This window comes from Pseudomonas sp. NPDC090592, assembly GCF_044769185.1.
In the GTDB taxonomy this organism is placed as follows: domain Bacteria; phylum Pseudomonadota; class Gammaproteobacteria; order Pseudomonadales; family Pseudomonadaceae; genus Aquipseudomonas.
This window is the reverse complement of the sequence record NZ_JBIVXJ010000012.1, coordinates 115,343-171,534: the sequence shown is the minus strand read 5'-3', so window position 1 is coordinate 171,534 and position 56,192 is coordinate 115,343. Positions and strand designations below refer to the sequence as shown.

At 60.4% G+C, this 56,192-nt stretch carries 55 protein-coding genes (1 of these 55 cut by a window edge); 31 read left to right on the top strand and 24 right to left on the bottom strand.

Going from position 1 to position 56,192, the window contains the following annotated elements; genetic code table 11:
• Positions 1–184: 184 nt before the first annotated feature.
• Positions 185–1,027: a FecR family protein gene (locus ACIQUI_RS13500; protein WP_403199191.1), complete on the bottom strand. Its 843-nt coding sequence runs from the start codon at positions 1,025–1,027 to the stop codon at positions 185–187.
• On the bottom strand, positions 1,024–1,560 hold the full coding sequence (locus ACIQUI_RS13495) for an RNA polymerase sigma factor (protein WP_403199189.1): 537 nt from the start codon (positions 1,558–1,560) through the stop codon (positions 1,024–1,026). The genes ACIQUI_RS13500 and ACIQUI_RS13495 overlap by 4 nt, the downstream gene beginning before the upstream one ends.
• A 193-nt stretch (positions 1,561–1,753) precedes the next feature.
• On the opposite strand from ACIQUI_RS13495, the gene ACIQUI_RS13490 reads away from it, so the two are divergent.
• Positions 1,754–1,933, top strand: a complete 180-nt coding sequence (locus ACIQUI_RS13490) for a hypothetical protein (protein WP_403199236.1) — start codon at positions 1,754–1,756, stop codon at positions 1,931–1,933.
• A gap of 3 nt (positions 1,934–1,936) precedes the next feature.
• Here the strand turns inward: ACIQUI_RS13490 and ACIQUI_RS13485 are convergent, their stop codons facing one another.
• Positions 1,937–3,349, bottom strand: coding sequence for an amino acid permease (locus tag ACIQUI_RS13485; protein ID WP_012271690.1), 1,413 nt, complete (start codon positions 3,347–3,349; stop codon positions 1,937–1,939).
• Between the two features lie 325 nt (positions 3,350–3,674).
• On the opposite strand from ACIQUI_RS13485, the gene ACIQUI_RS13480 reads away from it, so the two are divergent.
• Positions 3,675–5,099: a PLP-dependent aminotransferase family protein gene (locus ACIQUI_RS13480; protein WP_403199185.1), complete on the top strand. Its 1,425-nt coding sequence runs from the start codon at positions 3,675–3,677 to the stop codon at positions 5,097–5,099.
• A gap of 335 nt (positions 5,100–5,434) precedes the next feature.
• Here ACIQUI_RS13480 and ACIQUI_RS13475 read toward each other — a convergent pair whose 3' ends face one another.
• The gene (locus ACIQUI_RS13475) at positions 5,435–6,676 is read right to left on the bottom strand and encodes a Zn-dependent hydrolase (RefSeq protein WP_403199183.1); all 1,242 of its coding nucleotides are present in this window, start codon (positions 6,674–6,676) and stop codon (positions 5,435–5,437) included.
• A 30-nt stretch (positions 6,677–6,706) separates the two neighbouring features.
• The gene (locus tag ACIQUI_RS13470; RefSeq protein ID WP_403199180.1) at positions 6,707–8,011 is read right to left on the bottom strand and encodes an MFS transporter; all 1,305 of its coding nucleotides are present in this window, start codon (positions 8,009–8,011) and stop codon (positions 6,707–6,709) included.
• 289 nt (positions 8,012–8,300) lie between these two features.
• On the opposite strand from ACIQUI_RS13470, the gene ACIQUI_RS13465 reads away from it, so the two are divergent.
• Positions 8,301–9,209: a LysR family transcriptional regulator gene (locus ACIQUI_RS13465; RefSeq protein WP_403199178.1), complete on the top strand. Its 909-nt coding sequence runs from the start codon at positions 8,301–8,303 to the stop codon at positions 9,207–9,209.
• Positions 9,210–9,337: 128 nt separating this feature from the next.
• Positions 9,338–9,886, top strand: coding sequence for a WYL domain-containing protein (locus tag ACIQUI_RS13460; protein ID WP_403199175.1), 549 nt, complete (start codon positions 9,338–9,340; stop codon positions 9,884–9,886).
• 446 nt (positions 9,887–10,332) lie between these two features.
• On the opposite strand, the gene ACIQUI_RS13455 is transcribed toward ACIQUI_RS13460, so the two are convergent.
• Complete coding sequence (locus ACIQUI_RS13455) at positions 10,333–11,055, bottom strand: hypothetical protein (RefSeq protein ID WP_403199173.1); 723 nt, start codon at positions 11,053–11,055, stop codon at positions 10,333–10,335.
• A gap of 263 nt (positions 11,056–11,318) precedes the next feature.
• Between ACIQUI_RS13455 and ACIQUI_RS13450 the strand changes: the two genes are divergently transcribed.
• Complete coding sequence (locus tag ACIQUI_RS13450) at positions 11,319–11,942, top strand: glutathione S-transferase family protein (RefSeq protein WP_403199170.1); 624 nt, start codon at positions 11,319–11,321, stop codon at positions 11,940–11,942.
• Between the two features lie 45 nt (positions 11,943–11,987).
• Here ACIQUI_RS13450 and ACIQUI_RS13445 read toward each other — a convergent pair whose 3' ends face one another.
• Positions 11,988–13,163, bottom strand: a complete 1,176-nt coding sequence (locus tag ACIQUI_RS13445) for an MFS transporter (protein ID WP_403199168.1) — start codon at positions 13,161–13,163, stop codon at positions 11,988–11,990.
• 94 nt (positions 13,164–13,257) lie between these two features.
• Between ACIQUI_RS13445 and ACIQUI_RS13440 the strand changes: the two genes are divergently transcribed.
• On the top strand, positions 13,258–14,154 hold the full coding sequence (locus tag ACIQUI_RS13440; RefSeq protein WP_403199165.1) for a LysR family transcriptional regulator: 897 nt from the start codon (positions 13,258–13,260) through the stop codon (positions 14,152–14,154).
• A gap of 395 nt (positions 14,155–14,549) precedes the next feature.
• On the opposite strand, the gene ACIQUI_RS13435 is transcribed toward ACIQUI_RS13440, so the two are convergent.
• The 3 genes from ACIQUI_RS13435 to ACIQUI_RS13425 all read right to left on the bottom strand — a co-directional run bounded on the left by ACIQUI_RS13435 (position 14,550) and on the right by ACIQUI_RS13425 (position 18,109).
• Positions 14,550–14,978 (bottom strand): hypothetical protein, encoded by a 429-nt coding sequence (locus ACIQUI_RS13435; RefSeq protein ID WP_403199234.1) that lies wholly within the window; start codon positions 14,976–14,978, stop codon positions 14,550–14,552.
• A 564-nt stretch (positions 14,979–15,542) separates the two neighbouring features.
• Complete coding sequence (locus tag ACIQUI_RS13430; protein ID WP_403199162.1) at positions 15,543–17,024, bottom strand: GIY-YIG nuclease family protein; 1,482 nt, start codon at positions 17,022–17,024, stop codon at positions 15,543–15,545.
• Positions 17,025–17,230: 206 nt separating this feature from the next.
• Positions 17,231–18,109 (bottom strand): helix-turn-helix transcriptional regulator, encoded by an 879-nt coding sequence (locus ACIQUI_RS13425; RefSeq protein WP_403199159.1) that lies wholly within the window; start codon positions 18,107–18,109, stop codon positions 17,231–17,233.
• A gap of 358 nt (positions 18,110–18,467) precedes the next feature.
• Between ACIQUI_RS13425 and ACIQUI_RS13420 the strand changes: the two genes are divergently transcribed.
• The 6 genes from ACIQUI_RS13420 to ACIQUI_RS13395 all read left to right on the top strand — a co-directional run bounded on the left by ACIQUI_RS13420 (position 18,468) and on the right by ACIQUI_RS13395 (position 25,969).
• Complete coding sequence (locus ACIQUI_RS13420; protein WP_403199156.1) at positions 18,468–18,713, top strand: hypothetical protein; 246 nt, start codon at positions 18,468–18,470, stop codon at positions 18,711–18,713.
• Positions 18,714–18,771: 58 nt separating this feature from the next.
• Positions 18,772–19,776 carry a 5'-nucleotidase gene (locus ACIQUI_RS13415; RefSeq protein ID WP_403199154.1) on the top strand — a complete coding sequence of 335 codons (1,005 nt, stop codon included), beginning with the start codon at positions 18,772–18,774 and terminating at the stop codon, positions 19,774–19,776.
• Between the two features lie 692 nt (positions 19,777–20,468).
• Positions 20,469–22,049 (top strand): flavin monoamine oxidase family protein, encoded by a 1,581-nt coding sequence (locus ACIQUI_RS13410; RefSeq protein ID WP_403199151.1) that lies wholly within the window; start codon positions 20,469–20,471, stop codon positions 22,047–22,049.
• 16 nt (positions 22,050–22,065) lie between these two features.
• Complete coding sequence (locus ACIQUI_RS13405; protein ID WP_403199148.1) at positions 22,066–22,563, top strand: RidA family protein; 498 nt, start codon at positions 22,066–22,068, stop codon at positions 22,561–22,563.
• Positions 22,564–22,715: 152 nt separating this feature from the next.
• Complete coding sequence (locus ACIQUI_RS13400; protein WP_403199232.1) at positions 22,716–25,106, top strand: TonB-dependent receptor plug domain-containing protein; 2,391 nt, start codon at positions 22,716–22,718, stop codon at positions 25,104–25,106.
• Positions 25,107–25,198: 92 nt separating this feature from the next.
• Positions 25,199–25,969, top strand: a complete 771-nt coding sequence (locus ACIQUI_RS13395; protein WP_403199146.1) for an SDR family NAD(P)-dependent oxidoreductase — start codon at positions 25,199–25,201, stop codon at positions 25,967–25,969.
• A 249-nt stretch (positions 25,970–26,218) separates the two neighbouring features.
• Here the strand turns inward: ACIQUI_RS13395 and ACIQUI_RS13390 are convergent, their stop codons facing one another.
• A complete protein-coding gene (locus ACIQUI_RS13390) occupies positions 26,219–26,860 on the bottom strand; it encodes an HD domain-containing protein (RefSeq protein WP_403199144.1) in 642 nt (213 codons plus the stop codon).
• Positions 26,861–26,991: 131 nt separating this feature from the next.
• Here ACIQUI_RS13390 and ACIQUI_RS13385 point away from each other — a divergent pair, with 131 nt between their 5' ends.
• Entirely contained in the window at positions 26,992–27,963 is a 972-nt protein-coding gene (locus ACIQUI_RS13385) for a GlxA family transcriptional regulator (RefSeq protein WP_403199142.1), read from the top strand.
• Positions 27,964–28,041: 78 nt separating this feature from the next.
• Here the strand turns inward: ACIQUI_RS13385 and ACIQUI_RS13380 are convergent, their stop codons facing one another.
• On the bottom strand, positions 28,042–28,206 hold the full coding sequence (locus ACIQUI_RS13380) for a hypothetical protein (RefSeq protein ID WP_391131453.1): 165 nt from the start codon (positions 28,204–28,206) through the stop codon (positions 28,042–28,044).
• Between the two features lie 180 nt (positions 28,207–28,386).
• Between ACIQUI_RS13380 and ACIQUI_RS13375 the strand changes: the two genes are divergently transcribed.
• Together ACIQUI_RS13375 and ACIQUI_RS13370 are read left to right on the top strand one after the other, a co-directional pair.
• Complete coding sequence (locus ACIQUI_RS13375; protein WP_403199138.1) at positions 28,387–29,151, top strand: hypothetical protein; 765 nt, start codon at positions 28,387–28,389, stop codon at positions 29,149–29,151.
• Between the two features lie 235 nt (positions 29,152–29,386).
• Positions 29,387–29,845 carry a GNAT family N-acetyltransferase gene (locus ACIQUI_RS13370; protein ID WP_403199136.1) on the top strand — a complete coding sequence of 153 codons (459 nt, stop codon included), beginning with the start codon at positions 29,387–29,389 and terminating at the stop codon, positions 29,843–29,845.
• Positions 29,846–30,041: 196 nt separating this feature from the next.
• Here the strand turns inward: ACIQUI_RS13370 and ACIQUI_RS13365 are convergent, their stop codons facing one another.
• Entirely contained in the window at positions 30,042–30,293 is a 252-nt protein-coding gene (locus ACIQUI_RS13365) for a helix-turn-helix transcriptional regulator (protein ID WP_403199133.1), read from the bottom strand.
• A gap of 235 nt (positions 30,294–30,528) precedes the next feature.
• Between ACIQUI_RS13365 and ACIQUI_RS13360 the strand changes: the two genes are divergently transcribed.
• The 6 genes from ACIQUI_RS13360 (at position 30,529) to ACIQUI_RS13335 (ending at position 36,367) form a co-directional block, all read left to right on the top strand.
• Positions 30,529–32,229 carry an FAD-dependent monooxygenase gene (locus ACIQUI_RS13360; RefSeq protein ID WP_403199130.1) on the top strand — a complete coding sequence of 567 codons (1,701 nt, stop codon included), beginning with the start codon at positions 30,529–30,531 and terminating at the stop codon, positions 32,227–32,229.
• Between the two features lie 11 nt (positions 32,230–32,240).
• Positions 32,241–32,423 carry a DUF2783 domain-containing protein gene (locus tag ACIQUI_RS13355; protein ID WP_403199127.1) on the top strand — a complete coding sequence of 61 codons (183 nt, stop codon included), beginning with the start codon at positions 32,241–32,243 and terminating at the stop codon, positions 32,421–32,423.
• A 126-nt stretch (positions 32,424–32,549) separates the two neighbouring features.
• A complete protein-coding gene (locus tag ACIQUI_RS13350) occupies positions 32,550–33,833 on the top strand; it encodes an MFS transporter (protein ID WP_403199124.1) in 1,284 nt (427 codons plus the stop codon).
• 247 nt (positions 33,834–34,080) lie between these two features.
• Entirely contained in the window at positions 34,081–34,485 is a 405-nt protein-coding gene (locus ACIQUI_RS13345; protein ID WP_403199121.1) for a hypothetical protein, read from the top strand.
• 24 nt (positions 34,486–34,509) lie between these two features.
• Entirely contained in the window at positions 34,510–35,316 is an 807-nt protein-coding gene (locus tag ACIQUI_RS13340) for a DUF6708 domain-containing protein (protein ID WP_403199118.1), read from the top strand.
• 232 nt (positions 35,317–35,548) lie between these two features.
• Complete coding sequence (locus tag ACIQUI_RS13335; RefSeq protein ID WP_403199115.1) at positions 35,549–36,367, top strand: DUF6708 domain-containing protein; 819 nt, start codon at positions 35,549–35,551, stop codon at positions 36,365–36,367.
• Between the two features lie 167 nt (positions 36,368–36,534).
• Here the strand turns inward: ACIQUI_RS13335 and ACIQUI_RS13330 are convergent, their stop codons facing one another.
• The 3 genes from ACIQUI_RS13330 to glsB all read right to left on the bottom strand — a co-directional run bounded on the left by ACIQUI_RS13330 (position 36,535) and on the right by glsB (position 38,758).
• The gene (locus tag ACIQUI_RS13330) at positions 36,535–37,041 is read right to left on the bottom strand and encodes a GNAT family N-acetyltransferase (RefSeq protein WP_403199112.1); all 507 of its coding nucleotides are present in this window, start codon (positions 37,039–37,041) and stop codon (positions 36,535–36,537) included.
• Between the two features lie 140 nt (positions 37,042–37,181).
• Positions 37,182–37,640 (bottom strand): hypothetical protein, encoded by a 459-nt coding sequence (locus ACIQUI_RS13325; protein WP_403199109.1) that lies wholly within the window; start codon positions 37,638–37,640, stop codon positions 37,182–37,184.
• Between the two features lie 209 nt (positions 37,641–37,849).
• Positions 37,850–38,758 (bottom strand): glutaminase B, encoded by a 909-nt coding sequence (gene glsB, locus ACIQUI_RS13320; RefSeq protein WP_403199106.1) that lies wholly within the window; start codon positions 38,756–38,758, stop codon positions 37,850–37,852.
• A 362-nt stretch (positions 38,759–39,120) separates the two neighbouring features.
• Between glsB and ACIQUI_RS13315 the strand changes: the two genes are divergently transcribed.
• Entirely contained in the window at positions 39,121–42,132 is a 3,012-nt protein-coding gene (locus tag ACIQUI_RS13315) for an autotransporter domain-containing protein (RefSeq protein WP_403199230.1), read from the top strand.
• Positions 42,133–42,417: 285 nt separating this feature from the next.
• Here the strand turns inward: ACIQUI_RS13315 and ACIQUI_RS13310 are convergent, their stop codons facing one another.
• The gene (locus tag ACIQUI_RS13310) at positions 42,418–42,633 is read right to left on the bottom strand and encodes a hypothetical protein (protein ID WP_403199103.1); all 216 of its coding nucleotides are present in this window, start codon (positions 42,631–42,633) and stop codon (positions 42,418–42,420) included.
• A gap of 95 nt (positions 42,634–42,728) precedes the next feature.
• Complete coding sequence (locus ACIQUI_RS13305) at positions 42,729–44,795, bottom strand: PAS domain-containing protein (protein ID WP_403199101.1); 2,067 nt, start codon at positions 44,793–44,795, stop codon at positions 42,729–42,731.
• Between the two features lie 117 nt (positions 44,796–44,912).
• Between ACIQUI_RS13305 and ACIQUI_RS13300 the strand changes: the two genes are divergently transcribed.
• On the top strand, positions 44,913–45,056 hold the full coding sequence (locus tag ACIQUI_RS13300) for a hypothetical protein (RefSeq protein WP_403199098.1): 144 nt from the start codon (positions 44,913–44,915) through the stop codon (positions 45,054–45,056).
• A 67-nt stretch (positions 45,057–45,123) separates the two neighbouring features.
• On the opposite strand, the gene ACIQUI_RS13295 is transcribed toward ACIQUI_RS13300, so the two are convergent.
• Together ACIQUI_RS13295 and ACIQUI_RS13290 are read right to left on the bottom strand one after the other, a co-directional pair.
• Complete coding sequence (locus ACIQUI_RS13295) at positions 45,124–45,396, bottom strand: PepSY domain-containing protein (protein ID WP_403199095.1); 273 nt, start codon at positions 45,394–45,396, stop codon at positions 45,124–45,126.
• A gap of 223 nt (positions 45,397–45,619) precedes the next feature.
• Positions 45,620–45,817: a DUF1737 domain-containing protein gene (locus ACIQUI_RS13290; protein ID WP_403199093.1), complete on the bottom strand. Its 198-nt coding sequence runs from the start codon at positions 45,815–45,817 to the stop codon at positions 45,620–45,622.
• 482 nt (positions 45,818–46,299) lie between these two features.
• On the opposite strand from ACIQUI_RS13290, the gene ACIQUI_RS13285 reads away from it, so the two are divergent.
• Positions 46,300–47,127 carry a helix-turn-helix transcriptional regulator gene (locus ACIQUI_RS13285; RefSeq protein ID WP_403199090.1) on the top strand — a complete coding sequence of 276 codons (828 nt, stop codon included), beginning with the start codon at positions 46,300–46,302 and terminating at the stop codon, positions 47,125–47,127.
• 83 nt (positions 47,128–47,210) lie between these two features.
• Here ACIQUI_RS13285 and ACIQUI_RS13280 read toward each other — a convergent pair whose 3' ends face one another.
• Positions 47,211–47,708, bottom strand: a complete 498-nt coding sequence (locus ACIQUI_RS13280) for a hypothetical protein (protein WP_403199087.1) — start codon at positions 47,706–47,708, stop codon at positions 47,211–47,213.
• Between the two features lie 318 nt (positions 47,709–48,026).
• On the opposite strand from ACIQUI_RS13280, the gene ACIQUI_RS13275 reads away from it, so the two are divergent.
• Positions 48,027–48,725 (top strand): hypothetical protein, encoded by a 699-nt coding sequence (locus ACIQUI_RS13275; RefSeq protein WP_403199085.1) that lies wholly within the window; start codon positions 48,027–48,029, stop codon positions 48,723–48,725.
• 31 nt (positions 48,726–48,756) lie between these two features.
• Here ACIQUI_RS13275 and ACIQUI_RS13270 read toward each other — a convergent pair whose 3' ends face one another.
• Positions 48,757–49,473 (bottom strand): hypothetical protein, encoded by a 717-nt coding sequence (locus ACIQUI_RS13270; RefSeq protein ID WP_403199083.1) that lies wholly within the window; start codon positions 49,471–49,473, stop codon positions 48,757–48,759.
• Positions 49,474–49,958: 485 nt separating this feature from the next.
• On the opposite strand from ACIQUI_RS13270, the gene ACIQUI_RS13265 reads away from it, so the two are divergent.
• A complete protein-coding gene (locus ACIQUI_RS13265) occupies positions 49,959–50,201 on the top strand; it encodes a hypothetical protein (RefSeq protein ID WP_403199081.1) in 243 nt (80 codons plus the stop codon).
• Between the two features lie 161 nt (positions 50,202–50,362).
• On the top strand, positions 50,363–50,626 hold the full coding sequence (locus tag ACIQUI_RS13260; RefSeq protein ID WP_003250694.1) for a DUF3077 domain-containing protein: 264 nt from the start codon (positions 50,363–50,365) through the stop codon (positions 50,624–50,626).
• Positions 50,627–50,859: 233 nt separating this feature from the next.
• On the opposite strand, the gene ACIQUI_RS13255 is transcribed toward ACIQUI_RS13260, so the two are convergent.
• Positions 50,860–51,297 (bottom strand): hypothetical protein, encoded by a 438-nt coding sequence (locus ACIQUI_RS13255; RefSeq protein WP_403199078.1) that lies wholly within the window; start codon positions 51,295–51,297, stop codon positions 50,860–50,862.
• A gap of 31 nt (positions 51,298–51,328) precedes the next feature.
• On the bottom strand, positions 51,329–52,384 hold the full coding sequence (gene dbpB / locus ACIQUI_RS13250) for a DGQHR domain-containing protein DpdB (protein ID WP_403199075.1): 1,056 nt from the start codon (positions 52,382–52,384) through the stop codon (positions 51,329–51,331).
• Positions 52,385–52,786: 402 nt separating this feature from the next.
• Between dbpB (ACIQUI_RS13250) and ACIQUI_RS13245 the strand changes: the two genes are divergently transcribed.
• The 4 genes in view from ACIQUI_RS13245 to dbpB (ACIQUI_RS13230) are tightly spaced (each overlapping or abutting the next) and all read left to right on the top strand, a layout consistent with a single transcriptional unit that may run on beyond the window.
• On the top strand, positions 52,787–53,500 hold the full coding sequence (locus ACIQUI_RS13245; protein WP_403199073.1) for a hypothetical protein: 714 nt from the start codon (positions 52,787–52,789) through the stop codon (positions 53,498–53,500).
• A complete protein-coding gene (gene dbpB, locus ACIQUI_RS13240) occupies positions 53,497–54,618 on the top strand; it encodes a DGQHR domain-containing protein DpdB (protein ID WP_403199071.1) in 1,122 nt (373 codons plus the stop codon). Before ACIQUI_RS13245 ends, dbpB (ACIQUI_RS13240) begins: the two co-directional genes overlap by 4 nt.
• Positions 54,615–55,913: a tRNA-guanine transglycosylase DpdA gene (gene dpdA, locus ACIQUI_RS13235; protein ID WP_403199068.1), complete on the top strand. Its 1,299-nt coding sequence runs from the start codon at positions 54,615–54,617 to the stop codon at positions 55,911–55,913. The genes dbpB (ACIQUI_RS13240) and dpdA overlap by 4 nt, the downstream gene beginning before the upstream one ends.
• Positions 55,910–56,192, top strand: partial view of a DGQHR domain-containing protein DpdB gene (gene dbpB, locus ACIQUI_RS13230; RefSeq protein ID WP_085694983.1) — the beginning only. 773 nt of this gene lie beyond the right edge of the window; 283 of the gene's 1,056 nt are visible here — the first part of the coding sequence; its start codon is at positions 55,910–55,912; its stop codon lies off the right edge, out of view. The genes dpdA and dbpB (ACIQUI_RS13230) overlap by 4 nt, the downstream gene beginning before the upstream one ends.

Sequence of the window (56,192 nt, the reverse complement as noted above, 5' to 3'; positions counted from 1 at the left end):
CAAGTGACTTCATGGGGATGGCGGTTGGGCATGCGCGAATGTTGATGTGTGGATGAAAAAAATTATTGGTTGCCTGTACCGGCCCCTTCGCGGGCTTGCCCGCTCCCACAGGATATCCGTGGCATCGGGTTCGATGCTGTACCTGTGGGAGCGGGCAAGCCCGCGAAAGGGGCGATACAGGCGATCAATCAGTCTGACCGATGACCAAGCCACCATCAGCAGCGCGTACCACCTTCACTGGCAACACGGCTGACAACTGCTCCAGCAGAGCCCGTACCTGTCGGCTGTCGAACTCACCCGACAAGCGCAAATCCCCCGTGCGCCCATCTGCCAGCCGCAGCGGCAACTCGCTGTACCGCTGCAAATCCACAATCGCATCGCGCAACGGTGTGCCGTCAAAACGCAACACCGAGCTGCTCCAGGCAGCCATCGAGCCGGGCTGCACGGCCTGCACCGCTCCCAGTTCACCTGCGCCCGCAAGCAGTTGCTGCCCGGCCCGCAGTGGCTGCGCCGCACCGTGCCCCATGCCGACCTCTACTGCACCCTCCAGCACCCCTACCCGAACGCCACGCACATCGCTGCGCACGTCGAACACCGTACCGATATCACGCACACGCACGCCCTGGCTGCGGACAATGAACGGTGCTTCGGCATGCACCACGGTAAAGCGTGCCTGCCCTTCGAACAGCTCCAGTTGCCGGCTGCGCAGGCGATGTTCAATCTGCAGGCGGCTGCCGGAGTCCAGCAGCACCTGGCTGCCGTCCGCCAACACCAGCTCGCGTTGTGCACCCACTGCCACCCTGACCTGCTCGGTCTGCCAGGCAGGGTCCAGCCACCACAGGCTGCCAGCCAGCAGCAACGACAACAGGCTGGCCTTGGCCGCCTTGCCGGCCTTGCGCCGGCGTGCGGTCATGGCCTTGCCTTCGGCGAGCAACGCCTCGCGCGACGCCACCCGCTCGCGCAGGGCTTCGCTGAACGCGTCCAGGGGGTCGGCCTGGTGCTTGCCGTCACGCTTGCCCTGGCTCATGCCTGGCCCTCGTCACGCAGGCGTCGGGCCGGCTCCCAGCAGCTGGCGATGGTGCGCATCGCCCGGTTGAAATGTTGGGTCACCATGTTGGTCGAGATGTCCAGCTCAGCGGCGATGTCGCGCTGGGTCATGCCGTGAATGCGGTGCAGCAGGAACACCTGGCGCTGGCGCGCCGGCAGCGCTTCGATAAGCGCCAGCAAGGCATGCAGTTGCTGCTCGAAATCCAGCTCGCGGGCACCGTCCCAATTGTCCAGCGCAGGTTCATCGAGGCTGGCGGCGGCCAGGTGAGCCGCACGCAGCGATTCGGCGCGCACCCGGTCGATGGCCCGATTGAAGGTGACCTTACGAAGAAATGCCAGCGGCAGCGAGATGCGCCGGCTTGGCGGCTTGTCGAGAAGCTGCAGGTACACGTCATGGACCAGGTCGCGGGCAAAGTGGCGGTCGCGAAAACGCTGGCGGATGTAGCGGACCAGCTCGTCATAGTGCAACGCCAGCGCGTCAAGCAGTTCCTGGTTGGGCGGTGTGTTGGACATGAAGGGCCGGCGCCAAGTGATAATGCTTCGCATTGTAGGGGCCAAGACATGCATTTGTCTGCTCTGGCCTCATCGCCGGCAAGCCAGCTCCCACAGGACATCACTGCACCCAGCCATTGTGGTGACAATGTGGGAGCTGGCTTGCCGGCGATGAGGCCGGAACTGACCACCTATGCTTGAAGTCAGTCCCTTTATGCGCATGCCCATGAAGACCTACATCGCCCTCGCCATCCTGGCCCTGATTGCCGCCGCCGCCCTGCTCGGCTCGCCATGGATGAACCAGCGCTTTCACATGCCCGCAGAAAAAACCCAGGCCCAACAACGCGAAACGGCCGGGTCCCCAAGGGAGCCGGCCGTTTCGAAAAGCGAGTGACGCTTAGTGCTGCTTGCTGCCAGAACGGATCTGGTGCACAACACCCATCGCCACCACAATTGCCGCAGCAATACCGGTGGAGATCACCAGGATCTGGTAGTCAGGCATGAAGGCCATGGTAACCAGGGCCGCCACGATGAACGCGATCACCAGGTAGGTCAGCCACGGGAACAGCCACATCTTCAGGCGCACTTCCTTGCCTTCGGCAATCAGCTTGCGGCGCATGCGCAGCTGCGAGAAGGCAATCACCAGGTACACCAGCAGGGCGATCATGCCGGTGGTGTTCATCAGGGTATCCAGCACGTCTTTCGGGCGCAGGGTCTCGCTGAAGTTGATCAGCGCACACACCACGGCCACGGCGCAGGAACCCATGATCGCGTATACCGGTACACCGGTGCCGGCGCGGGTGATCTTGAAGAACGACGGCGCGTCGCCACGCTGGGCCAGGGAGAACAGCATGCGCGAAGCGGTGTAGTGGCCGGAGATCAGGCAGCTGCTTACCGAGGTCAGCACCACGAAGTTCATCAGCAGCTCGGCATACGGCACGCCCAGCAGTTCCAGGGTACGGCGGTAAGCGCCATAGCCGGAAACGCCCAGGTGCGGGTCATTCCACGGTACCAGGCAGACGATCAGGAAGATCGAACCCACATAGAACAGGCACACACGCCATACCACCGAGTTAGTGGCCTTGACGATCTGCGCAGCAGGGTCCTTGGCTTCAGAAGCGGCGATGGTGACGATTTCGGCGCCGAGGAAGGCGAACATCACCCCAAGCAAGGCACCAATCACGGTGGTGATGCCATTGGGCATGAAGCCTTCGGCGGTGAGGTGGCTGATGCCGCGTACTTCACCGAACTGCCAGACGTTCATCACGGCAGCGGTACACACGATCAGGAAGCAGACGATCGCGATCACCTTGATCAAGGCGAACCAGAACTCGAACTCACCGTAGTGCTTGACGTTGAAGAAGTTGACGGTAATCAGCAACAGGGTCGTGGCCAGCACGAACACGTTGACGCTTACGTCGGGGAAGAAGCCATGCAGGATCTTGCCCGCCACATAGGCTTCCCAGGCCATGAGGATGACCCAGTACCACCAGTACAGCCAGCCGATGGTGAAACCGGCCCAGCGGCCAATGGCGCGGTCGGCGTAGGTGGAGAACGAGCCGGTGTCTGGCGAGGAGGTCGCCATTTCACCCAGCATGCGCATGATCAGCACCACCAGGATGCCGCCCGCCAGGTAGGCCAGGACAGCGGCTGGGCCGGCGCTGTGGATCACGCTGCCGGAACCGACGAACAAGGCGCCGCCAATAACCCCGGCGATCGACATCATCGTCAGGTGGCGCGACTTCAGCGAGGCACTGAGCTTGCTCTCGTGCCCGCTTTTCGCGGTGGTGGTTGTGGATGTTGCGTCCATCAGTTGTGTACCCCGTGCTTCTTTTTATCCAAGGAAAACCGTGAAACCCCGATGGCTGGCGGTTTCACCTGTACATCAGTGCTAATGCGGGCAGGATGGTGTGAACAAACACACGCAGGCCCTCCATGGCGGCCTGCTGACGCGCCCCAGGGCGACTGCCTGAAGCGAACTGAACATGCTTTATGTGGCGATATCCGACACCTAATGTAAAAATGTCCGACGCAGAGAGCCATGCACAGTGGCATGAATCTCGCACTGCACTGTACAGGTCGCCCATGCAGTACACCCTGCAAACGCCAGGCGATACGCACCCTGAAGGCCCCGAATGTTCGAACTACATCCAGACTCCTCCACCCCGCTGGTCAACCAGATCATCGACGGGCTGCGTGAGTTGATCGACAACCAGACCCTCAAGCCGGGCACCAAGGTGCCGTCTATCCGCGCCTTTGCCGCGAGCTATTCGGTGAGCACCTTCACCGTGGTTGAGGCATACGACCGTCTGGTGGCCCAGGGGCTGCTGGTCAGCCGTGGCAATGCGGGGTTTTTCGTCAACCGGGCGGCGGGCGAACTGCTGGACCCGCACACCACCGAGGCCGACGCCAGTCGACCAACGTTCAACTCCGAGTGGTACCTGCAACAGATCTTCGAGATCCGCCAGTTACCGTACAAACCCGGGTGCGGCTGGCTGCCCAACGACTGGATGTACGAAGACGGCCTGCGCCGAGGGCTGCGCCAGGTGGCCGGCAGCCCGCTGGAATTGTCGGGCTATGGCGACCCCATGGGCCTGCTGGAGCTGCGTGCACTGACCGCGCAGAACCTGCAGCAAGAGCTGTCGATCGTCGCCAACCCGGCGCAGCTGATGCTCACCCACGGCGCCAGCCAGGCCCTGGACCTGGCCGCGCGCACGCTGGTGCGCCCAGGCGACGTGGTGCTGGTCGATGATCCCGGCTACCCCAACCTGATGAGCATTTTGCGTACCCAGGGCGCCACCTTGGTCGGCGTGCCGCGCACACCGGCCGGCTACGACCTGAACCAACTCGAGCAATTGCTCACCCATCACCGCCCGACGGCGTTCTTCACCCAGCCGCACCTGCACAGCCCAACCTGCTCGCGCACGCCGCTGCCGCAACTGCACCGTTTGCTGCAACTGGCCAGCCAGCACGGCTTCCGCCTGGTTGAAAACAACCTGTACGCCGACATGGTTGCCGAACCGCAGCCCTGCCTGGCCAGCCTCGACCACTTGCAGCAGGTGGTGTACGTGGGCAGCTACTCCAAGAGCATTTCACCCAACGTGCGGGTGGGCTACATGCTCGCCAACCCCGAGCTGATGCAGAAACTGCTGCACCTGAAAATGCGCTCGGGCCTGACCACCTCGCAGGTGATGGAACGTGTGGTATACGCCGCGATCATCGACGGCCGCTGGCGCAAGCACCTCAAGCGCCTGCGTCAGCGGTTGGCCGAGGCGCACCAGGAAGTTGGCCGGCATTTGCACCGATTGGGCTTTGAACTGTTCACCGAATCGGATGAAGGCATGTACATCTGGACCCGCCACCCGGCGATCCCGGACAGCGCGGCGTTGCTGGATGACGCGCTGGAGAAGGGCATCATGCTCGGGCCTGGGCAGTTGTTCATGGTGGATGCCAAGGCGACCGGGTGGATGCGCTTCAATGTGGCGTTCAGTACGGATCCTGCGATGTGGGAGTTGCTGGAGAAGGTGCTGGTGAAGCATGTGCGGCGGGGTGGGGTGTAGTTTGCCGCAACATCTTCAGTGCCTGTGAGATCGAGCGCCGCCCGCGCGGCGCTTCGCGGGGCAAGCCCGCTCCCACATTTGTTGCAACGTGGCCATGCCTGTAGGTGAGGCGTTGCCCGCCTTGGTGTATGGCTCAAGGCAGGTGGGGCGGCGGCAGTGTTAGCCGAAGAATCGAGCCGGCCCGACAAGGCTGGCAACCATGGCCTGTCAGGTTCGGCACGTTGCAACAAATGTGGGAGCGGGCTTGCCCCGCGAAGCGCCGCGCGGGCGGCGCTCGATCTCACAGGCGCTGAAGATGTTGTGGCATGCTCCCCTCGCCCCCAGAGCCGCAAACATCAGTCATCTCCGTGCTTGAGCCACCCCGCGCGAGCCAGCACAGCGTTCAGCAACACATCAACACCCTGGCAAGCATCGTCAGGCAGCACATCTTCAGCCTCGTTGTGACTCAAGCCGCCAACACAAGGGATGAACACCATGGCCGTCGGGCAATAGCGGGCCAGCAGGATGGCATCATGGCCAGCGCCACTGACGATTGACTGCTGGGCATAACCAAGGCTATCCACCGCTTGCTGCACGGCCGCCACGCAGTCCGCATCGAACGGTGTAGCCGGGCTGGCCCAGTGCCGTTCGATTCGAACCTGCAAGCCACGCTGGCTGGCGATAGCCTGCAACTTCAGAGTCAAATCACGCTCCATCGCCTCGATGGCTTCATCGCGGTGGTGGCGCAGGTCGACCGTGAATTGCAGCAAGCCGGGAATGGTGTTGCGCGAAGACTTGGCGATGGCCAGTTCGCCTACGGTAGTCAGGCCTTCGGGGGCGAAATCGGCCGCCAGTTGCTCGACCGCCTGGATCATCCGCGCCGCGCCATACAGGGCATCCTTGCGCAGTGGCATCGGCGTGGTGCCGGCGTGCGCCGCCATGCCTTCGACTGTCACGTCCAGCCAGCGGATGGCCTGGCCACCGCTGACCACGCCGATGGCCTTGGCGTTGTCTTCAAGGATCGGTCCTTGCTCGATATGCGCTTCGAAATAGGCATCTACCTTGCCCCCCAACGGGCGCTGGCCGGCGTAACCGGTACGTTGCAGTTCGTCGGCCACGCTGATGCCGTCGGCATCGCGAATGGCCAGTGCATCGGCCAGTGCGAGGCTACCGGTGAACACCGCCGAGCCGAACATGGCCGGGGTGAAGCGTGCGCCCTCCTCGTTGGTCCATACCGCGATTTCCAGCGGTTTGCGCGTCTGGATGTTCAGGTCGTTGAGGCGGCGCACAACCTCCAGGCCCGCCAGCACGCCATAGACGCCATCGAAACGGCCACCTTCAGGCTGGGTGTCGAGGTGGCTGCCCATCATCACCGGGGCAGCCTGCGGGTCGCTGCCGGGGCGGCGGGCGAACAGGTTGCCGATGGCATCCACCGACAGGGTCAGGCCCGCCTCGCGGCACCAGTGGCTGAACAGTTCGCGGCCGGCCTTGTCCTCGTCGCTGAGGGCCAGGCGGCAACTGCCGCCACGGGCGGTGGCGCCGATTTCGGCCATGGCCATCAGGCTCGCCCACAGGCGTTCGCCATTGCTTTTCAACATATGCGGGTACTCCAGAATAAAGGGATTCGGTCAGGCCAGTTCAAGGCGCTGGCTACGGGCGTACTGGCGCGCCAGGGCGAGCACGCAGACCAGCGAAAGGGTGGCGATCAGGGTGTAGAAAACTGCCATCGGCCACCATTGGCCGCTGAAGGTATGGGCCAGCCAGGTACCGATCAGCGGGGTCAGGCCGCCGGCGATGGCGCCGCAGATCTGGTAGGCCAGGGAAATAGCGGTGTAGCGCACGCGTGTTTCGAACATGCCGCTGACGTAGCCGGCAATCACCGCGTAGAACGAGGCCATGCACGCCGCCGCCAGGGCGATACCGAGCACGATCAGCGGGCCCTGCCCCGAGCTGACCAGCACGAACATGGGGTAAGGCGAGGCCATGGCCAGCAGCGCCATCAAAGCCAGAAAGCGTGTAGCGCCAATCTTTTCCGACAGCCACGCAGCCAGCGGTTGCACGCAGAACTGGATGATCGCCACGAAGAACAGGCACTCCAGGATCAGCGAACGCTCAAGGTGCAACTGCTGGGTGGTGTAGCTGATCATGAAGGTATTGGTGAAATAGACCCCGGCAATGCCCAAGGTGTTGGCACCGATGCACAGCAGCAATGGCCGCCAGGCGGTACGCAGCACCTCGAAGACCGGCGCCTGCTCCTTGCGTCGTGCCTTTTGCGCCTGCTCACGGCTGGCGATGAACTCGGGGGACTCGTTGACGCCCAGGCGAATGGCCAGACCGACCAACAGCAACAGCGCGCTGGCCAGGAACGGTACGCGCCAGCCCCAGCTCATCAGGTCTTCTTCCGGCAAGCGTGTGACAGCACCGAAGGCCAGCAACGACAAGATGAGGCCCGCCGGGCTGCCCAGTTGGGCAAACGAGGCGAAGAAATTGCGCCGGCCTTTGGGTGCATGCTCACCGGCCATCAGTACCGCCCCGCCCCACTCGCCACCCACGGCAATACCCTGGACGATGCGCAGCAGAACCAACAGCACCGGCGCTGTGGCGCCGATTTGTGCGTAGGTTGGCAGCAGGCCGATGCACACGGTGACGATGCCCATCATCAACAGCGTGATGACCAGCGACTTCTTGCGACCAATCCGGTCGCCCACGTGGCCAAACACGATGCCACCCAATGGCCGGGCGAAGAAGCCGACAGCGAAGGTGCCGAACGCGGCCATGGTGCTGAACAGGCTGTTGTCCGAGGGGAAGAACAATGCGCCGAATACCAGTGCGGCGGCGGTGGCGTAAATGTAGAAGTCGTACCACTCGATCATGGTGCCGATGAACGCGGCGGCGGCAGCACGGCGCGGTTGGGGGGAAGCGGTGGGCTTCATGAAGGCTCCTTTGCTTGTTGTTGTGGCAGGAGTTGCTAGGGCACGGTGGCGCTCTGCTGGCGCTTGACCTGTTGAATGGGTGCTGGCTGCTTCGCGGGTAAACCCGCTCCCACAGTTACTGCACCGCTTGAAGACAGGGTGCATTCCTGTGGGAGCGGGTTTACCCGCGAAGCAGTCAACACCGACCCAGCAGGCCTCAATGCCTGCGATTTTTCGGCTCAGGGCTATGATTAGTCAATTTTCTATTTATTATTCGAACTATTAACCACGCTTATCATCGAGCCCCGCCATGCCCGACCGCCTGCTCAACGACCGCCTCGACTGGAACCTGCTGCGCACCTTCCGCGTCATCGGCCAGGAACTGTCCATCAGCCGCGCCGCCGCCCGCCTGCACCTCACCCAGCCAGCAGTCAGCCAGGCCCTCAAGCGTCTTGAAGAGCAGCTCGGCCGCCAGCTCATCGCTCGCCGTGGGCCGCGCTTCGTGCTGACGGCAATGGGCGAGCAACTGTTCCAGCTGGCCGGCGAGGTGTACGGGCAAATGTCGCAGATTGGTGGCTTGCTGGAGCAACCAGCGGACGAGTTGGTCGGCAAGGTGCGGCTGCTGATGATCAGCCGCATCGACAGCGAACGCTTTGATGACTTCCTCGCCCACTTCCACCGCCAGCACCCACGGGTGGAATTGGAGATCGACGTGATGCGCAGCTCCGACATTGTCGCCGCCCTGCAGGAGAAAACCGCCACGGCAGGCCTTAGCCTCACCCGGCGTGCACAGCCACGGCTGGAGCAACGGCTGTTCCTGCGCCAGCGCTATGCGTTCTTCTGTGGCAAGCACCACGCACTGTTCGGCCAGGATGAAGGCGACCTGCTACGGGAGAATTTTGTCAGCTTCACCAGCGACCAGATTGGCGGCATGTTGTCGCCGCTGACCATTTTCCGTGACCAGCAAGGGTTTGCCGGGCGGATCGTGGCGTCATCGCCAAGCCTGGAGGAAGTGCGCCGGTTGGTGATTGCCGGTTTTGGCATCGGCTGCCTGCCCGAACATGTGGTGGCACCCGATGTGCAAGCAGGCTTGCTGTGGAAACTGCCGCCGCAGGAAGGGATTGCCGATGTGGATATTCACTTGCTGTGGAACCGTGAACAACGCTTCAACCGGGCGGAAGAGGTGTTTGTCGAGGCGTTGCAGCGTGTCATCACTTGACACTTTTGAGGCGCGAATACGGTGGTGACCTGCGAGAACTTGGATCCCATTACAGCACAAGGTATGCTGAGCAGTAGCTAAACGCCACTACTCAGGCAGGCTGGTGCCTGCCATCAAGGACGAGCCCTTTGCCCAGCCACCCTACCCGTCATACCATCGCCCGCCAGTGGCAGTTGCTCAAGCTGCTGCCTGGCCGTCACCCGGGCATGAGTTCCACCCAGTTGCAGGCTGCCCTGACAACGGTGGGCCATACCACCAGCAAACGCACCGTCGAGCGCGACCTGGTCGAACTCTCGTCACTGTTCCCCCTGCAGTGCAACAGCAAAGGCATGCCGTATGGTTGGTACTGGCAACCGGGCTTGACCCTGGGCGAAGCGCAACAGCTGCAACCTGACGTGCTCACCCCTCCGGAACACATCGAGCTGCATGCCTGGGTGGATGATGCGTTGGCCCGGCGCCTGGAGGCACTGCCGCTGTCTGCAGACATGCAGCTTACCGCCCAGGCCAACGGCGGCGCCGCGCTGGTTGCCACCGTCGAAGACAACCGGGCACTGATGAGCTGGTTGCTTTCGCAGGCCGGCTCGATCCGCGTGCAGGCTCCGCATGCGTTGCGACTGGCCATGCTCGAACAGCTGCGCCAGAGCCTGGCGCTGCATGACACATCGGATCAGGGCTGACAGGTGTTGGCCACAAGATATGCAGCGTCAGTGAGATGGAGCGCCGCCCGCGCGGCGCTTCGCGGGGCAAGCCCGCTCCCACATTTGTTGCAACGTGGCCATGCCTGTGGAAGCGGCGTAGCTCACCGTGGCGCATGACTGAAGACATCCGGGGGGGCCAGTAGCGCCAGCCTCTAAACCCAGTCAACCGAACAAGGCAGGCGACCATGGCCTGCCAGGTTCGGCACGTTGCAACAAATGTGGGAGCGGGCTTGCCCCGCGAAGCGCGCGCGGGCGGCGCTCGATCTCATAGCCGCCAAAAATGCTGTGGCGAACACCTCGCAGCCCTGATGCCATTGCCAGAAACCATAGAATCTCCCACAGGGTAGGCAGCGCGCTTGCCACCAACAGTCCTCTGCGCGACAGCGCAGCCCAAAGGGCTGGGTGAGCTCCTGCAGATGAAGCTTTTACCGCGAGTTGCGGCGGGCCAGGCAAATCCAGCTCAAGCCCAGCACGCTGGCCACCAGTAAGCCCAGCAGCACCATCAGCTCGCTACTGTAGCGGGCCACCACGGCCGGGAAACCAATAACCTCGTGGTACACCTGCACTTCCGCCGTGCCGTCGGCGTGGCTGATGCTGACCCCGCCCTGGCGGATCTGCGAGTAGTCCGCATCGAAATACACCCACACCTTGCACGCACCACCCGGTTCGACAGCCGGGATGTCCACCTGCGCAGTCGCGGCCTCCAGCAGCGTGTCGTTACCGGCAGCATCGCGCACCTGCACCAGGCCCTTGGCCGGCAGGCGGATCCTGACCTGACGTACCTCTGCATCACCACTGTTGCGCAGCTCGATAACCAGGCCGGTACGGTGATCGACCAGCCCGGCCTCGAAGGGTTTGGCGAACAGCTGGGCATATGGTGCCTGGGCCATCTCGATCAGCCGGTCGACCTGGTCGTGGCTTAGCACGCCCTGGCCGATGCTGTTGATGCGCCCCTGCAACTGCTCGTACTTGAGCTGCTCGCTGGCCTTGCTTATGCGTTCGCTGAACTGGCTGGGGTAAGTGAGGTAGGCATAGGTCAGTGAGGCCTCCAGCCGCGGGTTGCCCCTGAGCAACGCGTAGGCGGCCACAAGCACCATCAGGCCAACAAGCACGGCTACGAGGAGTTTCCCCACCTTGTCCCAGCTCAATGCAAACTTCCTTCTGTGGTGATACAGACGATCTAACCGCCCAAGGGTGCCAAGTTCAGGCCCCCCAGGCAAGCCTGACCAGGGTTCGCCCTGGCCGTCCCGCGCCTGACGCATACCCCTTCACAATGGCCAAGGGGGCGGAGAGGGTCACTTTCGGAAATGGACTACAAGATACCGACAAAGAGCAGCCTGCTACCGTTCAGCCCTTGACCAGCACCTGACAGTGGCGGACGATCAACTTCCCCCACACAAGGACGAACACCATGCTACGGGTACTGGGCAGAGCTTCTTCCATCAATGTGCGAAAAGTCCTGTGGGCCTGCGCCGAATTCGAGGTCGCGTTCGAGCGCGAAGACTGGGGTGCCGGCTTCAAGGCCACTGATAGCGCCGAGTTCCTTTCGTTGAACCCCAATGCCATGGTCCCGGTGATCCAGGATGGCGACTTCACCTTGTGGGAATCCAACAGCATCATCCGCTACCTGGCCAACCGTTATGGCGCCACCGCCTTCTACCCAGGTGAAGCGCAGGCGCGGGCCAGGATCGACCAGTGGATCGACTGGCAGGCCTCGGACCTGAACCGCTCGTGGAGCTATGCGTTCATGTCGCTGGTCAGGCACTCCCCCGCCCACCAGGACCCGCAAGCCCTCGCCGCCGGTTGCGCCGAGTGGTCGCGCTACATGCACATCCTCGACCGCCAGCTGGCCAGTACCGGTGCCTATGTGGCCGGCAGCCAGTTCACCCTGGCCGACATCCCGATCGGCCTGTCGGTCAACCGCTGGTTCGAAACGCCGTTCGAACACCCGCACCTGCCGGCGGTGCGCGACTACTATGAGCGCTTGAGCGAGCGCCCGGCCTATCACCTGCATGGCCGTAACGGTACCCCGTGATATCAACGAAGAGAGGGCGCAAAGCGCCCCCTCGGTACAAGCCCGTTACACCGCAACCTGACTCCCGGCTGCAACCACCCGCCCACGCCAGGCAAACAGCAGTACCATCAGCAAGCCCACCGCTGCCATTGCTGCGCCGGCCAAAGAGATCGCCGGGTAGCCCAGCCCCGCATTGATCACCGCCCCGCCCAGCGCCGCACCAATTGCATTGCCGAGGTTGAACGCACCAATGTTCACCGCCGAGGCCAGGTTGGGGGCGTCTTTTGCTGCCTCCATCACCCGCATCTGCAGCGGTGGCACCAGCGCGAAGCTGGCAGCACCCCAGACCAGGATCGCCAGCGCCGTCGGCAGTGGCCAGTCCAGTACCAGCGGGAACACCAGCAGCACGGCAATCAGCACCGCCAACGACAAGATCAGGGTGCGATCGATCGAGCGGTCCGCTGCCTTGCCGCCCCACACGTTGCCCAAGGTAAGGCCTACGCCGAACAACACCAGCATGGCGGTCACGAAGGTGGTAGACGCCGCCGCCTCGCTCTGCAAGATCGGTGCGATGTAGGTGAACACCGTGAACATGGCGCTGGAGCCCACTACTGTGAGCAGCAATGCTGCCAGCACCGGCCCACGCGCCAGCACGCGGATTTCGGCCATGGCCCCGTCGCCTTTGGGCGCCGGCACATTGGGCAGTGCGTACCAGAGCGTGGTCATCGCCACCAGGCCAAGCCCGGCAATGCCCCAGAACGCTGTGCGCCAGCCGAGCATTTCACCGAACCAGGTCGCCAATGGCACCCCGCCGATGGTGGCCAGGGTCAAGCCCATGAACATCGCCGCCACGGCCCCGGCGCGCTTCTCAGGTGGCACCACACTGGCCGCCACGATCGACCCGATGCCGAAGAATGCACCGTGGTTGAGCGAGGTGACCACACGGGCAACCAACAGGCTGGCGTAGTCGCTGGCCAGCGCCGACATCAGGTTGCCCAGGGTGAAGATCACCATCAGACCGATCAGCAGGTAACGGCGCGGGATCTTCACCGTGGCCAGGGTCATCAGCGGCGCGCCGATCAGCACGCCAATGGCATAGGCACTGACCAGCAGCCCTGCCGCAGGGATGGAAACGCCAAGGTCGGTGGCGATACTGGGCAACATGCCCATGGGGGCGAACTCGGTGACACCGATGCCGAAGGCACCGATGGCGAGCGCGACCAGAGGTGGATTGATACGCATGGCAAACTCCTTATCTATGCCGCGAATGCTACGATCGCTTTGCAAAGCGCACTAGACTGCATTTTTGAAAACCACCTTTGCTTGCGAGGCACAAATGGACTTCAGCGGAAGGTCTGGAGAGATGGAGATTTTTGCCAGGGTGGCGCAAGAAGGCAGCCTGTCTGCTGCCGCCCGGGCACTGGGCCTGACGCCTTCGGCAGTCAGCCGCATCATTGCCCGCACCGAGCAGCGCCTGGGTACCCGCCTGCTGCTGCGTACCACCCGGGCGATTACCCTCACCCCCGAGGGTGAGGCGTACCTGCGCGGTGCACGGCGAGTGCTGGCCGACATGCTTGAAGTGGAAGAAGCCATCACCGACCAGGGCGTGCCACGTGGGCGATTGCGGGTCAGCGCAGCGCTGGGGCATGCCCGGTTGACCGTGGTGCCGTTGCTGGCAGCGTTCAGCAAGCGCTACCCGCAGGTACTGGTTGACCTTACGCTCAGTGACGAAGTGGCCGACATCCTCGGCGGCCAGGCCGACGTGGCGCTGCGCTTCGGCCATCTGCCGGACAGCTCGTTGAGCGCCCGCGCCATTGGTGAAACCGGCCAGGTGGTGGTCGCCTCGCCCGAATACCTACAACGCTGCGGTACCCCACTTGAGCCTGAGCACCTGGCCCGGCACAACTGCCTGCGTTTCAATTTTCGCCGGGCGGCACCCGACTGGCCATTCCGCCGCAATGGCGAGGTGTTCTCGCTGAAGGTGGCAGGCAATATCGAATGCAGCAGCGGTGAAGCCCTGGCGCAGCTGGCACGGTTAGGTGCCGGCGTGGCGCGCATCGGCACCTTCACGGTGGCCGATGACCTGGCCAGCGGGCGGCTGGTGCCATTGCTGGAGGCCTACAACCCTGACGACCGCGAGCCTATCCATGCGGTGTTCGTCGGCGGCCCGGCGATGCCGGCGCGGGTGCGGGTGTTTGTGGACTTTCTGGTGGAACAGCTGTCTGCACGCTGAGCCCTTCGGATTGACGGATGGCAGGGGCTTCGCCGGTGCTCGCGGGTGACCTCGGTCCTGCTGGGATCGCATCAGGGGTGACAGGTGTTGGCCACAAGATATGCAGCGCCTGTGAGACCGAGCGCCGCCCGCGCGGCGCATCGCGAGCAAGCTCGCTCCTACATTCGTTTCGGGCCAGTTACGCCTGTACCAGCGCGCGCGACCGCCTTGGTCGTACGACGCAATATCGAGCCATGCGCCAAAGCGTTCGCGCGCAAATCCCACGGGATTGATTGGCCCGAAACAAATGTAGGAGCGAGCTTGCTCGCGATGCGCCGCGCGGGCGGCGCTCGGTCTCACAGGCGCTGCATATCTTGTGGCGAACACCTGTCAGCCCTGATGCCATTGCCAATCGTTTAACCGAACAGGTTCAACCCCAGGGCAAACACCGCCACGGCCAGTGCCACCAAGGGCACGGCATTGCGCCCCAGATACGCGGCCCAGCCGGCCCCGGACAGCTGCTGCAACTGCAGCTCGCATTCACGCTGACGCTCAGCCAGGCTGGCCAACCGGGCCTCGACGCTATCGACGCGCTGGGACTGGGTGCTGGTTGCCAACGCAAGCTTCTTCAACGCCGTGGTCACAGTCGTGGACAGGCTTTCCCGGGCCAGGTTACTGGTAACCAGATGCTTGTTCAGTTCCTCTAGCTGCCCCTGCTGGGCAACCAGTTTGTGCTGATGCTGCTCAAGGGTCTTGCGTATCACCCCTTCCTTCTGCACGCGGGCCAGGGTGCTGGTCACCAGCTTCTGGTTTTGCGCGTCGATCCCGGCCTGCAATGCGGCCATCTCGGTTTCCTGCTTGCCCTGCACCCAAGCCAGGCGTTCCACCTCTTGCGTGCAGTAGGCGTAGCCATCGGACAGCGCCAGCAACTCGTCAATCTGCTGCTTGAACTCGCACAGCACCATCAGCGCGCCTTCCTGGTTGCCCTCCAGGGTCGAGGCATCTGCCTGCAAGCGTTCGATCTCGCTCACCAGGGCATCATTGAAACCCCGCAGCACCTTGTTGTTGGCGGTGTGCAACTGGGTCAACAACTGCACCACGCTCTGGGTGACTTCAAGGCTTTCGCCCACCTGCCGTACCATGTCGGCCAGGTCCTTGTCGTTCTTGCCAGTGAAGCCGCCCCAGAACGAATCCCAGGTGCCCTGCTGCTGGAGTTCCGCCAGCTGGTCGCGAGTACCTTTGTTCTTGACGATGGCTTCGTGCAGTTTGCGCAACCCTTGCTCGAAGTCCTTGAGCTGGTTGTTTTCCTCACGCGGTGCTGGCAGTGAGGACGCATCAGGGAGGGCAGGTGTCAGCCTGATTTCAGCCAGAGCCTTGCCTGCAAGGCCATTTGCAAAGTTGAACACCTGTCACGACTCCTGGGTAATACGGTTCTTGTTCGATTGCAGCAGCGCCGAATAGTCGATCGCCTTTACCGCACGATGCTGTGCCATGCGCTCACGGTGCGCGGTGGCCTCACGGGCCAGGGCATCGACCGATCGGGCATACTCCATCAGCCCTTCAGCCATCAGCCACTCGTTCTCCTGCACCGCGATCAACTGCAATGCAGCCGCACGTTTGGCCTCCAGCGCCTCGTGCCAGCCGGTCTTGAAGTCCACCAGATAAGCAACGATGGGCGGCACCACCTTCTGCAAATGGAAGCTGCACAGGCCAAAGCCTATGGCGGCAATGACGCAGGAAACATACGGCGCTGCGACCCCCACCAAAGGCAGCAACTGCGCTTCGATGACCGGCTCGATGCCATCCCAGAAGATCAGCGTGCCGCTGACCACCACGGTCTCGACGATTTTCTGGATCAGTTCTTCGCGCGGCAGGTTCTGCGCGCCCTTGTACAGCTGCCAGGCACCATGGGCCAGGTCGAACAGGTTGCGGCTGAGGTTGTAGACCTGGCGCACGGCTTTCGACAGGGCATTGACGATGAACTCGACAATGCCGTTCAACAGTTTCAGCGGGGCGGCGATGACACGCTCCACCACCACCCAGATCTTTTTCAGGAAGCGTTCCACACGTGCCTTCAGGCGTGCGGTACCGCCCATGAACAGGTCGACCAGCTCATCCTTGATGGCAATGATGGCAGCGGCCGTCAGTTGCTCGAACACCTGCCAACCGGAATTTTTCAGTGCCTCCTTGCCGGCGCCAAGGGCGATGTCGCCAGTGCTGCCCATCGCGTCCTTCATTTTTTTGGCTTCGATGTTGCTGCGAATGCCCTGCTCTTCCTTCAGCTCTTCACGGCTGTTGACCGGCGGTTTTTCGTTCTTGATCAGGAACGCCTCCAGGGCGGCAGCGGTTTCTGCCGAGTCCATGACCACGAACTTGATGGTGCAGCCGTCCTCCAGCTGGCCGGCCAGCTTGTAGGGCTTGCGGTTCTCGTTCCTGGCACGGCTGCGGAACTCGTTCATGTGCCCGTCCTGCCAGCGCTGGCGCATGTTGGTGCTGTCACCGATGTAGGCCAGCTTGCCGTCGGCGTCGTACACCACATAAACGCCTGGCTTGTCGGGCAGGTTACCCAGGCTTGAGTCGTCGTTGGCGCTGACTGCCAGTTCACCGTCGAACTGAAGGGTAGCCAGCGAACCGATGCCTGCTGACAGGCTCTTGAAAAGGATTTCCTTCCAGGCAACCCCGCGGTTGGCAACCTGCATCGCGCTCTGCGCGGAGGTGGCGTTCAAGGTGTCTTTGCCGACAGTAAGCGGGTCGGGCGACTTGGCGTTGGGTTGGGAGTTTTTCTTGTCGCGAAAGCCGGCAACCAGTTTGCGATTGGTGTTCTCGATCGCCCTGTCCACAATCAGGTTCGCGAGCGGAGACAAAGTCCTGTGTTCGTATGGCTGGTTCATCTATCCCTATCCGGATACAGCGGTAAGGGCGGAAAGCTATCAAAATGACATCAATGGATCCACTCACGCGTGCGGAAAATGAGTGATCGGTCAGGTATCGAGGAAGGCTGGCCTGCAGCCCTCCTGCACACTAATGCCCTGCTCGGGGGCGCGGGCCAGTTCTGCGAGCATTGCCAGCAGATCATCAACAGCCACTTCTTCACCCTTCAATCGAGATTCAGCCAAGGCCTCAAATCTGCCCGGTTCGCAAGCACCAGTTGCTGCGCTTCAGGCCGCGGGTCATGCACATTGGCATGCACGCCAAAACGCTTCACCACATACTTCACCAACGCCTGCGAACTGCCCACCACCAGCTGCCCGCCCGTCATGCCAAAGTCCACCTCGATGATCGCCCGCTGCGCTGGCGTAAGGCGCTCATCCGGCTTGAAGATCACATCGACCGGTGTGTTCCATTCCAGGTCCTGGTCGATACCATTCTCGGTCTGCTCATCACGCAGCTCCGGCACACCGCGAAAACGGCTGAGCACGAAGTCGCGGTACATGCGGTTTTTTTCGCAATAGGCCCGCACATGCCAGCGCATGCCGGTGTACACCAGGGTATGCGGGGCGATGGTGCGCCCCTCCAGCTCAGGGCTGTTGAAGGACACGTACTCGATGTCCAGGCGGCGCTTTTCACGGCAGGCCTTGAGCAGCGGCCGCAAGACCTCGGGTTGTACCGATCGGTCCGGCACCTTCAGTACTTCGGTGTGGGCGTAGGCCAGCGCCAGGCCTTCTATATGCGGGGCGCGTTCGTTGTTCTGGTTGAGCAGGTCGAGGTAGGCGCTGGCGCTGTCGTCGATGAACAACGGCCTGAATTGTCGGGTCGGTACATAGCCCTTGATCTGCTTGTCGTAGACCAGGTTTTTGGAGGCGTAGTCGTTGATGTAGGTATTGATGTCCTTCGACGCCTGCTGGCGGCTGATGCCGAAGCTCTGAATCAGGTGGTTGGTAGTGAGCCTGCCTTCCCACCAGACAACCGTTTCGATCAACCGGTAGCGCAGGGCCAGGTCCCAGCGGGTTTGCTCCATGCGTTGCGTGCGTTTCATGTTCGCTCCTGAAGGGCTGGCTAAAAATACCGCTACTCACGACGTGTCGTGACATCCTACATATCCATCCAGTTTCAAGGCAAGCCAGAGCAATATGTAAAGCAAGCAGGCATATGCTGGCGAAAGCCGCCACGGCTGCCTGGGATACCTTGACCGTAGCCAAGGCCTTGTACCGCGCGGCGTGGAGCATCCCGAACGATATCAAATGGCCTTTCCCACTGCGTTTACCCTGCTCGGCTGAAACCGGCCGGGTATGCATCATTGCTTTACCTGTACAAGTCTCCATTATCGACATGTAGCCATAGTAGACATATCGTTTCGCTTACCGGCCAACTGCCACTACCCAAGGAAGCGTCACATGGAAGCCATCGAAATCTCTCTGCTGGGCATCTGCGGCATCACGCTGTTGCTGGTGTGCCTGCAGCACGCTCGCCAAGGCGAGGTATGGGACCTGCTGCAAGGCGACCGTGAACTGGAACGCACGGCCCGCATCCACAAGCAGGAAAACCGTGAGCTGCTCTCTGCCCTGCGCGCCGAGCGCGAGCATGTAAGCCAGTTGCAACGCCAGGTCCAGGTGCTGCTCGGGCTGGTACCGGAGGCCTGAGGGCATTCGTCACAGCGCTCGCGTACACTTTCCCCAGCAAAAGCCCAGGAGTTGCTCAATGCCCTACCCCATCGAACAGAAACTGGTCATAGGCGTTGCCTCGAGTGCGCTGTTCGACCTCACCGTCTCGGACGACATCTACCAGACCGAGGGCGTCGACGCCTACCGCCAGCACCAGCAACAGAACCTGGACGAGCCCTTCCCCAAGGGCGTGGCGTTCCCGTTCATTCGGCGCTTCCTGAGCATCAACAAGGCCTTCCCCGATCAACTGCCGGTAGAAGTGGTGCTGCTCTCGCGCAACTCACCGGAAACCGGCCTGCGGGTGTTCCGGTCAATAAACCACTACCAACTGGACATCACCCGGGCGGCATTCATGTCGGGGCGCTCGCCCTACGAGTACATTCCGGCGTTCAATGCCTCGCTGTTTCTCAGTGCCAATGAGGAAGACGTACAAAAAGCCATCGATGCCGATTACCCGGCCGGGCGCGTATTGCCCACGCGCATCTACGACGACGAGATCGACACCGAATTGCGGGTGGCCTTCGACTTCGATGGCGTGATTGCCGACGACGAAGCGGAGAGCGTGTACAAGCGCAACGACAACCTGGACGATTTCCAGGAGCATGAGCGCGTGCACAAAGGCATTCCGCATTCGCCAGGGCCGCTGGCGGACCTGTACCGCAAGCTTTCGCTGATACGCACGCTAGAGGACCGCAAGCTGGCCGAGGACCCGGCCTACAAGCGGATCTTGCGCATTGCGATTGTCACCGCGCGCAATGCGCCCTCGCATGAACGGGTGGTGACCACGTTGAAGGATTGGGGGGTGTCACCGGACGAATGCTTTTTCCTCGGTGGGATGGAGAAACCCCGGGTGCTGTCGATCCTGAAGCCGCATGTGTTTTTCGATGACCAGCGCAGCCACCTGCAATCGCCGGCGGGGGATTTGCCGATGGTGCATGTGCCGTTCGGGGTGGCGAACAGGGGGCGTTCAACAACGCTCTCGCCGCTCGGCAACCTTGTACATCAACAAGACGACACCGGCGCTGCCAGTGTTCGCGGCTAAAGCCCACACAAGAATCTCGCATACCCTGAGGCAAGCACTGACCCTGTGGGAGCGGGCGCGTCGAGGCGTCGAACCGCCGCGAAACAGGCAACGCGGTGGATGGCACGGGCTTCGCCCGTGTTCGCGGGCAAGCCCGCTCCCACAGGGATCGCGCCAGCTTTTAGAAGTTGAACAAGACAGTTGCTCCCATAGAAGTTGCGCGTACCTTGATGCCAAGCACCAAATCTGTGGGAGCGGGTTTACCCGCGAAGAGGCCAGCACAAACAGCACCAGACGGCTACCATCACGGCACCATCAAAATGCATTTTTCGCATCTAATAAAATACAATAAATTCAACATACAAATATTAGCTTAGACACAAAAAGTATTTCAAAACCATTTTTCATAGAGATATGTTCTCACCAGACCGACCCCTGACTGGCGGAGGCAAAGGAACCTAATACCTCCTTCAGCCTCGGGCCACGTCACCCGGCTCCGGTATCCAGGTCTCCGAAACCCCATTCGATCATGGTTACCTGGAAGCTTCTGCATGAGACCTTTGCCCACCGCCGCGCTCAATCACCTGTCGGCAGCCGTCGCCCTCGCCCGCTTCATCCCCGTCACCACCCCACGCACCGTACTGCCGAGCGTGCGCTACGCGCTGTAGCGGCCCCTGAACGGACTCACTTTCCACTTGCAAGGAGTACACACCATGGGTTTGACCCGCAGAGACCTTATTGCCCACTTGATGGCCGCTGGCAGCTACGGCGCCGCGCTTGGCAGCCTGTCTGCGCTGGGCCTGTTGCCCAGCACCGCCACGGCCAGCACCTTCCAGCCGCTGGGGCTGCCAGCCACATCCGGCAATGGCAAGCGCGTGCTGGTGGTGGGCGCTGGCATCAGCGGCCTGGTGGCGGCTTATGAACTTGGCAAAGCCGGCTTTGATGTGCGCGTGCTGGAGGCTCGCGAGCGAATCGGCGGGCGAGCCTGGACGCTGCGCAACGGCGACGAAGTGCTGCACAACGACGGCAGCCGCCAGCAGGTGCGCTTCGACAACGGCTATTACTTCAACGCAGGCCCCGCCCGGCTGCCCAGCCACCACCTGACCATCCTCGGCTACTGCCGCGAGCTGGGCGTGCCGCTGGAAGTGCTGGTCAACAGCAGCCGCAACGCCCTCGCCCAACCGGACCTTGCACAGCCGCCGCTGCTGTTGCGCCAGGCAGTGAACGATACCCGCGGGCACCTGAGCGAACTGCTGTCGCGCAGCATCAGCGGCAAAGCACTGGACAAGGACCTGGATAGCGGCGACCAGAAAGCCCTGCTGGATTTTCTGAAGGTGTACGGCGACCTCGACGAGAAACGCCATTACAAGGGCTCGGTACGCGCCGGCTACACCCGCTTCGCCGGGGCCGGCGACCAAACCCCCATCCAGCGCCAGCCAGTAGCACTCAAGCAACTGCTCAACCCTGACCTGATGCTGCCGCTGGTGTTCGACGAAATCCCGGAGTTTTCCGCCACCATGTTCCAGCCGGTGGGCGGCATGGACCAGATTGCCAAGGCGCTGTACGCCAAGGTGCAGGGCAAGGTGCAACTGCACGCCGAAGTGCAGGCCATACGCACCGGGGACAGTGGTAGCCAGGTGACCTGGCGCGACCGGCGCAGTGGCAAGACCCAGGTGGAAACCGCCGACTACGCCATCGTCACCCTTCCTCTGCCGCTGCTGGCCCGGGTCGATCACAACTTTGGCAACACCACCCAGGCGGCCATTGCCCAGGCCAGACCAGACCTGGCCAACAAGGTGGCGTGGCAGGCGCCGCGCTTCTGGGAAAGCGAGTTCCAGATCTACGGCGGGCTCTCGTACATCAACCACGAAGCGCGGTTGCTGTGGTACCCCAGCGACCACCTGAACAGTGCCCAGGGCATCCTGGTGGGCACCTACAACACCGGTGACATTGCGCGCACATTCGCCACGCGCTCGGTAGAGCAGCAACTGGCATCGTCGCGCCAGGCGGTGGAGTCGTTGCACCCGGGCCATGCCGGCAAGCTGCAACGCGGGGTGGCGGTGAACTGGTCCAAGGTGCCGTTCAGCGAAAGCCCGTGGATCGTTCATGACGTACTCGCCGAGCCTGGCTATTCGCACCTCAACCAGCCGCAAGGCCGCACCTGGCTGGCCAGCGATGCACTGGCCCATGGCGGCGTGGGCATCTGGCAGAACAGTGCCGCAGACTCGGCCCGCCATGTGGTCGGGCAGATCGCCCGGCATGCCCTGCAACAGCAACGCGGCGCTGCCGCCTGAACAAGGAAGCCCTTTGATGAACACCACTGCCCTGCTGCTTGGAGCCTTCATGTCACTGTCCGCACTCACCGCCCAGGCCGACACCATCAAGCGTGTCGACCCGCCCGGCTCGAAGTTCCCCATTTCGCAACTGGTCACGGTACCGGCCGGGGCCGCGCTGACGTTCGTCAGCGGTACCCTGCCCGACGTCGCCGACCCCAAGGCGCCAGCGCAAACCATTGCTGCCTATGGCAACACCGAAACCCAGACCCGCTCGGTGCTGAACAAAATCAACACCGCGCTGCAAAGCCAGGGCCTGGGCTTGGGCGACATCGTGCAGTTGAGGGTGTTTCTGGTAGGCGACCCGGCCAACGATGGCAAGCTGGACTTTGCCGGGCTGCAAGCGGCCTACACCGAATTCTTCGCCACCGCCGAACAACCCCGCAAGCCAACCCGCACTGCCTTGCAGGTGGTAGCCCTGCCGCTGCCGGGCGCCTTGGTCGAAATCGAAGCGGTCGCTGCCAAAGCACCGTGATACGCCGCTAACCCCATCCCCTCTTGCTTGCCTGCCAGGGCCACCTGGCGGGCGGCCCCTGTGCACCCGCTGTTCGACAGCGCTCATGGAGAGCGAACATGCTTCACACCTTGAAACTGCCCAGCCCGCGCCTGCAACCGGCACTGCTGACCATGGCCCTCGGCACTACCGGCCTGCTCACACCTGCCGCCTATGCCGAAAACAACGCCCAAGCCGCTGACCCGGCCCAACTGGGCACGGTGATCGTCACCGGCAACCGCGGCTCGGAAAAACGCACCGTCACCACCAGCCCGGTGCCGATCGATGTGATCAGCGCCAGGCAACTGCAGCAAACCGGCAAACCCGGCCTGATGGAGGCCCTCAGCGCCAGCGTGCCGTCCTTCACCCTGCCGGAAAAAACCGGCTGGGATGCCAGCGGCATGGCCCGTGCGCCCAGCCTGCGTGGGCTGAACGCGGCGCAGGTACTGGTGCTGGTGAACGGCAAGCGCCGCCACACCAGCGCCACCTTGAACATCAGCGGTATCCATGCCGGCGCTGCGCCTACCGACCTTGACCTGATCCCCATCAGCCTGATCGATCACGTCGAGGTGCTGCGCGATGGCGCGGCCGCCCAATATGGCTCCGACGCCATCGCCGGGGTGATCAATATCATCCTCAAGGCCGATGACTCGGGCACGTCGGTAACCAATGCCGGCCAGGGTTACGACGGCAAGAAGCAGACCGTGCAGCAGGGCCTCAACAAGGGCTTCGAGGTCGGTAACGGCGGCATCGTCCAGCTGGCCCTGGATGCGCGCAGCCAGAACGACGACAACAAGGCCAGCGCCAACGGCTACAGCTATGCCGAGGCCTTCGACAAGGCCGGCAAGTCAACGTACGGCGGCTACGGTACGCCGAAGATCAACCTGCTGACCCTGGGCTACAACGCCGAGCTGCCGCTAAGCGACGACCTGACCCTCTATTCGTTCACCACCTACTCGCACCGCAAGGCCGAGCAGGGCCAGAACTTCCGCCTGCCGACCATCACCAACACCATCACCACCGGCCCCAACGGCTACCCGGGCGGCTACACGCCCACCTGGTACATCGAGGAAGACGATGTGCAAGGGGCGTTCGGCGCCAAGGGCAATGCCGGGGAATGGGCCTGGGACTTGTCCAGCACTTACGGGCGCAACGAGGCGCTGCAAGGCACCACGCACAACCAGAACCCTTCGCTGGGCGAGGCCACGCCCAACCACTTCGAATCCGGCACCTGGGTGGCCACGCAACTGACCAGCAACCTGGACTTGCAGCGCAGCTTCGACATCGGCCTGGACAAGCCGCTTGACGTGTCCTGGGGCCTGGAGCATCGCCGCGAAACCTACCAGGTGCGCGAAGGCGACTGGGCGTCGTGGGCCAACGGCGGTTACTGCCGTGCCCCGGGCGACTGCGCCGCCTCTGGTGCGCAAGTCACCAACGGCATCTCGCCCGACGAAGCCACCAGCACCAGCCGCAACAGCGTGGCCAGCTACGTCGACGTCGGCTTCAACCCGCTGCCGCAGTGGTACCTGGGCACTGCACTGCGCTACGAGCACTACAACCGCGGCGTGGGCGCCACCCGCAGCGGCAAGCTGACCACCCGCTATGAGTTCACCCCCGAGCTGGCCGTGCGTGCCACGGTCAGCAACGGCTTTCGCGCACCTTCGCTGGCCAACAGCATGTTCAGCGCCCGCTCCACCACCTACGGTGTGGTCAATGGCGTGTACCAGTCGATCAACTACGGCGTACTGCCGGTGGACTCGGCGGCAGCCAAAGCCTTGGGCGCGCAGGCACTCAAGCCGGAGCGCTCGACCAACTACAGCCTGGGCCTGACCTACCAGCCGGCCGCGCAGCTGTCGTTTACCGCAGATGCCTACGTGATCAACGTGCGTGACCGCATCACCCTCACCGGCACCCTGCTGGGTGACGAGGTGACCCAGGCGCTGCTGGCCAACGGTATCGACTCCACCGCTGGCGGGCGCTATTTCACCAACGGCGCCAACACCCGCACCAAGGGCCTGGACCTGGTCGGCAACTTTGACCAGGACCTGGGCAACTGGGGGCAAATGAAGTGGACCGCTGCCTTCAACTGGAACCAGACGCAAATCCTGAGCTACAAGCAGAACGTCAACATCCAGGGTACGGACTACAACCTGATGGACCGCCAGGCGCGTAACTTCCTGACAGAAGTGCAACCGCACACCAAGCTGATTCTGGGCGCCAACTGGCAACGTGAGCGCTGGACCAGCAACCTGACCCTGACCCGGTATGGGTCCTGGCGCGAAGTGAACTCGGCGACCGACCGCAGCCTGGACCGTGAGTACAAGGCGCGCTGGATTACCGACATCGACGTGGGGTATCAGTTGACCAAGGACCTGAACCTGGCCGTGGGGGCGCAGAACCTGTTTGATGTGTACCCGGAGCGGCAGAACCCCAGCAGCAAGACCATGACCAAGGGGTATGGGGCCTATTCGCCTTATGGGTTTACGGGGGGGTATTACTTTACTCGGTTGACTTACAACTTCTGATGCACGCCGTCAGCCGCCTGAGGCTTGGCATTGCCGCCCTTGGTGCTTCAATAAGGCTTGAATCCTGTGATTTGGTCTGTAGAGGATGCCCTGTGAGCCTGATCCCTGAACTGACTGGCAAGGCCGATGTGCTGATCTGCGGTGCTAGCCAAGGCATTGGCCTGGCGGTGTGCGCGGCATTGCTGGGCCGCGATGATGTAAACCGGGTTTGGGCTGTGTCGCGACACGCCAGCCATGCTGAGGGGCTGCTTGCACTCACCCAGGTACATGGCGAACGCGTGCAACTGCGGGACTGTGACGCGCGCGACGAGGTGGCGCTTGCAAGGCTTGCGCGTGAAGTAGGCACTGCCTGCACGCACCTGCACCTGGTCATCAGCACACTCGGTATACTCCACCAGGAGGGCGCCAGCGCTGAGAAGTCACTGGCGCAACTGGACCTCACCGGTCTGCAGGCCAGCTTCGCCACCAATGCATTTGCCCCAATCCTGTTGCTCAAGCACCTGCTGCCGCTGCTGCGCAAACAGCCTGCCACCTTTGCAGCGCTGTCAGCCAGGGTTGGCTCGATCAGCGACAATCGACTGGGTGGCTGGTACAGCTATCGTGCGAGCAAGGCAGCGTTGAACCAGTTGCTGCACACGGCAAGCATCGAGCTGAAACGGCTGAACCCGGCCGCTACGGTGTTGGCACTGCACCCGGGGACTACCGATACCGCACTGTCGCGGCCGTTTCAGGGGAATGTGCCGGAGGGGAAACTGTTTGAGCCGGCGTTTGCTGCGCAGTGTGTTATCGATCTGCTGGGACGGCTTGGACCTGCTGAGAGTGGCAGCTTCTGGGGTTGGGATGGCGAGCGGATAGGTTGGTAGATGCATACGGCGCGCCCTGTGGGAGATTGCCCACGTTGTCACGCAGAGAACTGATGCTGGGCGCTCCGCGTACTCTGTGGGAGCGGGCGCGCCCGCGAAAGCTCCAACGCGGTGCATGGCACCGGCTGCGCCGGTGTTCGCGGGCACGCCCGCTCCCACAGGGATCGCATGAGGGCTGCCAGTTGGTGGCCCCAGGATGCGCGAACTGCCCATGAAATCAGCTCACTACGCGGCGATGCACATCACCACTCAACTGGCCCAGCAAGACTGGCGAATGACGCTACAGAAGTTCCCGGGCCGGAATGCCGGCTCCTTGTCGGCAATCACATCCGCCTTCACATTGCCAAAGGTGGTTTGCGGCTTGTGCCGTATGCCGTTATAGAACGCCTGGATAATCGCCTCCTTGAAGTGGTCCCCGCGCGGGTGCGCCTGGACCACGGCATCCCGCGCAGCAACACCTAGCCCCTCGTGATGCAAGCCCAGCACATCGGTCTCCACACCCGCTGTGACCAAGGCAATCAACGGGTGCATATGCTCTGGAATGCCCGGCGTGGTGTGCAGCGCAATCGCCGTCCATACACGCTCGACATCACGCTCATCCACGCCATGACGCTGGAGAAAATCACGCGCCACGTTGGCGCCATCCACTTCAAAGCGGCAGCACTCGCTGCTGTGCTCATGGGTCAGCCCCATGTCGTGGAACATGCAGCCCGCGTACAACAGTTCACTGTCGTAGCGCAGCCCCAGCCGCTGCCCGGCAAGCGCCGCGAAGTAGAACACCCGGCTGGAATGGTGGAACAGCAAAGGGGAAGCCGTGTCGCGGACAAGCTCGGTGATTTCCCGAGCCATGGCGCTGTCAGGCAGATGGATACCGGCAATGGATGAGGACATGGTCGCTCCTTGGGTGGGTTTGTGACGCGTTCAGTCTGCGGCCATACCCCAACGTCCTCAATTGACTTGTAACGCCAGATACTGCCATTGTCATTGGATTACAGACTTGCCGCAAAATGCCCGGAGCCACCATGCCACCTCCCCCCCTTACGATCGCCATCCTGGCCATGCCCGGTGTGCAGATGCTGGATGCCTGCGGCCCGCTGGATGTGTTCGCCGAGGCCAACCGCCAACTGGGCCGCGATGCCTATCGCCTGGTGCTGCTGGCTTGCGAACCGGGGCCGGTAGTGAGTTCTTCCGGCACGCGGCTGTATGCCGACGGCTGGATCGGGGAAGACCTGCCAGCCATTGATACCCTGCTGATCGCGGGTACGCCGCAAGCCGCCGACCAGTACCTGCGCCCCGGCATTCTCGACTGGCTGCAGCAGCGGGCAAGCGCTTGCCGCCGTTATGGCTCGGTGTGCACCGGGGCCTTTGCCCTGGCAGCCGCCGGGCTGCTGGATAACCGGCGTGTCACCACGCATTGGGCCGTGGCCGAAACGCTGGCCGAGCGTTACCCACAGGTGCACGTGGATGCCGACGCCATCCAGGTGCACGACGGCAAGCTGCGAACCGCTGCCGGGGTGACAGCGGGGCTGGACCTGGCACTGGCTTTAGTGGAAGAGGACCTGGGGCGGGACATTGCCAGGCAGGTGGCCGGGCACCTGGTGATGTACTTCAAGCGGCCGGGCGGGCAATTGCAATTCAGCCGCCAGGGCGGCACATCACCGGTCGGGCGCTCGGCGCTACAGGGGTTGCAACGTTATGTAGCTGCCAACCCTGCGCTTGAGCACGGCGTGGCCAGCCTGGCGGCACGGGTGGGGCTTAGCCCCAGGCATTTTGCCCGCGTGTTCCAACACGATGTGGGCATGACCCCGGCGGCCTGGGTAGAACTGGCACGGGTGAACGCGGCGCGCGCACGGCTGGAGGCTGGGCAAGAGGCGCCAAAACAAGTGGCGGCGCTGTGCGGGTTTGCCAATGCCGATACATTGCGGCGGGCGTTTGTGAAGCATGTGGGGGTGACGCCGGCAGAGTATCGCAAGCGCTTTGGCCGATCGGGGTGAGCTCAAGCAGGTAGCGTGCTCCGCGCCGGGTGCACTGTTGCAGCCCGGCCGAGGCAGTGCGTTCCATCGCGGGTCGGCTTAGCGAGGGCCGCCGCCCTGATGGCCACCAAAGCCACCGCCACCACCGTGGCCACCACCACCATGACCACCGCCACCACCCGGGGGCATGAACATCCAGCAACCGGACAAGGCGGATACCAGCGCCGCAACCAGGGCTGCGCGCAAAAGGTGTTTCGACTTCATTGGAACGCTCCACAGGGTTAGATCAGCTGCCTGCCAGTAGCCGGTTCGGCAGCGGGCGGATTCTAGAACTGCGGGGTGATGGCATAGGGAAACTTTGCATATCTTTACAGTTGGTGCAGGCTTGCCAGCAGCCAGCCTGCAGTTCGCACCTTCATCTCTTCACGCATGGATAGCCCGGCAATGACCCTGTTCTACCTGAAACTCATCGTCACGCCCCTGTTGATGTGGGCAATCTCCCTCGCCTCGCGGCGCTGGGGCGGCCTGCTCGGTGGGCTGCTGTCGGGCCTGCCGATCACTTCGGCGCTGGTCATGACCTTCCTGTGCCTGGAACAGGGCACGGCATTCGCCATGGGCGCAGTACCCGGTGCGTTGGGCGGCCTGGCGGCGGTGCAGGCCACCTACACCTTCTACCTGTTCGCCACGCGCAGGCTCGGCGTCGCCGCGGCCGTGGTGCTGGCGCTGCTGTTCTATGGCCTGGCGGCGTATGCGTTTACCCATTGGGGCAGCCTGTACCTTTCCATTGCCGTGGCGTTGGTGCTGATTGGCGTGTTGATACGCGCCAGCGGCCGCGAGCCGAAACCCGATACCCTGGCCCGCCCCCGGCACCGGTTCTGGGAGATTCCCCTGCGCATGGTCTCGGCCACTTCCCTGCTGATGATCACCACCAGCCTGGCCAGCTGGCTGGGGCCGGCAACCAGCGGGATGCTGGCACCGATTCCGGTGATTGCCTGGCCGCTGGTGGTGTTCGCTCATGTGCAAAGCGGGCGGGCCGGGATGGCGGCGATGGTGCGCGGCAATGCGATTGGTGCGGTGGGGGTGATTGCGTTTTATCTGGTGCTGGCGGGGCTGCTCGAAGTGTGGGGCGCTGGACTGACCATCGGGCTGGCCATGCTTTACGCCGTGGTGCTGACCGTTGGGCTGGCCACTGTATTACGGCGGCGTTGAGGCGCCAGTAGGGCTGTTGGCAGTGCCTGAACTCAGCGTCATACCTGTGGGAGATTGCCCAGCCCATTGGGCCGCGCTGTCGCGCAGAGGACTGATGCCGGGCGCACCGCGTACCCTGTGGGAGCGGGCGTGCCCGCGAACACCGGCAAAGCCGGTGCCATACTCCGCGCAGGATGCTTCGCGGGTAAACCCGCCTCCACAGTGGCCGTGCCAGATCGATCAATTGAGGTAACCCATGGAGTATCAGATTCGCAAGGCGCTACCGGAAGATGCTGCGTGCATCAGCCGAGTGATCATTGCTGCCCTGCGGCAGTCAAATGCAGGGGACTACGATGCTGCGACCATTGCCAGGGTCGAGCAATCGTTCAGCGAAGCGGGAATTGTCGAGCTGCTAGGTAAACGTCAAGTATTCATTGCGGCTAATCACGATGAGGTGCTGGCTACTGCCAGCCTTGAAGCTGATGTAGTCAGAAGCGTTTTCGTCGCACCCGAATATCAGCGGGCAGGTATCGGCGAGCGGTTGATGATTGCAGTCGAAAACGAGGCGGTGGTGCGTGGCTCGAAGTGGTTGCGAGTGCCCTCTTCGATTACGGCACAGGGTTTCTATACACGTTTGGGGTATCGCAAGGTGCGGGATGAGTTCCATGGAAATGAACGCACGATCATCATGGAGAAACGGCTGATCCGGCCATGATGGCCGGGTCTGGACGCTGTGCTGGTGGCAGCGAGTTGTCAGGTGAGCCCAGATAATGAGTTGACTGAGGCTGTCTGCAGGCTAATCGCAGAAGACACCTTGGCGTCCTTACGGTAGCGAAACAGATAGTCTGCACCAGCGCTAAGAATCTTCCCGCTCGCACCCTCTGGCGTCGCCACATGCAAAAAGGTTGTCATCAGTCGAACACCCCCTGGATCTCATCCAACGTAGGCATGGCAGCTGTCATAAGCGCAAATTCACAGTCCAATGCCCCAAGCATCCTTGCATAGGCTGTCATACCCACCGTGGGGTCGCCTTTTTCGATGGCAATGACCTTCTGCCGCGTGATACCGGCCAACTCAGCGAGCCTGACTTGGGTAAGCCCGCGATGAAGACGGCGGGTGCGTAGCTGCTCGCCAAGACGGCTAATGATCAGTGAATAGTCCATGTTCCGTATACGTAACAAACATTAGTAAATGTAACGTATACGCAACCCAAAGCGAAATCAAAGCCTAAAGTGCCTGTAACCGACAGAATGCGTTCTTGTAGATGCAAAAATGCCAGAACTGTGGGTTATTCCACTCAACATTCAATTGTCCCCTCCAGGGGACATCGCCCGCCGCCGCCTCAAGTACAGTCATTCGCACACCTGAATACCTACAAGAATATGGATGTGCACCGCCATGCATCAGCCCCACAGCGAGCCACGCCGCTCCCTCTATTTCAACTACCAGGTCTACCCTGCCCACACCGCCAGCGTCGGCGCAGCCCACCCGGCCCGCAAACCCGTCGTGGTAGTAGGCGCCGGCCCGATCGGCCTGACCACCGCCCTGGACCTCGCCCGGCATGGCATCGCCAGCGTGGTGCTGGCTGCGGAGCGGCAAGTGAGCGAAGGCAGCCGGGCCATTGTGTTCACCCGCCGCTCGATGGAGATCTTGCAGCAGGTGGGTGTCGCCGAGCGGGTCTGTGAATTGGGCCTGCCGTGGCGCTGTGGCAATTCGTACTACCGCAATCAGCTGGTGTTCCGTATGGAAAACCCGCACGACCCAGACGACCGCTACGCCCCCATGACCAACCTGCAACAGCCCTGCCTGGAGCAGTTTCTGGTCGAGGCCGCCGAAGCCAACCCGTTGGTGGAACTGCGCTGGGGCAACCGCGTGACCGGTCTGCTGCAACATGACGACTTTGCCCGACTGAGTATTGATACCCCCGCCGGCAGCTATGAGCTGGACGCCGACTGGGTGATCGCCGCTGACGGCGCCCGCTCGACACTGCGCACGCTGCTGGACCTCAAGCTTGAGGGTACCGCCTACGAAGGCCGCTTCGTGATTGCCGACATCAAGATAGACCTGGGCCTGCCTACCGAGCGCCTGGCCTACTTCGACCCGGCCTGGAACCCGGGCAACACCGTATTGATGCACCGCGAGCCTGGCGACATCTGGCGCATCGACTATCAACTGCCCGAAAACGAAACCCCGGAACAGGCGCTGCAACCGGAATCACTGCGCGAACGCATCAATGCCCAGTTGCACATGCTGGGGGTGGAAAACCCTGAGTGGGAAATGGACTGGAGTTCGGTCTACTCCGCCCGCGCCCTGACCCTGCCTGATTACCTGCACAAGCGCGTGGTGTTTGTAGGGGACGCGGCACACCTGTTGCCGATTTTTGGCGTGCGCGGCGCCAACACAGGGTTCCAGGATTGCCACGACCTGGTGTGGAAACTGGCCCTCACTGTCAAAGGTCTGGCGGGGCCCAAGCTGCTACCGTCGTACTCCAGCGAACGCGTCGGTGCCGCACGCGAAATCATCAGCGAAGCCGGCAAGAGCACCCGGTTCATGGCGCCCCCTACTGCGGGCTACCGCCTGGTGCGCGATGCCGTATTGTCGTTGTCACTGGCCCACGGGTTCGTTCGCCCGTTGTACCACTGGCGCACTTCGCGGCCACACGACTACGCCGATTCGGTACTCAACTGCGCAGCTGACGACAACACACGTTTCACCGCTGGGCCGCGCAATGGCGCCCCGCTGCTGAACATTCGACTGGCCGAAAACGACTACCTGTTCGACCACCTGGATGCCAGCTTCTACCTGCTCTATTTCACCGACAGTGACTGCATCCCAAGCGACGTGCTCGAGCAGGCAAATGCGATCCGCAGCAGCGGTGTGCCGTTGCAGATCATTGCGATTGCACAACACGCCCAGCCTGCCATCACCGGTGCCGACCAGCTGATCGACGACGCCACCGGCCAAATCGCCACCCGCTACGGCATTACCCGCAGGGGTGCGTACCTGGTGCGCCCAGACCAGCACATCTGCGCCCGCTGGCTGCAGCTGTGCGCCACGCAACTGCGCACCGCCGTCGACACCGCCCTGGGCAAGCACTGAGAGGAACCGCCATGCACACCCTTACCGCAACAGACCTGGAACTGGTTTACGACGTATTGGCAGATGCCCTGGACCAGGCCACACCAGCCAAGGCCGAACTGTTCCTGACCAAACTGGCACTGCTCAGCGCACAGGCACTGGGCGATGCCCAGGGTTTCACCGAGCTTACCCAGTCGGCGCTGCAAGACCTGTAGCACCTGCCATCGCCCAAGCACCGCAGCCGGTGCCGCTCAAACCAATAATAATCAGGCGCCCCCATGCATCAGCACACTGCCCCGCTTGCCACGACAACCACTAACAGCAGCCCCCGACACACCGTGATGCGCAAAGTCTCCAGGCGCCTGCTCGGCTTTCTGTTCCTGTGCTTTGTGCTGTCGTTTCTCGACCGCATCAACATCGGCTTTGCCGGCCTGACCATGATGGGCGACCTGGGCCTGAGCAGCACCCAGTTCGGCCTGGCCACCACACTGTTCTACATCGCCTACATCGCCTGTGGCATCCCCAGCAACATGGCCCTGGCCAGGGTTGGCGCACGCAGATGGATTGGCAGCCTGATGATCGCCTGGGGGCTGGCTTCTACAGCGACATTGTTCGCGACCGATGCCGGCAGCCTTTACCTGCTGCGGATACTGGTCGGCGTCACCGAAGCCGGCTTCTTGCCCGGGGTGTTGCTGTACCTCACATTCTGGTTCCCGGCGGCCTATCGGGCACGCGCCAATGCCCTGTTCATGATCGCGATGCCCTTTACCGCGGGCTTCGGCTCGGCGCTGTCGGGGCTGATACTGAGCCTGGACGGGCTGTGGGGTTTGCACGGCTGGCAGTGGCTGTTCCTGCTTGAAGGCATGCCTTCTGTGATCATGGGCTTTGTGGTGTTCGGTTACCTTAACGACACACCGCACCAGGCCCACTGGCTGAGTGCCGAAGACAAACACCACTTGCAGCAGGCCCTGGCCGCCGATCACCCACCCTCAACCCGCCCTGCAGCTGATGAGCCCGCCAGCCTGCTGCGCGAAATGCTTTCGCCCACCGTACTGATGTTCAGCCTGGTGTACTTCTGCCTGGTGAACACCCTGGCGATGATTGCCGTGTGGACGCCGCTGATCATCAAGAGCATCAGCGGCGCCGACAGCAGCAACAGCACCATCGGCTTTCTGGCGATGATTCCGCAGGTGTGCACCATCATCGGCATGCTGCTGTGGGGGCTGCATTCTGACCGCAGCCAGGAACGCAAATGGCACCTGGTGCTGCCCATGTTGCTGGCTGCTGCGGGCTGGATGTTTGCCGCTTACGCGGGTAACCCGCTGGTGCAACTGTGCGGCATCTGCATGGCTGCCACCGGGTCCTACACGGCCATGTCGATTTTCTGGACCACGCCGGACCAGGCACTGACATTCAAGGCACGGGCCATTGGCATTGCGGTGATCAACGCGTTCGGCAACATCGGCTCGGCGCTGAACCCGCTGGTGGTCGGCTGGCTGAAGGACCTGACCCACAGCTTCACCGCCGGGATTGTGTATGCCACGGTGTTGCTGGTGATTGGCGCGCTGCTGACCTTCCTGCTGCCCCTGCCCAAATTGACCTCAAAGCCTGCACACCCACTGTAGGAGCGGGCTTGCCCGCGAACACCGGCAAAGCCGGTGCCATCCACAACGCAGTCATGCGTCATCACCCAAAGGCTCATTCACAGACGTTTCCTACAAGGTTTTAGGACGCCCCATGAACCTCCGGCAAGCGATTCCTCGTTAGTGTTCAGGGACCATCACGGTCCCTTTCCAAGCGAGGTCGCTTTTGACAATCAGTCAACGTATCGCCATTGCAACGGCTGAAGCCGGGCTCCCATCTGACCAATGCATGGCCTGCGAACGCCAGGGCTTGCCGATCCTCCCCCTGCGCCGCGCCCTGGTGCCGGACACCCGACCGCAGTGCCTCACCACCGTGGCCGGCAGCCTGCATATCTCGGCCAAACTGGGCGTACGAACGTTGCGCATGAGATATCTGTATGTGCTGCTCGACCATGGCAGCGCTTGGCTGGCCTTCTCCAGCGACCCTTGGCCGGTGGGTGTGCTGAATGCCTACAAGAAGGGCCAGGCGCCTGCGCACCGCTTCGAAGGGTTGGACCTGAGTCAGGCACGCAACAATCCCGAATTGCTGGGCATGGCCATGACGCCCAACAACCTGCAGGTCGAAAGAAGTGTTCGAATACGCGCACCGGTCCGACAAAAGCATGGCCAACGCGTACGCCACAATAGCTTTTAAGGCGAACAACGGATGACTGAGAGAATGAAATTCTTCGCTCATCGAGACTTTGGCTGGAAATACGACCTACCCACTAGTGAAGAAATACCTGAAGCACGAGACTTGACAGCTTCATCGAGCGCCCTGCCGAGCAGTATAGGCCGGATTCATTTCGAAATACCCAGAAAATCCATAAAAGTGCGAGGCGTATCCGTAACGGGAGGAGCAGCTATTTTTTTGTACCTTTTTTTAGAGGTGTTACCTATTACCCTTAATTCCATAGCTCGCGGCTGGCACTCAGGGATAGAAGTAACAATCTTTGGAGTCGTTATCATCTGTGCTGCAGTCTGGGCCTTCTTCCCTCTACTCAGAATGGATTTACGACTCCCGCGCAACGAGCCGATACGTTTCAATAGAGCACGCCAAAAAGTCTATTTCTATCAATACCGTTTTGATCGCCTGTACCCCTTCGGCAGCAAGGGCTGGGGAGTGAAGCCGGTGGCCTATGACTGGGCCGACCTCACCGCCGAGGTCTACAAGGTATACGCCCCCATGGGCTACGGCGGGCTTATTGAAAATGTGATGATCTCGGTTCGGAAACCAGGCACTGACGAAGTCCTCGATCGCCTGTTTCTGTGTGACAACATAGAACAAGGCAAGCAGTATTGGGCATTGGCGCGGTTGTACATGCAAAGTGGCTATGACGCGATCCCTGATGCGATGCGCCCTGTTCAGGGTCAGAAGGTTGGCAATGGCCTGAACCCCATGAACTACCTTGCACCCAAGGTCCAGTGGCCAACTGAAATCGACATAGAGTCTCGCAGTGCGCCGGCAATTGACGAGGTCTTCTGAAGTGCTGGACGTTGGCTGCAACCATGCTGCGCTGGATGGCACCGGCTACGCCGGTGTTCGCGGGCTCGCCCGCTCCCACAGGGATACAGTATTCCTGCGATCAACGCGAAACCTGTGGAACTGGGTCCATATATCGAGAACCTTACTATTATCGCCGCAATACTGTCTTTGAAGTTTTGGCCAACCGGACGTCGGAAGTGCACCCCAAAATTATTACTACTGAGCTCAACGAATGACAACAGAAGAAAAAACACTACCTCATCGAGGCGCCGGCTGGAGGCATGACCTTCCTCCGCATGACGCAATACCTTCGCCGCGCGAGGTCTATTCGGCGGCCATCGTACAAATCACTCGGGCCGGGCGTATTTTTATTGAATTCCCTCGCTCCTCGATCAGCGTGCGGGGGATATCATTTTTCGGAGGGCTGATGATTTTCGCATATCTGATAGGATTCATCATACCGGACCTTTTCGAAGCTCTTCTAAATTACCGGCAGACGAGACTAGACATCACATTCATAGGGCTCGCAATCGTGATGCTTTCAACCTGGGCCTTTTTCCCACTATTCCGTATAGACCTACGACTCCCGCGCAACGAGCCGATACGCTTCAATAGAGCACGCCAAAAAGTTTATTTCTATCAATACCGTTTTGATCGCCTGTACCCCTTCGGCAACAAGGGCTGGGGAGTGAAGCCGGTGGCCTATGACTGGGCCGACCTCACCGCCGAGGTCTACAAGGTATACGCCCCCATGGGCTACGGCGGGCTTATTGAAAATGTGATGATCTCGGTTCGAAAACCAGGCACTGACGAAGTCATCGATCGCCTGTTTCTGTGTGACAACATAGAACAAGGCAAGCAGTATTGGGCATTGGCGCGGTTGTACATGCAAAGTGGCTATGACGCGATCCCTGATGTGATGCGCCCTGTTCAGGGTCAGAAGATTGGCAATGGCCTGAACCCCATGAACTACCTTGCACCCAAGGCCCAGTGGCCAACTGAGATCGACATTGAGTCTCGCAGTGCGCCGGCAATTGACGAGGTCTTCTGAAGTGCTGGACGTTGGCTGCAACCATGCTGCGCTGGATGGCACCGGCTACGCCGGTGTTCGCGGGTGAACCCGCTCCCACAGGTACTGCGTTAGCCCTCGGCATTACGCTATCACTGTGGGAGCGGGTTTACCCGCGAAGAGGCCGGTACCGGCAGCAGGGATCTGTCTCAATGTGCGCCCAGATTCAACTCCATCGGTTGCGACATCAACGCTGAACCCTCGCGCAAAGGCTCGGGTATGCCGACGGGGTGGAAACCACTCGCCCTGTACAAGTGCATCGCTGGGCTTTCGGCAATCGTCATGCCCAGGCGAACACGCTTCGCACCCCGATCCGAAGCCCAGGTGATCGCACGTTCCAGCAAGGCCCGCCCTACTCCACAGCCACGTGCATCAGGCGCTACCCACATCTGGAAAAGCTCGACCACATCCGCTTCAGTAGCCAACGACTTGCACCACACCAAGCCGCAAACCTCATTGTGCTGCGACGCAAAGAATGCTTGGGCACTGCTGGACGAAACCATGGCTGAGACGCGGGCCTGCCACTCGCCCTCTTCCCTGGTTGACTCATGCTCATAGGTACTTGCGAAGGCATCCTCCGACTCACGCAGGGCCCTGAGCCGTATCTCCCTGTAAGCTCGCCAATCGCTTTCTGTTACAGAATGAACAATCGCCATGGCACTTCCATTTGCGTTGTCTCAGCGAGAGACCCAAAACATTAGCCTACCAAACCTGCGAAGAAAATGTAGCACTCTCTCGAGAGCCCTTTGCCGGGCGCGAAAATCGTAATGTTAACGCTCAAACCTACGCGACCAGACTACAAGCCTACGGAGACGCTAAAATCATCACCTCCCAAGTGCCGAACGTTTACCTGATTGCTGACATCTCGACCATCATCCGTTACAAATTTGTAATGGGACAATAGGAAATCTTCACGATGAACAATGCCTTCATTACGCTGTTTTCTGCCCCAAGCGATCATCAGCCCGCCGGTAATTGAAATGAGCCCAGGGTTCAATTGTATGTGCTGGATCAGGGTAAGGCCTGAGAACCGATCGTAATAAATAACCTCAGGACCGAACAGGGCGATACCCACACCCAGCGCCGCAACCACAGAACCGATAAATATGAGCAACCTACCATAAAACACCTGATCCCCAGCTCGCCCCTCAAGATGATGCGCGTAAGCCTCGGAAAAACCGGGGACATTGTAGCTCTGCTCAGCCAGTTTCAAATCCACCTGCCCTATCAGGCACTCTTCCGTCCTCCCTTGCATGGTCATCTCCCCGAAAAGATTCCATACTAAGCGATCAATGCTAGCTAAAGTGCAGCTCGATCCAACTTCAGAAATGCCCTACGACCGAAGTTAACACATCCTAAATCGTTATTTGTAACGCTGAAGACCTCTGTCAAACACTCTCTTATTCTATGCACAGTCACCTTGTGACGGCGATTCAGCGCCTACCGGCAGGCCCTTCCCACGATTCAAAACACCGACCAGCCAATCCGCGAACTCAGCAACTCCAGCGCCGCCATCCCGGCCAGGGAGTTGCCCGCCGCATTCAGCTCCGGCGACCACACGCAAACGGTAAACTGCCCCGGCACGATCGCCACAATCCCCCCACCCACACCACTCTTGCCAGGCAACCCCACGCGGTAGGCGAAATTACCGGCTTCGTCATACAGCCCGCTGGTGGCCATGATCGAGTTCACCTGCTGGGCCTGGCGACGGGTAAGAATCTGCTCCTCGCTGTGCTTGCAGAACCCATCGTTGGCCAAAAAGCAGAACGCCCGGGCCAGGTCCAGGCAGTTCATTTGCAGCGCGCAGTAACTGAAGTAACTGCGCAGCACCTGCTCGACCTCGTTATGGAAGTTGCCAAAAGACTGCATCAGGTAAGCCATGGCCGCGTTGCGCGCGCGGAACTGGTATTCCGAATCCGCGACGCGGGTATCCATCGAGATGTGCGGGTTGCCCGACAGCCGCCGCACAAAATCGCGCATCGACAACGTGGGTGCAGCGAAGCGCGACTGGTTGATGTCGCAGATCACCAGCGCCCCCGCATTGATGAACGGATTGCGCGGGCGCCCGCGCTCGAACTCCAGCTGTACCAGCGAGTTGAACGGCTGGCCTGAGGGCTCATGGCCAAGCCGCTGCCAAATGGCCTCACCCGAGTGGCCGATCGCCTGCACCAGGCTGAACACCTTGGAAATACTCTGCACCGAGAACGGCACCAACGCGTCGCCTGCGCAGTAATGGCTGCCATCGTTGCTGTACACCGCAATGCCCAGCTGCTGCGCCGGCACATCGGCCAGCGCCGGTATGTAGTCCGCCACTTTGCCCTTGCCGATCAAGGGACGTACTTCTTCAAGAATCTCGTTCAACAGCGTTTGCATGAAAGGCCCTGGCTCAATAACCCCAGGCGACGGCAAGGGGTCGCATTCTTGACGAAGACCGAGCGGCAGAGATCACACATTCGGCAACAAATGCGCTTGCGCCTGGCAGCCCAGAGTGTGCGCAACATCACGTTCCGGCACTGGTTAGCACATTCGTACTATTTGCGATCCGGTGAGCACTGCCGATACTCCCTGCCTTCATCCGTTGCACCTGAGGACCGCCAACGCCCCCTGCGCTGGCCGCCACTTGCGTGGCCTTTAATGGACTATCCGGAGTCGCCATGAAGCCCCTGTTCAGCCTATCCCCGCTCACGTTCGCCATCACCCTTGCCATGCTGCCGACCGCCCACGCTGCGGATTACATCCTAGACAGCGGCGAGGACACCTTCAGCAGTGACCGCGCCTACGATGGCACGGTGTCACTGCGCCCCGGCAACGGCGTGCCTGCCAGCCTTACCATCAACAATGGCGCCGAACTCACCAGCAAAGGTGGGCGCATTGGTGGCTCATCCACCAACGATGAAGCCAGCACGGCAATGGCGACTGTCACGGTCCAGGGCCCCGGCGCCCGCTGGGTGGTGCCGCGCACCACGGCCGTGCTCGGTAACACCATCGTCATCGGCGGCGCCGGCCAGGGCACGCTGAACGTGCTCGATGGCGGGCAAGTGCTTGTGCGCGACCTGCAACTGAGCGACAACGGCAATGCCGGCAATGCCCTGTCCCGGGCCAACCTGGTGGTTAGCGGTGCAGGCTCGAAGGTGGATGCCGTTGAGGTGACCTCCGGTGGCGTATTCCTGTATGACTCGCGCATCACCCTGAAGGACGGCGGGCAGCTTGCCAGCGAACGTGTGGCCATCAACTCGATCAGCGAGCTGTCTGGCGCCAACACGCGCTGGGACAACACCGGCACCTTCCGCAACCGCAACGACCTGAGCCTGAGCGATGGCGCGGTGCTGACCAGCGATTCGATGACGCTGGGCTCGGCCAACCTCAGCCGCAACACCGTGGTGAGCGTGACCGGCGAAGGCACACGCCTGGCCACGCGTGCGCTGACCTTGGGCACCACCACCGCCAGCACCATCCTGGTGCTGGCCAACGGCGCCGAGCTGAGCAGCACCGACGGCATCGACATCAGCGAACTGACCAGCATCAACTCGGCCGCACGCGGCACCCTCAGCATCGGTGGCGCAGTGGTGAGGGACGATAGCCGCACCGATATCGATGCCATTACCGCCAGCGCTGCACAAGCCGCCGGCCAGCTGGACCCACAAACGGCGATCCGCTTTGGCGCTGGCAGCGGTGCGCTGGCGTTCAACCACACCGACAGCGACCTGCAACTGAGCAACAGCATCAGCGGTGCCGGCCGGGTGTATGCCTTCAGCGGCAATACCACCCTGAGCGGCGACCTGACCGGGATGTCTGGCAGCACGGTGGTGCGCGGCGGGCGCCTGGTGCTGGCCGGCGATGTCGACCAGACCAACCCGCGCGGCACCTCGCTGCTGAGCATCGGCAATGGCACCCTGGTGGTCAACGGCACCGTGGGCCATACCGACACTGCGGGCAATTACAGCAACCGTGCCCAGGTGCTGGATGGCGGTGTGCTGGCCGGTGTCGGCCAGGTCGGCAGCACCCAGGTTGCCTCTGGCGGTACCCTGTCGCCGGGTGAAGGCGCGCTGGGCACCCTGTCGATCAATGGTGACCTGGACATGGCGGCCGGCTCGCGTTACGCCGCCGATATCGCCGGTGATGGCGGGTCGGACCGGGTCAACGTCAGCGGCACCGCGACCCTGCGCGGCACACGGGTGGATGTGACCACGCTCAACGACGCGCAAAGCTACCAGACCGGGCAAACCTACACCCTGCTGGCCGCCCAGGGCGGCGTGGTGGACGGTGCTGCCGCTGGTGCCGCCTATGCAGAGGCATTCACCAACTCGGCGTTCCTCAACGTGAGCTTGCAGCGCACGGCCAATGAACTGAACCTGACCATCGCGCAGAAAACCACCACGCCCGAGCCACCGGTTGAACCACCCGTTGAACCGCCGGTAGAGCCACCGGTTGAACCGCCTGTTGAGCCGCCGGTGCAGCCCCCGGTGCAGCCCCCGGTCGAGCCGCCTGTTGAGCCGCCGGTGCAGCCTCCAGTCGAGCCACCTGTTGAACCACCAGTACAGCCCCCGGTCCAGCCGCCTGTGCAGCCCCCGGTACAACCACCGGTCCAGCCGCCAGAAACAGGCGGACCTGGCACCCCCGGCATCTTCCAGACCGTGGCGGTTACCGAAAACCAGTGGAATACCGCAGGCGCACTGAGCGAGCTGGAACAGAGCGGCGACCCGCTGCGCCTGTACAACAACCTGCTGGTGCTGGATGCCGACAGCGCACGCGATGCCATCGACCAGCTCGCCGGTGACTACCACGCCAGCACCGGCACCGCGCTGATCGCCAACAGCCAAGTGGTCTCTGGCGTGCTGGGCACCCGCCTGCGCAGCCTGTTCGACAGCACCACCGTGCGCATGCCGCTGGGTGCGTCGAACCTCATGCCCACCACCCCGCAAGCGCAAGGTGGTGCCTGGGCGCAAGTATTCGGCAACTGGTCGAAGCTGGACGGCAACAACGGCGCCAGCGGCCTGCGCCAAAGAACCGGTGGCGTGCTGATTGGTGCCGATGGCAGCATCAACCCGGACTGGCGCGCCGGCGTGTACGGCGGCTACAGCCGCACCAAGTTCGACGCCGACGACCGCGATGCCAAAGGCCACAGCGACAACTACCACCTGGGCCTGTACACCGGCGCCCAGCTGGACGCCCTGCGCCTGAGTGCAGATGTTGGCTACACCTGGCACAAGCTGGACAGCAAACGCAACGTGGCCTTTGCCGGGTTCAACGACCACCTGAAGGGCAAGCGCGACGCCAACACGTTGCAGGCCAGTGGTGAAGCGGCTTACCGCATCGGCCTGGGCGCGGTGGCGCTGGAGCCGTTCGTGGGCGTGTCGTACGTGAAGTACGACGCTGACAGCTTCCGTGAAAAAGGCGGTGCCGCGGCCCTGAGCGTGTCCAGTGAAAAGCAGGACACCTGGTTCTCGACCGTGGGCATGCGCGCCTCCACCCAGACCCGCGTGGCCGACCATGCCACCGAGCTGTACGGCTCGCTGGGCTGGCGCCGCGCCTACGGCGACCTGGACCCGCGCAGCACCCAGGCCTTTGCCGGTGGCCCGGACTTTGCGGTGCAGGGCATTGCCCAGACGCGCAACGTGGCCATGACCGAAGTGGGCGCGAAAGTGCAACTGAACCGCCAGACCGAGGTGGGGCTGTCGTATCAGGGGCAGTTTGGTTCGGATGCCCGGTTCCATTCGGTGAATGCGGGGGTGACGGTTCGGTTCTAAGCTGCGGTATGGCACCGGCTACGCCGTTGTTCGCGGGTAAACCGGACCGCCGCTCCCACAGGCATCGTGTTAACTCAAAGCCAGCACAGTCACTGTGGGAGCGGGCAAGCCCGCGAAACAGGCAACGCAGTGGATGGCACCGGCTTTGCCGGTGTTCGCGGGCTCGCCCGCTCCCACAGAGATTGCGCGAGCTTGGAAATATTGAATAAGACAGTTGCTCTCACCTGGGGCGCAGGCATGCAGCCACCCCATCGCTACCTCAGGCAGCCGCTGCCGAGCACTCATCTAGCTTGATTCGAGCGCCGGGCCATGCAGGTGGTTGCGATAGGCGCATTCACACTCCGCCTCGGCGCGCGTCGAAATGTTGAGCACCAACCGGGTCTTGTCATGCGTGTCGTAAAGGTCGAAGCCAGAGCCACTGGCGCAAAGGATGCCAATGCGACGTGGGAAGATTTCTTTATCGATGGGAAGCGCCGGAACCACAACAAAGCGTCGCTGCATGGTTGCTTCTCTCCCGCAGTACCTAAGTATTAGTCCTTCTGCATAGAGCACCCTCAAACGTCATGGTTCGAAAAATCTGAAACAGTCAGGTCGGGTTAGCCGAACATCGCCTGAACGTTGGCAACCAGGTCTTCCATCGCGAATGGCTTGATCAACACGGCCGACGAAGTGCGCAAGACCTCATCGTCAAACACTGAAGGGCTCGCGTAGCCGGTCATGAAAATGACCGGTAACCCTTCACGCGTTTGTCGGCCGAAGCTCGCCATCTCCCGACCATCAAGGCCTCCCGGCAGGCCAATGTCCGTTACCAGCAAATCGATGCGTGCGTCAGAGGCCAGCAGTTGTAGGCCGGCCTGGCTATCAGCGGCCTCGATAACCGTGCACCCCAAACCACTGAGCACCTCACTCACAAACAAACGCACAGAAGGCTCGTCATCCACAATCAGCACAGTATGGTCAGCCCAATTGGGTGAAAACTCAGGCGGCATCTCCGCCACGCCGGTGCATTCAGGCAGGCCCTGGCTGGCTGGCAGATAAAGCTGTACCCGCGTCCCTACCCCTTCTTCTGAACAAATCCTGACTTGCCCGCCCGACTGCTTGGCAAAGCCATACACCATCGACAAGCCCAGCCCTGTGCCTTCGCCCATCGCTTTGGTAGTGAAGAACGGCTCGCACGCTTTCGACAGTGTATCCGCCGACATCCCCATGCCATTGTCCGCCACACTGATGGCCAGGTACGAACCCGGGGTAAGCTCGGCGTCCAGGCCCGGGCCTGCCTCAAGGGCCTCATTTGCAGTGGTGATGGTGATCTTGCCAGCACGCTTGCCAATGGCATCGCGTGCATTTATGCAGAGGTTCAGCAGCGAGTTCTCGACCTGAACCGGGTCTACCAAGCAGGTGGAACGCTGCGCTTTCAAATCCACTTTCAGCTGAATCATCGGGCCGACGGTGCGCCGTACAAGGTCCTCCAGGCCACCAATCAAGCCATTGACGTCGGTACGGGCGGGCTGCAAAGGTTGCCGGCGCGAAAACGCCAGCAAGCGATGCGTAAGGGCCGCAGCCTTGTGCGCCGCCTGGTGCGCCACCTCGATATAACGCTCCACATCCGCCAACCGCCCTTGCTTGCCTCGCAGCCTGGCCAGGTCCAGGCTGCCGGTGATGCCTGCCAGCAGGTTGTTGAAGTCGTGTGCGATGCCACCGGTAAGCTGGCCTATCGCTTCCATTTTCTGCGATTGGCGTAGCGCATCCTGTGCGGCCTGGCGCTGGGCCACGGCTTCGCTGATGCGTGCTTCCAGCGTGCGGTTCAGGTTCAACAACGCGGCTTCGGCCTGCTTTCTTGCAGTAACGTCTATAGAGGAACCAATCAGCCCTATGACTGCTCCCGCCTCATCGAGCAACGGCGCCTTGACGGACAGCCATGTGGTTGCAGAGCCGTTCGGCATGTCGACCCGCTCTTCGATCTGCACAGCCTTGCCGCCACGCATGATCTGTTGGTCGGTCTGCATCACCTGGCGTGCCTGGGCCTTGTCTTCGAGGAATTCGAGGTCGGTCTTGCCCAGGTAGAACTCCGGCGGTTTGCCGATCAGCTGCGTCGCACCGTGGTTGGCAATGAGCATCCTGCCTTCAACGTCTTTTGCATACACAACCCCAGGCACTGCGGCGGTAAAGGTTCGCAGCAGCGCCGAGACGCGATCGCGCTCAGCCTCGGCCGCCCTTCGCGACTCGATGTCCATGAGCACGCCAGGGAAGCGTATGGCCTGCCCCTCGGCGTCCAGCTCTGCATGCCCGTTGGCCTCGATCCAGTGATAGAGGCCGGCTTCGTTACGAACGCGGTATTCACAACGGAACGTACCGCCTCGCGACATCGCTTCATGGATTTCCCGGGAAACACGCTCACGGTCATCCGGGTAGATCGAGGTGAAGGCTTCGGCGATTGGAATGCCCGCTTCACACTTTTGAGCAGGAATGCCGAACGACCGGGAGAAGCGTTCGTCTGCCGTTACCAGGTCGTTCGGAATATCCCAGACCCACGTACCCACGACCGCAGCGGCTTCCAGGACCAGGCGTAGTTGCTCGGACGAATGCTCCGTGACGGCCTCGTTCGCAGACCCCACGCCTGCTGCCTGCTGCGGGCGCAACGGGTCATACCCTTCTTTATCCATGACTCACCTCTGTCGCTTGCTCCAGATCATAGTCTTACGGGCGACAGAAACCGAATTGAACAGCTCATCCGGTCGCACGGCCTAACGTTTTGGAGCCCACTTGCGAGGAGCCAGACCATGATCGACCCCAACCACCCCGACCCCTACGTTGACGAGATACCACACAACCCTGGCGAGCCGGTACCCAACCCTGAGCCGGAGCCGGAAGCGCCTGATTGGCCGGACGGCCAGGTGCCTCCGGAAGAGCAGTCCGACGGCTGAGCCTGGGTGCAAACGCAAAAGGCCCGCGCAAAGGGCGCGGGCCTTTCAGCAAGCAAGTGCGCGCCGATCAGTTATCCAGCTCGTCCTTGATGATTTTGCCGTCGTGTGGATCGACCTGGAACTCATACTGTTTGCCATCCGCCTTGATGCCCTCGCCTTCCCAATGGCCATCGTCGGCTTCGATCTTGGTGATCTGCGTGTAGCCTGCGCCTTTCAGCGTGGCCTCAGCCTGGTCCTTGTTGACTTTCCAGTCTGCACCGGGCGTGTCTGCCCAGGCGCAAGAAGCGCCCAAAGCGCCCGCCAGTGTCAGGCCAGTGAACAGTTGAGTCATCGCTTTCATCGCCAACTTCCTTTTTGCTGTGAAGGTGAACATCCGACCAGGCCGGCATGGCCTGGGTTCACTCGGAGCGCGTGACGTTATGGCGACAGATTCTTCACGTAGTTTTCACATGCGGTCAGGCACGCTTCAATCATCCCTACGTGATAGACCTTGCCCGCTTCGGCGGGCTTTCTTTTGCGCGCGATCTGCCTTGATGCAATGCAAGCAGTTGAGCAGACCTGCATCAAGACGAAGCTACCTGGGCCCCAGGCCAGGTAACAGCCTGCGCCACGATCACATCCTTGCCATTGAACGTGAGCGCAGGCCCGCCATGAAGTTGGTACCCCAGCTTCAAGGCTTCACTGACACGATGGCAAAAGGAAGCATCATCGGGGCCCGTCAGTACCCGGTAAATCGGTAGCCCATCCGGTGGTAGCGTCATCTGTTTGGTCCTTGCACAAGGCGGTGAGAGCGCCAAGGGTACTCTGAACGACCAAGTCACAGCCAGCCGTCAGAGCGCCGCAATTCCATGTGGGAGCGGGCATGCCCGCGAAGCAGGCGACTCGGTGCATGGCACCGGCTGCGCCGGTGTACACAGCAGTAGCCGCCCTCACAATCACACCGCAAACCCGAAGCCTGCACAGTACCCCTGTGGGAGCGGGCATGCCCGCGAAGCAGGCGACTCGGTGCGTGGCACCGGCTGCGCCGGTGTTCACAACCGTGGCCGCCCTTACAAGTCCACCGCAAACCCGAAGCCTGCTCAGTCCACCTGTGGGAGCGGGTTCACCCGCGAACACCGGCAAAGCCGGTGCCATCCACTGCGGATGCAAGCCAGCCACCCCCAAATTGGTTATCCTGCCCAAAAGCCCAGCCCCAGCGGCCGCCAACAACAATAAAACCTGCCTTGCCCCCGGGAATAACCGTATGGAATTCTGGCCATTACGCCCCTCCACCACCGACTTGCGCCTGAGCATCGAGCAAACCGCCACCCTGCTCTCCCGCACCACCGAAAGCCACGGCAAGCTGCTGGCCGCCGACATGCTGAAACTGGTCAGCGCCCAGGTGCCCCTGGCCCAATGCACCCTCTTCGCCTACAGCCCCAACCGCAGCCCGCAGGTCATCTCCTTCGCCGACCGCGCCCGCATGCTCGAGCTGCCCAGAATCTCCAGCAACTACGCCGAACGCTTCTACAGCATGGACGGCAACCAACAGGCGATGACCACACGCCCTGCCCCATCCACCACCGGCCGCATCATGGTGCAACGCCAAGGCATCGAAGACATCACCCACCGCGACTACCGACGCATCTGCTACGAGCTGCCGCAAATCTCCGAACGCGTTGCACTGCTGGCCCATTGCGAGGGCAACCGCTGGCTGTCGGTGAATTTCTATCGAGGGCGTGAACATGGCCGCTTTTCAGCTAACGAGATCAACGTCATCGAAACAGTTGCCCCGCTGATCGTACAAATCTCGCGCCTGCATTACCGGACCTACCTCGAAGCCAATGAAATGCCGGCACTGCTGAGTGAACGGGTGGTCAGCCTGTACCCGGAACTGACCCGGCGTGACCAGGAGCTGCTGCAATTGATGCTGAGCGGGTGTGAGGTGGAGGGTATTAGCGTGAGCATGGGTATTCAGCTTTCGAGTGCGGCTACGTATATCAAGCGGTTGTATCGGAAGCTGGGGGTTTCTGGGCAGCGGGAGTTGTTGGCGTTGGCTACGCAGCGTAAGTGGTCGGGGCAGGTGCACTGACTGCAACTCCCCTCTTTTGCAAGGCCGATGTGGTGTCGGCATCAGGCAAAAAGCTGGGGAGGCATCGCTATGAATGCAGCTGGTCAGTTAACCGGAACAAGGCGCTCGCGTTGAGCAGCGGTCAAATCGTCGATAACACCCACTTTCAGGGGCTGCTCGCCAGCATCGGCCAACGGCTTGCCCATATCCGCAGAGGCAAACTCCGGCAGTTTGTACATGGCGCCGGTCAGTGGGTCGACAATGAGCATGCCGATAATTCCGCCGATCAGGATATTGCCCCAGTACCAACCGCTAAGGCTCGAATCCAGTTCCACAGTCTTGTCTGGATAGCCTTCCTTTTTGAACCGCAGGGTATAGGTCTGGCCCGAGAAGTAGCCTTTCCCCGACTTCAGGGTTACGGTACTTGGGGTATTGCCAGTGTGTACGACGGTACCGTTCTTGTCGGTGATTTCAAATGACGCACCAGGCGGTGCACTTGATACCGCTACCGGATATCGCGACTCCCCAACAATGCTCGCACATCCCTGAATACCCACCATTGCTGCAGTTACCGCCGCCCCAATCAACTTCCGAACCATCATCAGGAGTGCTCCATTGCGCCGTCGTTGGCAAGGCCGGTCATCGGCCGGGCGCAACTATATACAAAGTAATATCACTTTGACACTATCGATCTGGACGTTAATGCAGGGTACGGCCTAATGCCACTCAGTTAAGACTGCCGGGGCTACTGCGCAGCCCATCGCCAGCAAGCCAGCTCCCACACCGATTGCACTGAACTCAAGCCATGCGCCATACCTGTGGGACCTGGCTTGCCGGCGATGGGCCGCAACGCGGCCCCAAATTGTTTAACTGACTGGCATTAGGGTACGGCCACACGATCAACCAACCCAAGGCTTCCCATGGTCAACTCAGTCGTATCGATATCGGAACAAGCATTCTTCAGCATCGTCACCTCGGCGCTGGAGGCCTACAAAGTCGAGCATCAGCTTGAGAACGGCGACTTCGCAGCGCGTGTGGAAACGTTCGGCCACCTGTGGGGTTACGCCCAAAACTCCATGGGCGGACAAACCATGTATCGCGTGGTTTGGGCCGACACGTGCACCGCGGTCACCCGAGACAAAGGGTCGATCTCCTGCGGTGATGCACCGCAGGAAATCAAACAAAGCTTCATCGATACGTTCTTCCCCGAGGTCACGTTCCTCGGCGATTATCACAGCCATCCGTACAGCTACCAGGATGATGAGATCAAGACCGAGCTGGAGCTGGAGCGAGGGGGCTACTATCGCTTCTCCGATGCCGACTTCCGCGCGGTGAAGCAGCAGCAGGATGGCGGGCTGGATTACCGCGTTGGGCTGGTAGCCACCGTGTTTGAGCGCGATGAAAAGATCAAGCGTGCGATGAAGATTCTGGATGAAGAAAGCGCCCTGCGGTTTCAGGTCGGCTCCGTGACGATCTGGCTCAAAGCCTACGTGTGGACAGAGGACGAAAACCTGAAATACCGCCGCAAGGCGGACCGCATGGTGCGCCTGGTATGCCCAAGCTTGAACGTGTTCGCGGGTATGCGGGATGGGTGGGCCGGGCTGCCGCAGCAAAACTGAGAAGGTATTCGCTGCCTTTCAAGTCTTGCGATCACGGCCGCATCAGAGGCTCGATGCCGATCCATTTCTTGACCGGGTGATAACACAACTGCAACGGCGGAATCTCCACCTTCCGCCCCTCTACTTGCAGGCTGCCCAGGTGAATGGTCCACTTGGAATCGGCATTCAGCTTGTCTGTCTGGAAGATCACATAAGCCGAGCCGTATCGTTTGTTGTTGGTGAGCTTGGGAATGTGGCGGTGCACTTCATCGCTGTTGATATCGTACGGCGATGGCCTGGCAGCCCGCTCATTCACAGACGGAAAGTCGTAGATATCGTTGAGGCCCACGTACACCTCGGGCCGGGCATTCAGGCGCGAGCCGTCTTCAAAGGTGATGTAGGCCTGGCGGCTGTCGTAGAGCACCGGGATCGGCGGTTCGCCACGCTTGGAATCGGTCGACGGGCGCTGGCGGTCCTTGTTGTAGGCGATCATCTGCACGAAGAACTCCGGCCGGGGGTATTGCTCGCCCGGGTATTGCACGTGCAGACCTTGCTCGTAGCGCTTTTCACCCCATTGGGCGGCGTGGTCGTAGAGGTAGGTTTCCAGGTAGAGGGTGGTTTCGCCTTTTGGGCCTGGGGCTTTGAACTGGAATTCGGAATCGCACAGGTCCGCGTAGGCGGCGCGTTCGCGTTTCCAGGGGAGGCAGGCGGTTAGTGAGGCTGTGGCCAGCAGGAGCAGGAGGGAGGTGGCGCGTTTGAGGTTGGTCATGACCTGCCTTGGTCTGGGTGCGATTGGGGTAGTTTCGGGGGTTGGGGGGCGGAAGTCCATGGTGACTGTTTGACATCACCGGGTCATGGCTGGATACAGGGATGGGTGGGTGGTTAGCTTTTTGAGAGATTTGGATCGATGGCTGAGCGGCGAACGCTGCAGAATTTGACGGCAAACGCGGGGAAGGAATCAGAAAAAAGAACTTCCTTGTAGGGCATTTCCCAAAGATACTCCCTGCGCCTGATTTTCGTTGCGCATGGTCAACGTGGGTTCTAGTCTCGGCTGGTCGCTGCCAATTCAGCGACCGGTTTTGACAGACCGCTGACGTTGTCCTCATGTGCTCGCTTTCATGGCGGCTGTACGTGCGGGCACCTTCTGGTGCGCCGAGTGCCAACGTCTCGGTCTGTCAACCCGCGTACAGCTGCCACCTTCTTGTTTGACAGCAAGGGCGAGGTAGCTCCACTTTCTTACGTTGGAGTTACACGATGCTAAAGATCGTCCCAGATCCACCCCACAAGACTCTCTGCCTTGGAGACACCCTGATCCAAGCCACGGACTACGCGCTATGCGCAGCGACCGTCGTGCATCAGGCAATGCTTCTGCAGCCCAAATCGCCTGTGTCAATCCTGATGATGACCTCGATGCATGAACTGGAGGCGCTGCGAGTTTTGCTTGAAACCGCATTGGTTCAGCTCCAGATGCCCAGCGAGCCCAGTACATCGCATTGAGACTTAAGTGATTGTGTCGCCTGGGTTCGCGTTCCACTGGCAAGCCAGGCCCTCACAATGCTCAGTGCTACGCCGCAGGTCTTGGCGTTTGTGCAGCAGCTGTGGGGGATTGCTAGCGATGACGCCAGCCCAGGTCCTAGAGATTTCGGGGAGATTGAACAATGTCTACAGAAGAAACCAAATTCACCGTCGGCAAAACCACCTTCTACCAAGGTGAAAACCAGACCCATCCCCTCTTCCGCATCGAAGCCGGCATTCCTTGTCAGAGCGCCCGCGAACAGGCCTCGGAGCTGATGGGCTATGCGCGGGATATGACCTTGGACGGATTGATGGAAGATAAACCGCAGCTGATCTGGGCTTCGCATTATCTCTGCGCTTTGGCCAAGGCGCTGATGGATGATGCTGAGCTTGGCATGATGCGCTGAATTCCCAATTACTCATCCGATGCCTTCAAGACTGAATTCTAATCCCGGTTTTGAAGGCGATCTGACTACGTGGCAGGCTCACCCAATCTCATACCGAAGGCCTACTCCAAAGACGTCAACAGCAGGCACCAAGCTCTGCAAAAACTGATTCGACTACATCCTCAGGAGCCCTAAAGAGCCACCCTCAAAAAACTCAAAAAGACTGAGCAGACCTCACCCAGCAGCCTGCTGAATCAAGCCCTCCACGATTCAAGATCAGAACATAAAGTCTCGAACAAGAACTCTACAACTTTAGCTCGCCCATCACCCAGTGCTGAAGCGATAGTAAGCACAGAAACCAACATAACGTTTACGACATGCAAATTAGTTGCATTACCAAGGCAGCTCAATATTTCCCCGAATTTCTCAAGCATAGTGGCTTGAGTAAAACTCAAATCCTGAACCACATGCGTTGAAGGCGTTAAGTAAAGAATGTTCGCACGGGTCCGCAAGCCATACGCCTCAGTCAGCATGCCATAACCTTCAGAAGGGAAAGCCTCGTCTTGGCCCGCCAGCCTTCTCAGTGCCTCCTGAAAAGCCATAGATAAATTAAGAATTAGCTCTGAGAACTCCTTCACACTGACTTCATTGGCCAGCGCTGCAGATTTTTCTGAGGACTTCAACATAGTCATAACACCTCTATAAAGTATTTATATCTACCCTTCAACTAGCTATTAGCTCCGAACTACGAAGCACCCTAGTCAAATGATCAGTCAGCAGATGGATGTCACCATGTAGATTTTGGATTCCATTCCACGGCCGGTTGCCAGTTTTGAAAAACCAATCCCCCGAACCAGACGTCCAAGCAGTATAGCCTTGCAGTTTTTTCAGACCCAACTTAAACACTGGAGCCAGTGGCGCTCCTGTAGCACACAACTGTTCCATGACGAACCCCATAGAGATAATCCCTGCACTATGGACGAGACGCGAACTTTTTGGCGTATGCCCATGCCAAGCATCTCCAAATACATCTTGGACCGCCTGGAAAAATTCGCTAATAGCTAAAAAACAAAGATCTTCGCCTCCCGGCAACTCAATAACCTCTCGGCAGTAACCGTCGGAAAGGGAGTTCATCACCAACTTTTGAAGCGAAGTATCACCTAATACGCCCGCAGGGTTTGTATGCTGCTTTATTTGCCCTTGCAACGAAGACCTATCGTCATAATTCAGCATCTCCACGATACGAGCAGCTCGGGAGCGGGAAGTCATTCTAAGTGGAAGACCACTCACCCCTGGAAGTAGTTCGTAAACCAAAGATTTTGGCAGTGGACTTGTATTATTTACTAAAATAAATTGCCGTCGAAGTTCTTCCTGACTCTTACAGACAAGGGCGGAAACGAGTAACTGGAACGAACTTCCTTCGATCCCAGCCAACGCAGAGAGACGCTGCTGACCATCTACAACGAACCCAGGCGGACCGGATGAAATGTCAACCTCAATTTCTACATAAGCCCCAGTCCCCTCAACCACCTTCACTCCACCGGTGAACGCTAGCACCACTGAATTGGGCATTACCGCATCTGGACGAGTCAGGTAATCGCGGATCTCTCGTATGTGTTTGGACACCTGAGGCCGCTGGAATCCATTAAGAATTCCACGATCATCACGCTTGACTCGGTCGATGCTTGCGATCGCCAAAATCTGCTCAACCGTCGCCGCAAACGATACCACCTGGTGGCTTTGGCTCTGTAAGGCCTTGATTGCGCTGAACTTAAGCAATGAAACTATTCCTTCTTTGAGCCCCCTCCAACAGAGGGGCAACAGCACTTTTCAGGCCCTTATACCAACCTAAACGCACAAAAACCAGACAATTTTCATGGCCCAAGCAGTTATTCAATGCTAGATTAGCAACCCCAGATAAATGCAGAATCATCACCACAAAGGTTTGCAGTTTTTCGTATGAGAACCGTCATCATTACCAACTGCACCAATCGAAAGCGCCTTGATGGCCTGCCCTCGGTGGTGCTGAGCGACGAATGCTACCCATCGCTTGCAGCTATGGCGCAGGCGTGGAAGGAGCGAGTCGACGAGCGTCCTGCCACTCAGACGGCATCTTCACTTTACCTGGGTAGGAGCGTTTCCGACGCGAAGTGCGTCGCTACGAGGCTGGGAGCGAGGCTAATGTTCGCGTCGACCGGCTTAGGGTTGGTTGAGAGCGATCATAAGTGTCCGCCCTACGACCTGACTGTGTCTCAAGATCCGAATTCTATCATCCCACAACTCGAAAAATGGGGGCTCCGCGCGTCAGACTGGTGGGAAGCCGTGAATGGCACCCGTGAAAGAGCAAGCGCCCTAGCCGATCTCGTCAGCCATCCAGACATCGATTTAACGCTGATCGCACTCACTTCAAGCTACGTTCAGTTGATAGCTGCAGACCTCGAAAAAATAGAGGATGCACACATCGACAAGGTCAGGATATTCACTTCGCGCCCAGGCATTGAGATGCTTCCCCGTCGCTTGCGAAGCATGGCGATGCCCTATGACGAACGACTTGAAGGCTCAACACTACCAGGCACTCGCAATGATTTCCCTCAGAGAGCCATGCGTCACTTCGTTGAGGTTCTTGAACTGTCGAGTGCTCCTGCAGAAGTCGCTCGGAAGGCCGTCTCCGAAGCGATGAATGATTTGTCGCCAGCCAAAATGACTGTCCGACGTCGCGCATCGGACAGTGAAATTGCCTACATGCTCGAGTGTGTGTGGTCCGACTACAAAGGCAGTTCCACCCGCTTGTTGCGCTACCTAAGGGATGTGGCCCAAGTCTCGTGCGAGCAATCGCGTTTCCGGAAAATCTGGCGCGACATCAAATGCCAGGACAGCATAGAGAGCAAAGCATGACGAGCGAAAATGCGATTGTGGTGCGCGCACTACGCACCACTCAAGGCGACAACCTTGATGTGTACGCATTATTCATCAAAGGATCTGACCTGGTCCGGATTGCTGACATCACCCGCCTTTCTCGCGAAGACAGTAGCCCCCTCAAGGGCTTCCAGCGCCCCGAGATTAAAAACCATGTCAAAGGGATTACCGAGTACCTCAATCAGGGAAACGTGCTCTTCCCCAACGCAATCATCCTGGCGCTGTCACCGGACCTACGCTTCGTTGCCGCACGCGGAAGCAAGCCGACCGGCGACGCGGGGCTTTCGCAAGCGGGTACCCTCACGATCCCTATTAGGGAGGAAGGCTTGAGATCTGCCTGGATCGTGGACGGGCAACAGCGCTCGATAGCGCTAGCGAAAGCAGCCAATTCAGATATCCCAGTTCCAGTGATCGGGTTCGTGTCTGACAGCCTGACCACCCAACGCGAGCAGTTCATTCTTGTCAACAAGGCGAAGCCCTTGCCTACTCGACTGATCAATGAACTACTGCCAGAGACAGGCGGTATTCTTTTGCCCCGTGAACTGAGTGCTCGCAAGGCTCCAGCTGAGTTATGCGGGCTTCTTAGCCGTGATCCCAACTCTCCTTTCTATAAACTCATAAAGCGGTCATCCGAGCAGAATTGCAAAGCAGTTATTACTGACACTGCTGTCATCACGATGATCCGCAACAGCATTAGTAATCCACTGGGGGCATTGGCTCCGTACACCTCTAGCAGAGACGGTGCAGCTAACGTTGAGTCCATGTACCACCTGCTGACGACCTTCTGGCGAGCTGTTCGCGACACGTTCCCAGAGGCGTGGGCACTTGAATCCAAGAACAGTCGGCTCATGCATTCCGCAGGAGTAATCGCCATGGGCGTCCTTATGGATCGGATCTATGCCAAAATAGGAGGGCATGGCGAGACCTACGACGCCATCCTAAATGAACTGAGCAGAGTCGCCTCCAACTGCGCATGGACATCGGGTCAGTGGCCGATTATTAATACGCAGTGGAATGAAATCCAAAGCACCCCTCAAGACATCAAGGTACTGCAAGAAACCTTGATCCGCCTCTATATGACCAGCGCTCACCGATGAAATTTTTATACGCCGACACCCAAGACTATGTAGACCCGGACTACGACTTCATCAACGATCGAAATGCGCCAGGCCGTAAGAGATACTGGGATGACCAGTATGCGCACGAAATGATGTCCCCTATGCCTTATGACGGACTCTTGGTTTCGATGAGCGCTGTGCGGCCCGCAAATGGGGTCGCTAACTCAAAGGTTCGGTATTCAACTTCCGAGCAGCAGCGCTTTTTGAGAGAGGGTGTACGCAAATTCCTAAGACTCGATGGCATCCAGTTCAAAGATACTATGGTGTTGGGCGACTGTGGGGCTTTCGCCTATGTAGAGCATCCGACCCCTGCGTATAGTCCAAGCGAGGTAGTAGAGTTCTACTCAGATGCGGGATTCACCCATGGCTGCTCCCCGGACCACATCATATTCAACTGCGATTCCAGCAATCCTCCAGCGGAAAGTCAGTCGGAAGATGTGCTGTTTCGGTACGAAATTACACTAAAAAATGCGCAAGACTTTCTGCGCCTAGTGAAAGAGGCAGGATGGCCCTTTGAGCCTCTAGGGGCAGTGCAGGGTTGGTCTCCACAGAGCATGGCGAACGCTGCAAAACAGCTCGAAGAGATGGGATATCGCTACTTGGCGATCGGGGGTTTAGTACCTCTAAAAGTCGATCAAATTCATGAAGTTTTGAAAGCGCTTCGCGCAATTCTCAATCCACAAACAAACATTCATCTCTTGGGCTTTGCCAAAGCCGAAAACATACATGAATTCACCGGATATGGCATTACCAGCTTTGACTCAACGTCCCCTCTCATACGTGCATTTAAAGATGCAAGATGCAACTATTACATGGGCACCACAACAAGCAAACTGGATTATTACACCGCCATCCGCATCCCTCAGGCGATTGAAAACCCACGCCTTATGCAGGGAATAAAAAAAGGCACATTGAGCGCAGAAGAACTACAAAAAAAAGAAAAATCGGCATTGTTAGCAATCCGTCAATACGACAAAGGCCTGCTCGACTTTGACTCAACCCTAGGAGTGCTAGTCGACTATCTCCGACTAACACTGTCGGGGTCGATCTCGTCACCTGCAGAACTGGAAAAAGAAATAGCAAAACATATCCGGCTTATCTCACCCACTCTGAGAGATAAGCCGTGGCAAAAATGTCAGTGCTCGATTTGCCAGTCAACTGGCATTGAAACCATCATATTTAGAGCAAGCAATAGAAACAAAAGACGCGGGTTTCACAACCTGGGTGTTTATCACCGCCACCTTCAGAAAACTCTGGAATTTTCGAAACAATGATCTATCGATTCAAGGGTGTGCGCGCCCAACAGGCGTCCGGGCATGACGTATTTTCTTTCGCGGCCACTCCAAATGACATTTTAGAATTCTCTGAAATTGAGAGAGTCGGACGCAATGAAGACGGTCACCTTAAAGGTTTTCAGCGCCATCAGGTCGCCTCGCACATCAGAGATATTCGGGACTACCTTCAACGCGATGATGCATTGCTCCCTAACGCGATCATCTTAGCCTTTCTAGATGGAGTCACGATTAAAGACCTCGGCGAAGGCATCGTAGAAA

Coding starts and splice junctions, on each gene's coding strand:
- ACIQUI_RS13245 (WP_403199073.1), top strand. CDS start 52,787: ATGTTCGCGTCGACCGGCTTAGGGTTGGTTGAGAGCGATCATAAGTGT.
- ACIQUI_RS13335 (WP_403199115.1), top strand. CDS start 35,549: ATGACAACAGAAGAAAAAACACTACCTCATCGAGGCGCCGGCTGGAGG.
- ACIQUI_RS13355 (WP_403199127.1), top strand. CDS start 32,241: ATGCACACCCTTACCGCAACAGACCTGGAACTGGTTTACGACGTATTG.
- ACIQUI_RS13490 (WP_403199236.1), top strand. CDS start 1,754: ATGCGCATGCCCATGAAGACCTACATCGCCCTCGCCATCCTGGCCCTG.
- ACIQUI_RS13375 (WP_403199138.1), top strand. CDS start 28,387: ATGACCCTGTTCTACCTGAAACTCATCGTCACGCCCCTGTTGATGTGG.
- glsB (WP_403199106.1), bottom strand. CDS start 38,758: ATGCAAACGCTGTTGAACGAGATTCTTGAAGAAGTACGTCCCTTGATC.
- ACIQUI_RS13410 (WP_403199151.1), top strand. CDS start 20,469: ATGGGTTTGACCCGCAGAGACCTTATTGCCCACTTGATGGCCGCTGGC.
- ACIQUI_RS13415 (WP_403199154.1), top strand. CDS start 18,772: ATGCCCTACCCCATCGAACAGAAACTGGTCATAGGCGTTGCCTCGAGT.
- ACIQUI_RS13430 (WP_403199162.1), bottom strand. CDS start 17,024: ATGAACCAGCCATACGAACACAGGACTTTGTCTCCGCTCGCGAACCTG.
- ACIQUI_RS13465 (WP_403199178.1), top strand. CDS start 8,301: ATGCCCGACCGCCTGCTCAACGACCGCCTCGACTGGAACCTGCTGCGC.
- ACIQUI_RS13360 (WP_403199130.1), top strand. CDS start 30,529: ATGCATCAGCCCCACAGCGAGCCACGCCGCTCCCTCTATTTCAACTAC.
- ACIQUI_RS13265 (WP_403199081.1), top strand. CDS start 49,959: ATGCTAAAGATCGTCCCAGATCCACCCCACAAGACTCTCTGCCTTGGA.
- ACIQUI_RS13350 (WP_403199124.1), top strand. CDS start 32,550: ATGCGCAAAGTCTCCAGGCGCCTGCTCGGCTTTCTGTTCCTGTGCTTT.
- ACIQUI_RS13255 (WP_403199078.1), bottom strand. CDS start 51,297: ATGACTATGTTGAAGTCCTCAGAAAAATCTGCAGCGCTGGCCAATGAA.
- ACIQUI_RS13440 (WP_403199165.1), top strand. CDS start 13,258: ATGGACTTCAGCGGAAGGTCTGGAGAGATGGAGATTTTTGCCAGGGTG.
- ACIQUI_RS13495 (WP_403199189.1), bottom strand. CDS start 1,560: ATGTCCAACACACCGCCCAACCAGGAACTGCTTGACGCGCTGGCGTTG.
- ACIQUI_RS13370 (WP_403199136.1), top strand. CDS start 29,387: ATGGAGTATCAGATTCGCAAGGCGCTACCGGAAGATGCTGCGTGCATC.
- ACIQUI_RS13445 (WP_403199168.1), bottom strand. CDS start 13,163: ATGCGTATCAATCCACCTCTGGTCGCGCTCGCCATCGGTGCCTTCGGC.
- ACIQUI_RS13280 (WP_403199087.1), bottom strand. CDS start 47,708: ATGATGGTTCGGAAGTTGATTGGGGCGGCGGTAACTGCAGCAATGGTG.
- ACIQUI_RS13340 (WP_403199118.1), top strand. CDS start 34,510: ATGAAATTCTTCGCTCATCGAGACTTTGGCTGGAAATACGACCTACCC.
- ACIQUI_RS13260 (WP_003250694.1), top strand. CDS start 50,363: ATGTCTACAGAAGAAACCAAATTCACCGTCGGCAAAACCACCTTCTAC.
- ACIQUI_RS13470 (WP_403199180.1), bottom strand. CDS start 8,011: ATGAAGCCCACCGCTTCCCCCCAACCGCGCCGTGCTGCCGCCGCCGCG.
- ACIQUI_RS13345 (WP_403199121.1), top strand. CDS start 34,081: ATGGCCTGCGAACGCCAGGGCTTGCCGATCCTCCCCCTGCGCCGCGCC.
- ACIQUI_RS13295 (WP_403199095.1), bottom strand. CDS start 45,396: ATGAAAGCGATGACTCAACTGTTCACTGGCCTGACACTGGCGGGCGCT.
- ACIQUI_RS13310 (WP_403199103.1), bottom strand. CDS start 42,633: ATGCAGCGACGCTTTGTTGTGGTTCCGGCGCTTCCCATCGATAAAGAA.
- ACIQUI_RS13450 (WP_403199170.1), top strand. CDS start 11,319: ATGCTACGGGTACTGGGCAGAGCTTCTTCCATCAATGTGCGAAAAGTC.
- dpdA (WP_403199068.1), top strand. CDS start 54,615: ATGAAATTTTTATACGCCGACACCCAAGACTATGTAGACCCGGACTAC.
- ACIQUI_RS13500 (WP_403199191.1), bottom strand. CDS start 1,027: ATGAGCCAGGGCAAGCGTGACGGCAAGCACCAGGCCGACCCCCTGGAC.
- ACIQUI_RS13270 (WP_403199083.1), bottom strand. CDS start 49,473: ATGACCAACCTCAAACGCGCCACCTCCCTCCTGCTCCTGCTGGCCACA.
- dbpB (WP_403199071.1), top strand. CDS start 53,497: ATGACGAGCGAAAATGCGATTGTGGTGCGCGCACTACGCACCACTCAA.
- ACIQUI_RS13385 (WP_403199142.1), top strand. CDS start 26,992: ATGCCACCTCCCCCCCTTACGATCGCCATCCTGGCCATGCCCGGTGTG.
- ACIQUI_RS13275 (WP_403199085.1), top strand. CDS start 48,027: ATGGTCAACTCAGTCGTATCGATATCGGAACAAGCATTCTTCAGCATC.
- ACIQUI_RS13285 (WP_403199090.1), top strand. CDS start 46,300: ATGGAATTCTGGCCATTACGCCCCTCCACCACCGACTTGCGCCTGAGC.
- ACIQUI_RS13365 (WP_403199133.1), bottom strand. CDS start 30,293: ATGGACTATTCACTGATCATTAGCCGTCTTGGCGAGCAGCTACGCACC.
- ACIQUI_RS13475 (WP_403199183.1), bottom strand. CDS start 6,676: ATGTTGAAAAGCAATGGCGAACGCCTGTGGGCGAGCCTGATGGCCATG.
- ACIQUI_RS13300 (WP_403199098.1), top strand. CDS start 44,913: ATGATCGACCCCAACCACCCCGACCCCTACGTTGACGAGATACCACAC.
- ACIQUI_RS13480 (WP_403199185.1), top strand. CDS start 3,675: ATGTTCGAACTACATCCAGACTCCTCCACCCCGCTGGTCAACCAGATC.
- ACIQUI_RS13435 (WP_403199234.1), bottom strand. CDS start 14,978: ATGGCCGCATTGCAGGCCGGGATCGACGCGCAAAACCAGAAGCTGGTG.
- ACIQUI_RS13380 (WP_391131453.1), bottom strand. CDS start 28,206: ATGAAGTCGAAACACCTTTTGCGCGCAGCCCTGGTTGCGGCGCTGGTA.
- ACIQUI_RS13405 (WP_403199148.1), top strand. CDS start 22,066: ATGAACACCACTGCCCTGCTGCTTGGAGCCTTCATGTCACTGTCCGCA.
- ACIQUI_RS13305 (WP_403199101.1), bottom strand. CDS start 44,795: ATGGATAAAGAAGGGTATGACCCGTTGCGCCCGCAGCAGGCAGCAGGC.
- ACIQUI_RS13425 (WP_403199159.1), bottom strand. CDS start 18,109: ATGAAACGCACGCAACGCATGGAGCAAACCCGCTGGGACCTGGCCCTG.
- ACIQUI_RS13400 (WP_403199232.1), top strand. CDS start 22,716: ATGGCCCTCGGCACTACCGGCCTGCTCACACCTGCCGCCTATGCCGAA.
- ACIQUI_RS13485 (WP_012271690.1), bottom strand. CDS start 3,349: ATGGACGCAACATCCACAACCACCACCGCGAAAAGCGGGCACGAGAGC.
- ACIQUI_RS13290 (WP_403199093.1), bottom strand. CDS start 45,817: ATGACGCTACCACCGGATGGGCTACCGATTTACCGGGTACTGACGGGC.
- ACIQUI_RS13420 (WP_403199156.1), top strand. CDS start 18,468: ATGGAAGCCATCGAAATCTCTCTGCTGGGCATCTGCGGCATCACGCTG.
- ACIQUI_RS13390 (WP_403199144.1), bottom strand. CDS start 26,860: ATGTCCTCATCCATTGCCGGTATCCATCTGCCTGACAGCGCCATGGCT.
- ACIQUI_RS13325 (WP_403199109.1), bottom strand. CDS start 37,640: ATGCAAGGGAGGACGGAAGAGTGCCTGATAGGGCAGGTGGATTTGAAA.
- ACIQUI_RS13330 (WP_403199112.1), bottom strand. CDS start 37,041: ATGGCGATTGTTCATTCTGTAACAGAAAGCGATTGGCGAGCTTACAGG.